Origin of the sequence: Microbulbifer magnicolonia (assembly GCF_035117725.1) — a bacterium.
Taxonomy (GTDB): Bacteria; Pseudomonadota; Gammaproteobacteria; order Pseudomonadales; family Cellvibrionaceae; genus Microbulbifer; species Microbulbifer magnicolonia.
The window spans coordinates 805,056-862,726 of sequence record NZ_JAYEFD010000001.1 but is presented as its reverse complement, the minus strand read 5'-3'; the positions used below and the strand labels follow the sequence as shown (position 1 = coordinate 862,726).

General features: G+C 61.5%; 47 protein-coding genes and 1 tRNA gene (1 of these 48 only partly in view). 14 read left to right on the top strand and 34 right to left on the bottom strand.

Annotation, left to right across the window (positions count from 1 at the left end):
- The 3 genes from RRF64_RS03840 to hrpB all read right to left on the bottom strand — a co-directional run.
- On the bottom strand, nt 1-596 hold the 5' portion of the coding sequence (locus tag RRF64_RS03840; protein ID WP_323844499.1) for an endo alpha-1,4 polygalactosaminidase. The gene continues 409 nt to the left of window position 1, outside the view; only the first 596 of its 1,005 coding nucleotides appear in the window; the start codon lies at nt 594-596; its stop codon lies beyond the left edge, outside the window.
- Nucleotides 597-728: 132 nt separating this feature from the next.
- Nucleotides 729-1,403, bottom strand: a complete 675-nt coding sequence (locus RRF64_RS03835; protein WP_323844498.1) for an MBL fold metallo-hydrolase — start codon at nt 1,401-1,403, stop codon at nt 729-731.
- Between the two features lie 144 nt (nt 1,404-1,547).
- Nucleotides 1,548-4,121 carry an ATP-dependent helicase HrpB gene (gene hrpB, locus RRF64_RS03830; protein ID WP_323844497.1) on the bottom strand — a complete coding sequence of 858 codons (2,574 nt, stop codon included), beginning with the start codon at nt 4,119-4,121 and terminating at the stop codon, nt 1,548-1,550.
- Between the two features lie 245 nt (nt 4,122-4,366).
- Between hrpB and RRF64_RS03825 the strand changes: the two genes are divergently transcribed.
- Genes RRF64_RS03825 through RRF64_RS03810 form a run of 4 tightly spaced genes read left to right on the top strand, consistent with a single transcriptional unit; the run spans nt 4,367 to nt 8,870 of the window.
- The gene (locus RRF64_RS03825) at nt 4,367-4,864 is read left to right on the top strand and encodes a (2Fe-2S)-binding protein (RefSeq protein WP_323844496.1); all 498 of its coding nucleotides are present in this window, start codon (nt 4,367-4,369) and stop codon (nt 4,862-4,864) included.
- On the top strand, nt 4,861-7,044 hold the full coding sequence (locus tag RRF64_RS03820; RefSeq protein WP_323844495.1) for a xanthine dehydrogenase family protein molybdopterin-binding subunit: 2,184 nt from the start codon (nt 4,861-4,863) through the stop codon (nt 7,042-7,044). The genes RRF64_RS03825 and RRF64_RS03820 overlap by 4 nt, the downstream gene beginning before the upstream one ends.
- Nucleotides 7,044-7,703, top strand: a complete 660-nt coding sequence (locus RRF64_RS03815; RefSeq protein ID WP_323844494.1) for a hypothetical protein — start codon at nt 7,044-7,046, stop codon at nt 7,701-7,703. The genes RRF64_RS03820 and RRF64_RS03815 overlap by 1 nt, the downstream gene beginning before the upstream one ends.
- Nucleotides 7,704-7,706: 3 nt before the next feature.
- Nucleotides 7,707-8,870 (top strand): low temperature requirement protein A, encoded by a 1,164-nt coding sequence (locus tag RRF64_RS03810; protein ID WP_323844493.1) that lies wholly within the window; start codon nt 7,707-7,709, stop codon nt 8,868-8,870.
- Nucleotides 8,871-9,334: 464 nt separating this feature from the next.
- Here the strand turns inward: RRF64_RS03810 and RRF64_RS03805 are convergent, their stop codons facing one another.
- Complete coding sequence (locus RRF64_RS03805; RefSeq protein ID WP_323844492.1) at nt 9,335-10,351, bottom strand: aldo/keto reductase; 1,017 nt, start codon at nt 10,349-10,351, stop codon at nt 9,335-9,337.
- Between the two features lie 55 nt (nt 10,352-10,406).
- Nucleotides 10,407-11,234, bottom strand: a complete 828-nt coding sequence (locus tag RRF64_RS03800) for an alkene reductase (RefSeq protein ID WP_323844491.1) — start codon at nt 11,232-11,234, stop codon at nt 10,407-10,409.
- An 18-nt stretch (nt 11,235-11,252) separates the two neighbouring features.
- Here RRF64_RS03800 and RRF64_RS03795 point away from each other — a divergent pair, with 18 nt between their 5' ends.
- From RRF64_RS03795 to RRF64_RS03785, 3 genes are all read left to right on the top strand, one after another.
- Nucleotides 11,253-11,930, top strand: a complete 678-nt coding sequence (locus tag RRF64_RS03795) for an SDR family NAD(P)-dependent oxidoreductase (protein ID WP_323844490.1) — start codon at nt 11,253-11,255, stop codon at nt 11,928-11,930.
- 875 nt (nt 11,931-12,805) lie between these two features.
- A complete protein-coding gene (locus RRF64_RS03790; protein ID WP_323844489.1) occupies nt 12,806-13,321 on the top strand; it encodes a redoxin domain-containing protein in 516 nt (171 codons plus the stop codon).
- Nucleotides 13,318-13,857: a DsbA family protein gene (locus tag RRF64_RS03785; protein ID WP_323844488.1), complete on the top strand. Its 540-nt coding sequence runs from the start codon at nt 13,318-13,320 to the stop codon at nt 13,855-13,857. The genes RRF64_RS03790 and RRF64_RS03785 overlap by 4 nt, the downstream gene beginning before the upstream one ends.
- 601 nt (nt 13,858-14,458) lie before the next feature.
- Here RRF64_RS03785 and RRF64_RS18785 read toward each other — a convergent pair.
- Nucleotides 14,459-14,836 (bottom strand): SDR family NAD(P)-dependent oxidoreductase, encoded by a 378-nt coding sequence (locus RRF64_RS18785; protein WP_422732621.1) that lies wholly within the window; start codon nt 14,834-14,836, stop codon nt 14,459-14,461.
- Nucleotides 14,837-15,153: 317 nt separating this feature from the next.
- On the opposite strand from RRF64_RS18785, the gene RRF64_RS03775 reads away from it, so the two are divergent.
- Entirely contained in the window at nt 15,154-15,822 is a 669-nt protein-coding gene (locus RRF64_RS03775; RefSeq protein ID WP_323845591.1) for a LysR family transcriptional regulator, read from the top strand.
- Nucleotides 15,823-15,880: 58 nt separating this feature from the next.
- Here the strand turns inward: RRF64_RS03775 and RRF64_RS03770 are convergent, their stop codons facing one another.
- The 6 genes from RRF64_RS03770 to RRF64_RS03745 form a co-directional block, all read right to left on the bottom strand.
- On the bottom strand, nt 15,881-16,420 hold the full coding sequence (locus RRF64_RS03770; protein WP_323844486.1) for a hypothetical protein: 540 nt from the start codon (nt 16,418-16,420) through the stop codon (nt 15,881-15,883).
- Nucleotides 16,417-16,989, bottom strand: coding sequence for a hypothetical protein (locus tag RRF64_RS03765; RefSeq protein ID WP_323844485.1), 573 nt, complete (start codon nt 16,987-16,989; stop codon nt 16,417-16,419). The genes RRF64_RS03770 and RRF64_RS03765 overlap by 4 nt, the downstream gene beginning before the upstream one ends.
- A 329-nt stretch (nt 16,990-17,318) precedes the next feature.
- Nucleotides 17,319-17,771, bottom strand: coding sequence for a thioredoxin TrxC (gene trxC / locus RRF64_RS03760; RefSeq protein WP_323844484.1), 453 nt, complete (start codon nt 17,769-17,771; stop codon nt 17,319-17,321).
- A 280-nt stretch (nt 17,772-18,051) separates the two neighbouring features.
- A complete protein-coding gene (locus tag RRF64_RS03755; protein ID WP_323844483.1) occupies nt 18,052-20,172 on the bottom strand; it encodes a prolyl oligopeptidase family serine peptidase in 2,121 nt (706 codons plus the stop codon).
- A gap of 293 nt (nt 20,173-20,465) precedes the next feature.
- Nucleotides 20,466-20,798 carry a pyroglutamyl-peptidase I family protein gene (locus tag RRF64_RS03750; protein WP_323844482.1) on the bottom strand — a complete coding sequence of 111 codons (333 nt, stop codon included), beginning with the start codon at nt 20,796-20,798 and terminating at the stop codon, nt 20,466-20,468.
- Nucleotides 20,798-20,917 (bottom strand): pyroglutamyl-peptidase I family protein, encoded by a 120-nt coding sequence (locus tag RRF64_RS03745; RefSeq protein WP_323844481.1) that lies wholly within the window; start codon nt 20,915-20,917, stop codon nt 20,798-20,800. Before RRF64_RS03745 ends, RRF64_RS03750 begins: the two co-directional genes overlap by 1 nt.
- 351 nt (nt 20,918-21,268) lie before the next feature.
- Between RRF64_RS03745 and katG the strand changes: the two genes are divergently transcribed.
- Complete coding sequence (gene katG / locus RRF64_RS03740) at nt 21,269-23,488, top strand: catalase/peroxidase HPI (RefSeq protein ID WP_422732620.1); 2,220 nt, start codon at nt 21,269-21,271, stop codon at nt 23,486-23,488.
- A gap of 316 nt (nt 23,489-23,804) precedes the next feature.
- On the opposite strand, the gene RRF64_RS03735 is transcribed toward katG, so the two are convergent.
- From RRF64_RS03735 to murI, 7 genes are all read right to left on the bottom strand, one after another.
- Complete coding sequence (locus RRF64_RS03735; RefSeq protein WP_323844479.1) at nt 23,805-24,275, bottom strand: DUF6942 family protein; 471 nt, start codon at nt 24,273-24,275, stop codon at nt 23,805-23,807.
- A 76-nt stretch (nt 24,276-24,351) separates the two neighbouring features.
- A complete protein-coding gene (locus RRF64_RS03730; protein WP_323844478.1) occupies nt 24,352-24,702 on the bottom strand; it encodes a DUF2200 domain-containing protein in 351 nt (116 codons plus the stop codon).
- Nucleotides 24,703-24,918: 216 nt separating this feature from the next.
- Complete coding sequence (locus RRF64_RS03725) at nt 24,919-25,992, bottom strand: 3-deoxy-7-phosphoheptulonate synthase (protein WP_323845590.1); 1,074 nt, start codon at nt 25,990-25,992, stop codon at nt 24,919-24,921.
- Between the two features lie 546 nt (nt 25,993-26,538).
- Nucleotides 26,539-30,021: a UvrD-helicase domain-containing protein gene (locus tag RRF64_RS03720; protein WP_323844477.1), complete on the bottom strand. Its 3,483-nt coding sequence runs from the start codon at nt 30,019-30,021 to the stop codon at nt 26,539-26,541.
- A complete protein-coding gene (locus RRF64_RS03715) occupies nt 30,018-31,052 on the bottom strand; it encodes an alpha/beta hydrolase (protein WP_323844476.1) in 1,035 nt (344 codons plus the stop codon). The genes RRF64_RS03720 and RRF64_RS03715 overlap by 4 nt, the downstream gene beginning before the upstream one ends.
- 9 nt (nt 31,053-31,061) lie before the next feature.
- Entirely contained in the window at nt 31,062-33,758 is a 2,697-nt protein-coding gene (locus tag RRF64_RS03710; RefSeq protein ID WP_323844475.1) for a PD-(D/E)XK nuclease family protein, read from the bottom strand.
- An 87-nt stretch (nt 33,759-33,845) separates the two neighbouring features.
- Nucleotides 33,846-34,682, bottom strand: a complete 837-nt coding sequence (gene murI / locus RRF64_RS03705) for a glutamate racemase (RefSeq protein WP_323844474.1) — start codon at nt 34,680-34,682, stop codon at nt 33,846-33,848.
- A 79-nt stretch (nt 34,683-34,761) separates the two neighbouring features.
- On the opposite strand from murI, the gene RRF64_RS03700 reads away from it, so the two are divergent.
- Genes RRF64_RS03700 through RRF64_RS03690 form a run of 3 tightly spaced genes read left to right on the top strand, consistent with a single transcriptional unit; the run spans nt 34,762 to nt 37,616 of the window.
- Nucleotides 34,762-36,186, top strand: a complete 1,425-nt coding sequence (locus RRF64_RS03700) for a DNA recombination protein RmuC (RefSeq protein ID WP_323844473.1) — start codon at nt 34,762-34,764, stop codon at nt 36,184-36,186.
- 6 nt (nt 36,187-36,192) lie between these two features.
- Entirely contained in the window at nt 36,193-37,137 is a 945-nt protein-coding gene (locus RRF64_RS03695) for an AEC family transporter (protein ID WP_323844472.1), read from the top strand.
- A 14-nt stretch (nt 37,138-37,151) separates the two neighbouring features.
- Nucleotides 37,152-37,616: a DUF2489 domain-containing protein gene (locus RRF64_RS03690; protein WP_323844471.1), complete on the top strand. Its 465-nt coding sequence runs from the start codon at nt 37,152-37,154 to the stop codon at nt 37,614-37,616.
- 169 nt (nt 37,617-37,785) lie between these two features.
- On the opposite strand, the gene trmA is transcribed toward RRF64_RS03690, so the two are convergent.
- Nucleotides 37,786-38,874 (bottom strand): tRNA (uridine(54)-C5)-methyltransferase TrmA, encoded by a 1,089-nt coding sequence (trmA, locus tag RRF64_RS03685; RefSeq protein WP_323844470.1) that lies wholly within the window; start codon nt 38,872-38,874, stop codon nt 37,786-37,788.
- 64 nt (nt 38,875-38,938) lie between these two features.
- On the opposite strand from trmA, the gene RRF64_RS03680 reads away from it, so the two are divergent.
- Nucleotides 38,939-39,343, top strand: a complete 405-nt coding sequence (locus RRF64_RS03680; protein ID WP_323844469.1) for a secondary thiamine-phosphate synthase enzyme YjbQ — start codon at nt 38,939-38,941, stop codon at nt 39,341-39,343.
- A 78-nt stretch (nt 39,344-39,421) separates the two neighbouring features.
- Here the strand turns inward: RRF64_RS03680 and RRF64_RS03675 are convergent, their stop codons facing one another.
- From RRF64_RS03675 to RRF64_RS03620, 12 genes are all read right to left on the bottom strand, one after another.
- Nucleotides 39,422-39,757, bottom strand: coding sequence for a TusE/DsrC/DsvC family sulfur relay protein (locus RRF64_RS03675; protein ID WP_323844468.1), 336 nt, complete (start codon nt 39,755-39,757; stop codon nt 39,422-39,424).
- On the bottom strand, nt 39,757-40,038 hold the full coding sequence (gene tusB / locus RRF64_RS03670; protein ID WP_323844467.1) for a sulfurtransferase complex subunit TusB: 282 nt from the start codon (nt 40,036-40,038) through the stop codon (nt 39,757-39,759). The genes RRF64_RS03675 and tusB overlap by 1 nt, the downstream gene beginning before the upstream one ends.
- Before the next feature lie 2 nt (nt 40,039-40,040).
- Complete coding sequence (gene tusC, locus RRF64_RS03665) at nt 40,041-40,403, bottom strand: sulfurtransferase complex subunit TusC (RefSeq protein ID WP_323844466.1); 363 nt, start codon at nt 40,401-40,403, stop codon at nt 40,041-40,043.
- A gap of 2 nt (nt 40,404-40,405) precedes the next feature.
- Complete coding sequence (tusD, locus tag RRF64_RS03660; protein WP_323844465.1) at nt 40,406-40,798, bottom strand: sulfurtransferase complex subunit TusD; 393 nt, start codon at nt 40,796-40,798, stop codon at nt 40,406-40,408.
- A gap of 67 nt (nt 40,799-40,865) precedes the next feature.
- On the bottom strand, nt 40,866-41,546 hold the full coding sequence (locus RRF64_RS03655) for a Bax inhibitor-1/YccA family protein (protein ID WP_323844464.1): 681 nt from the start codon (nt 41,544-41,546) through the stop codon (nt 40,866-40,868).
- A gap of 198 nt (nt 41,547-41,744) precedes the next feature.
- Nucleotides 41,745-44,180, bottom strand: a complete 2,436-nt coding sequence (locus tag RRF64_RS03650; protein WP_323844463.1) for an endonuclease/exonuclease/phosphatase family protein — start codon at nt 44,178-44,180, stop codon at nt 41,745-41,747.
- Nucleotides 44,181-44,192: 12 nt separating this feature from the next.
- Nucleotides 44,193-45,455, bottom strand: a complete 1,263-nt coding sequence (locus RRF64_RS03645) for a glycosyltransferase (protein WP_323844462.1) — start codon at nt 45,453-45,455, stop codon at nt 44,193-44,195.
- A gap of 18 nt (nt 45,456-45,473) precedes the next feature.
- The gene (locus tag RRF64_RS03640; RefSeq protein WP_323844461.1) at nt 45,474-47,714 is read right to left on the bottom strand and encodes a glucosidase family protein; all 2,241 of its coding nucleotides are present in this window, start codon (nt 47,712-47,714) and stop codon (nt 45,474-45,476) included.
- The gene (locus RRF64_RS03635) at nt 47,714-48,460 is read right to left on the bottom strand and encodes a TVP38/TMEM64 family protein (RefSeq protein WP_323845589.1); all 747 of its coding nucleotides are present in this window, start codon (nt 48,458-48,460) and stop codon (nt 47,714-47,716) included. The genes RRF64_RS03640 and RRF64_RS03635 overlap by 1 nt, the downstream gene beginning before the upstream one ends.
- A gap of 194 nt (nt 48,461-48,654) precedes the next feature.
- The gene (locus RRF64_RS03630) at nt 48,655-50,073 is read right to left on the bottom strand and encodes an alginate export family protein (RefSeq protein ID WP_323844460.1); all 1,419 of its coding nucleotides are present in this window, start codon (nt 50,071-50,073) and stop codon (nt 48,655-48,657) included.
- A 5-nt stretch (nt 50,074-50,078) separates the two neighbouring features.
- Nucleotides 50,079-52,061 carry an amidohydrolase gene (locus RRF64_RS03625; RefSeq protein ID WP_323844459.1) on the bottom strand — a complete coding sequence of 661 codons (1,983 nt, stop codon included), beginning with the start codon at nt 52,059-52,061 and terminating at the stop codon, nt 50,079-50,081.
- A 69-nt stretch (nt 52,062-52,130) separates the two neighbouring features.
- A complete protein-coding gene (locus RRF64_RS03620; RefSeq protein WP_323844458.1) occupies nt 52,131-52,817 on the bottom strand; it encodes a hydrolase in 687 nt (228 codons plus the stop codon).
- A 303-nt stretch (nt 52,818-53,120) separates the two neighbouring features.
- Here RRF64_RS03620 and RRF64_RS03615 point away from each other — a divergent pair, with 303 nt between their 5' ends.
- Nucleotides 53,121-53,399, top strand: coding sequence for a hypothetical protein (locus RRF64_RS03615; protein WP_323844457.1), 279 nt, complete (start codon nt 53,121-53,123; stop codon nt 53,397-53,399).
- A 391-nt stretch (nt 53,400-53,790) separates the two neighbouring features.
- On the opposite strand, the gene RRF64_RS03610 is transcribed toward RRF64_RS03615, so the two are convergent.
- Nucleotides 53,791-53,878 (bottom strand) — tRNA-Ser (locus RRF64_RS03610).
- Nucleotides 53,879-54,076: 198 nt separating this feature from the next.
- Nucleotides 54,077-56,974: a ribonuclease E gene (gene rne / locus RRF64_RS03605; protein ID WP_323844456.1), complete on the bottom strand. Its 2,898-nt coding sequence runs from the start codon at nt 56,972-56,974 to the stop codon at nt 54,077-54,079.
- Nucleotides 56,975-57,671 lie beyond the last annotated feature (697 nt).

Sequence of the window (57,671 nt, the reverse complement as noted above, 5' to 3'; positions counted from 1 at the left end):
TGGCGCGTGGAAAAAAGGCGGGGATTGATCAGGTTGAGGAAGTTTCTGGCTTGTGGCAGCCGATCGATGTTGTCAGAGTTGAGATTGTGGATTTCTGGCGGATAGCTGGGAATGTTATCCAGCTCTTCGTGGTCGGCGGCGAAGGAAATATAGCCGGCGTCCTCATTCAGCTGGTAAGAGTCGTCAATATTGGTCTGGCTGGTTGCGAAGTCGGTCACCAGGATGACAGATCCGTTATCTCTGGCCAGGTCCAGAAAACTTTGCAGGCGGCGGCGCTCTGCCAGCGGCGTGGGCTGGTCGATACCATTCTGGCCGAAGAACAGGGCTTCCTGGGCGAGGCCGTCGACGGCATTGACGTAGTCGACATCGACCGTTCCGCTCTCCCGGCCGGTTGTGGCTACCAGTTCAACACCGTTTTGCGAGATAACGATAAAATCCCGGTCGATATCTTTCGCATAGCGGCTGATATCCTGGACGAAATCGCGCATCTCCTGTTTGAAATTGATGGCGCGCCCGGTGGGGAATTCCGGAAGCTCATCAAAATCGCATCCGAAAAAGAACAGCGGTGTTAGCAGAACTGCGAGGGTCCGTTTCAAAATCCATCTCCAGTAACAAAACCCGGGTGGCGCAAGGTAGCAAGGTTGCCGGTCGCCGGCAACTCGCCGCCGTATCGCTCAAAAAATCGAATCTTTTCCAACTCCCATCTGGAATAATCGGGCTGCTCCCGATTATTGTTTTTGCGGGTTCTTAAACATCTTTCCGTGTCCCGGAATAATCCAGTCGGCGATTCCCAGAATCTTCTCGCGGTGTTTGTCGAGATCGCTCTGACTGGAGGCCAGTGGATCCTGCACCGGTGTCATATCCGGAAACCACCACAAGTGCGTCAATACATAGGTGCCGTCTGCGGTTTTCACGACCAGTGAAGCGTCTTCGTCGGTATGGCCGGGCGTGCGCAGGACCTCGATGCCGGGTGCCACCTCGTAGCCATCCGGATGATCCTGCCAGAGGTCGCCGCGATAGCGTCCCCAGAAATCCACCACTTCAGCGTTGGGGAAGAGGGCGATATTGACTGTGTGATCGGGATGGTGGTGGCTGATAAATACATGGGTGACCTGCTCCGGTGAGACGCCTTGCTTCTTCAGCGTGTCCAGGATCACTTGCCTGTCGGTCACCATGCCCGGATCGGCCACCAGTGTCGTGTCCTTGCCCTGTACCAGGACCACAGTGCCAGCGACCTTGCGGGCGCCGTCGGCTGATTTTCCCGGCACGAATTCCCGGCCCTCAATGGGCCTGACGTAGCCTTCCGTCAGTACCGTCACCTTGTTGTCATCCGGGGCTGGCCGGGCAAGTCCTGGCAGCGACAGGAACGCGAACGCGACAGCCGCAAGCATAGTCTGATGCATGATATGTCTTCCTGGAGGGGGCGTGACCGGCGCCAGATTAGAGCGCAGGTTCGGTGTTACTTCCAGCATAGACAGTGCGCCCCGGCTCCGATACGGATCCGTGACGGCGAGGTTCGAATCGGAGCGGGCGGCGCAGTGAGCGGATTATGGCGTCCCCATGCGCTTCTTGGTTTTGCTGGTCGCCTGCGCGGTGAGCGGATCGTCGGGCCAGTAGTGTTTCTGGTACTTGATCCGCAACTCCTTTTTGACTTCCTGGTAAGTGTTGGCCCAGAAGCTGGCCAGATCCCGGGTCACCTGTACCGGTCGCTGCGCGGGCGAGAGCAGGTGGATCATCAGCGGATAGCGGCCATGCAGGATCGCCGGTGTCTGCGCCAGGCCGAACATTTCCTGCAGTCGCACGGCCAGGACGGGTGGCAGCTCATCGTAATCGATTTGAATGCGCGAGCCGCTCGGCACCTGGAAATGGCTCGGAGCCAGCTCTTCTATCCGCTGCTGCAGAGACCAGTCGAGTTGACTCTGCAGGATACTGTGCAGATTCAGCTGCTTGAGCTGGTCCAGTTTGCTGAAGCCCTGCAAGTGGGGCAGCAGCCAGTCGTCCAGGGTGGCCAGCAGGGTCGCGTCGCTCCAGTCCGGCAGCGGCAGATCTGCCAGCAGGTCCGGATGGTCCGCGGCGATAGCGCACAGAAACTGGAGTCTTGCGCGCAATCCGTTTGCTTCCCTGCTCCAGGGTAGGGACTGCAGGCCTTTCTGGCGCACGGCATCCAGCAGCGCGCGGTTCAGCATCTCGGGAGAAATGTTTCTGGCCGGCTGTTCATCCAGCACGATGCGGCCCAGGGTAGTGCGCTCGCTGGCAACGGCCCGTCCCGCCTTGTCATCCCAGCGTACCGATTCGCCCCGTTCGATCAGTTCGCGGAAGTGGCCGCGCAACGCCGCCGCGGATATACGCGCGGCCAACTGAATGCGGGCGTCACGGCCCTGGCCATCAAGCTCGGCAATAACGAGGTAATCGGCGAGTGCCAATTCGTCGTCGTGAGAGAAGAGGGCTCCGCGGCCACTGGCAAGCAGGAAGCGGCGCTCGCGGTCGCGGCGGCTCTGGGCGATGCGGTCCGGGTAGGCGAGTCCCAGTAGTATGCCGACCCGATCGAACTCGTCGATATCCGCGTTTGCTGCAGCGGTTGCGTGCGCGTCAGCGGAGCCTTTCAGTTGTGCCTGCCAGATCCCCGCCTGCTGGCGGACACGCTGTATGGCGCCGCGGTCGGCACCTGTGTTTTTTGCGCGGCCCTGCAGAACGTCCATACGCTTCTGAACGTCGCGGTCCCAGCGGGCCTCGCCGCGGAATATATCCCGTTCTGACAAGAGTGCCGCCAGCAGGCAGGCCTCGTCCGCGAGCGCCAGATCCAGGCTGCGGATCATCATATGGGCCAGGCGCGGATGAGTGCCCAGGGCCAGCATGGCAGTGCCGTGCTCGGTAATGCGCAGACTGGTATCCAGTGCGCCCAGCTGCTGTAACAACTCCTGCGCCTGGGCCACCGGGCCCGGCGGCGGCACATCCAGCCAGCGCAGTTCGGTGACATCGGTCACGCCCCATTGCGCCAGTTCGAGCGTCAGTGGCGCCAGGTCGCTGAGCAGTATCTCCGGTGTATTCTTCGCCGCCAGGCCGTCCTGGCGCGACTCACTCCACAGGCGCAGGCACAGGCCCTCACTGAGCCGCCCGGCGCGGCCACAGCGCTGGATCGCTGATGCCTGCGAAATATGCGTGGTCACCAGGCGGTTCATGCCGGTGTTTGGATCGAAGCGGGATTCGCGCATCAGCCCGGCATCCACGACCATGCGGATACCGTCGATGGTCAGGCTCGTCTCCGCCACATTGGTGGCGAGGACGATTTTGCGCTCGCCGGGCGGGGAGGGGGCAATCGCGGCGTCCTGCTGCTGTTTGCTGAGATCGCCGTAGAGCGGGGCGATCGCTATCTCACTGCGACCGGCTAGCTGTTCATTCAGCAGTGCCTCGACCTGCCGTATCTCGCCCACGCCGGGCAGGAAGGCGAGCAGGCTGCCGGTCTCCAGTTCCATGCATTCGACGATCTTGCGCGCCATCAGCGCCGGCAGCTGGCGGTTGTCTCCGGGCGCCTGCTGGTGCAGCTGTTGTTGCGGAAGATAGTGCACATGCACCGGGTAGCTGCGGCCCTCGCTGGTTATGACCGGCGCATCGCCGAGTAGTCCGGCCACGGCTGCGGTGTCCAGAGTCGCGGACATTACCAGCAGCTTCAGGTCCTCGCGCAGGTATTCCTGCGACTGCAGGCACAGCGCCAGCGCCAGATCCCCCTGCAGGTTGCGCTCGTGGAACTCGTCGAAGATCACCAGCGCGGTGTTGGACAGCTCAGGGTCCGACTGCAGCAGTCTGGTCAGAATCCCTTCGGTCACCACCAGAATGCGCGTTTGCCTGCCCGCCTTGCGCTCCGCGCGAATATGGTAGCCGACCGTCTGGCCCACCGGTTCGCCGAGCAGCTCCGCCATGCGGTTGGCCGCACTGCGCGCGGCGAGGCGGCGCGGTTCCAGCAGGATGATGTTCCGCTCACCCAGCCAGTCGCTCTCCAGCAGCGCAAGCGGCACCGCGGTGGTCTTGCCGGCGCCCGGGGGCGCCTGCAGGACGACGTTGTTGTGCCGGCTCAGCGCGGCGAGCAGCTCGGGGAGGGCGGACTGAATGGGTAACTCTGGCATGGGCGGGGATTATAGCGGCAGCCGAAGAGAGGCAAAGCAATAGCCGAGGTTTTTAGCTTCTCGGGGCCATTTTGCCGAAAGGCCTGCGCAGGAGATCGGTCGTGCCGGAAAAGGCACGCGCGTCTACGCGTCCATGCGAGCGGTCATCTATACACAGTATTTGGCAAAAACTGTATGTCGCGATCCGGCGGTCGGGCGTCCAGTCACCAACTTCGATTGGCCCGACTGGGATGGAAAGGAGCACCATGAGTTATTCAATCAGTGTCAACGGCGAAGTGCGGGAATTCGATGTGGATGGCGATACGCCGCTGCTGTGGGTACTGCGCGATGTTCTCGGTCTCACCGGCACCAAATACGGCTGTGGCATCGCATTCTGTGGCGCCTGCACCGTGCATGTGAACGGCGCGGCGAAGCGGTCCTGTGTCATGCCGGTCTCGAGCATCGGCACCGCCGAGGTGCGGACCATCGAGGCGCTGCACGAGACGCCGGAGGGCAAGGCGCTGCAGCAGGCTTGGCGGGAACTCGACGTGGTGCAGTGCGGCTATTGCCAGCCGGGGCAGCTGATGTCCGCCGCGGGCCTGCTCGCGGAAAATCCCCGACCGTCCGATAAAGATATAGACGCGGTGATGGACGGCAATATCTGCCGCTGCGGCACCTACGTAAGAATCCGCGCGGGCATCGCTCGCGCATCCGGACTTATTTCATCAGCCGGGAAAAAGGCGAAATCGGGAGCGTCGACATGAGCTGGCGCAATGGCGATAGTGCGCCTCTCTCCCGGCGCAAGTTTCTCGGCGTCTCGCTGGTGGCAGCGGGCGGTCTGTTGCTCGGTTTCACCGTCGGCGGGCGCACTTGGGCGCAGGAGGCGCCTGCGACTCCTCCCGTGCCAGTGCCGCCGCCGAAGCCAAACGCCTTCGTGAAAATTGCTCCGGGCGGCCGCATCACACTCGTGATCCCCTATGTGGAAATGGGGCAGGGCGTCTACACCTCGCAGGTGCAATTGCTGGCGGAGGAGCTGGAAGTGGATCCGGCGACAGTGGCGTTCGAGGCTGCGCCGCCAGACGACGCGCTCTACGCCAATCCGTTGATCGGCGAACAGGTCACCGGCGGGTCAACTGCGCTGCGCGCCCAGTGGATCTCAGTGCGCCAGGCGGGCGCGGCGGCGCGGGAGATGCTGATCGAAGCCGCGGCGCGCCGCTGGAAGGTCCCCGCGGCTGGCCTGAAGGCGGAGAACGGCAGAATTATCGAAACCGCCAGCGGGCGCAGTATCGGCTATGGCGAGGTCGCGCGTGAGGCGTCGGGTCTCCCCGTACCCAAGTCGCCGGCGCTCAAGGCGCCGGAAAAATTCCGTTTTGTCGGCAAGCCGACCAAGCGTGTCGACACCCCGGCGAAGATCAACGGCTCCGCCATCTTCGGCATCGATGTGCGACCGCCCGGTGTGCGGTATGCCTTGGTAGCTGCCTGCCCGGTGTTCAATGGCAAGCTGGCGAGCGTCGATGACCGTGAGGCGATGAAGATCAAGGGTGTGCGCCAGGTGGTAAAGATCGAGGACGCGGTCGCGGTCGTCGCCGATCACACCTGGGCGGCGCGCAAGGGGCTGGCGGCGCTCAAGATAAAGTGGAATGAGGGCGCCAACGCCAGGCTCACCACTGCGGACCTGGTCGCCGGGGCGGACGCGGCGATGGACCGCGACGGCCTGGTATTCATGCACGAGGGTGATGTTAACAAGGCGGAATCCGGGGCGGCGGGGCGTTTTCGGGCGGATTTCCGCCAGCCGATACTCGCGCACGCGGCGATGGAGCCGCTGAGCTGCACGGTGCACGTCAAGCCGGACAGCTGTGAGGTCTGGCTGGGCTCGCAGGTTCTGGCACGGGCCCATAGAGCCGCGGCCGAGGCCGCGGGTCTGCCGCCGAATAAAGTCGTGATGCACAACTACTATCTGGGCGGTGGTTTCGGCCGGCGACTCGAGATCGACTATGTCCCCCAGGCGGTGAAGATCGCCAAGCAGGTGGAGGGGCCGGTAAAAGTCACCTGGAGCCGCGAAGAGGATATGCAGCACGACTACTACCGCTACCTCAATCACAGCCGCGTCACTGTCGGCCTGGATTCAGCGGGTCGCCCGGTCAGCTGGCGGCACCGCGTCGTCGGCCCCAACATCATGGAGCGCTTTCTGCCCATTCTTAATAAAGACGGCATAGATCTGGATGTCGTCGAGTGTGCGCACGGGCCCTACGACATTCCGAACGTGCTGATCGAATTTACGCGCAATGAACCGCCGAAAGGTCTGGGCGCGGGCAACTGGCGTGGTGTGGGCCCGACCCGCAACGTCTACGTGGTGGAAAGCGTGATTGAAGAACTGGCCTACCGGGCCGGCCAGGATCCGGTGGCCTACCGCCTGGCGATGATGGCGAGGCAACCGCGGCCGAGGGCGGCGCTGGAGCTGGCGGCCGCCAAGGCGGGCTGGGGCAAATCGCTGCCGAAACGCAGCGGCCGCGGGGCCGCGGTGTTTAGCGGTTTCGGCAGCCACCTCGGATTCGTGGCCGAGGTGAATGTTGAGCCGTCGGGGCATGTGCGTGTGGACAGGGTGGTGTGCGCGGTGGATACCGGCTTCGTGGTCAATCCGGATGTGGTGCGCGCGCAGATGGAGGGCGGGATCATCTTCGGCATCAGCGCCGCACTCTACGGAAAAATCACCGTGGCCAACGGGCGCATCCGGGAAGGCAACTTCGACACCTATCCGGTGCTGCGCATGCACGAGGCACCGCGGATCGAGGTGCATATAGTTCCGAGCAGCGAGGAGCCGGGTGGGGCGGGCGAACCCGGAACCTGCGGCGCCATAGCGGCCGTGGCCAATGCGGTCTCCGCGGCGACGGGCAAGCGGCTGTTGAGCCTCCCGGTCGATTTTGCACAGCTCAAGGAGGTGTGATGAGCGTCCTGAATACCCGGCGCCTCTGGCTGATGGCCGCCAGTCTCGCGGCGGTAGCGGTCTATGTGGGGTTAGCCCATGTAGTCGCGTCGGAAGAAGCCGCTGCCGATGCCGTGGCAGACCCGCTGAAGCCGGCCGCAGATTTTTCTAACATCGCCGATCAGCGAGCGCGATCGGTAGCACTCTTTACCGAGGCCGCGCGGGTGCTGCAGAGCCCGCGCTGCCTGAACTGCCACCCGGTGACCCGCCAGCCTACCCAGGGTGACGAGCTGAAACTCCATGTCCCGAGGGTCATTGCCGATGCGGAGGGGCACGGCCCACCGGGACTGGCCTGCAGTACCTGCCACCAGGTAGAAAATGCCCGCACCTTTGCTGATCCGATCGCCAGCGTCCCCGGCCATGCACCCTGGGCGCTGGCGCCGGCATCCATGGCGTGGCAAGGCTTGTCGATCGGCGAAATCTGCGCGCAGCTGAAAGACAGGAAGCGCAACGGCAACCGCACACTCGAACAGATTCACCACCACATGGCTGAGGATGGACTGGTTGGGTGGGCCTGGCATCCGGGCGAGGGGCGCAAACCCGCGCCGGGCACCTGGGAGCAGTTTGGTGAGCTGATTCATGCCTGGATCACCACCGGCGCCCACTGCCCGAGCAGTTGACTTATGCAGCCAATGGAAGGGCCGGAGTCACTCGTAGCGCCCCGCCACGCCACCTGGCTGGAACTGTTCTTCGACCTGGTGTTTGTCGCGAGCATCGGAGTGATCTCCCACGGGCTGTCCCACAGCCACGACGGTCATGTGTCACTGAAGCAGCTAACGGATTTTGTGCTGCAGTTCTTTCCGATTTGGTGGATATGGGCCAGCCACACGCTCTATTTAAACCGGCTCGATACCTACGACCGCGTACAGCGAATCCTCACGCTCTCGGTCATCTTTCTGCTGATCAATCTGTCCGCGATGTTCGGCGGCAATGTGCTGGTGCACACCAGTGAATTCATCCTGGTATATACCGCCATTCGGTTGCTCATCGCGTTCATGTATTTCTGGTCGCAGTTTGGCGGCGGTCATTTGCAAAGCTATGCGCGGCAAATGTGTGTCGCCACACTGCTCGGAGCGTTGATCTCCTGCGGCGCGCTGGCTTTTGCCGGTGAACACAGGGTGGCGGTTTTCTACCTGGGCATAGTTCTGGAGATGGCCCTCGTGGCATTTGTCTCGCGCAAGATTCGGTTGACACGCCAGGACAGGAAGCATCTGGTCGAACGTATCGGTCTGATGACCATGATTCTCCTGGGTGAATCCATCATCAGCCTGGTTGCGAGCTTGCAGGACCGCGCCGGCGAAACGCCGAATTTAATTGCGATGATGTTCGGCTTCATCTTGATCGGCGCCATCTGGTGGATCTACTACGGCAGTTTCTACTTGCTCGAATCCGCCAGAGAAATTCGGCGAGGTATTACTTTGCTCTATACCCACCTGATCTTTGCGATGGGCCTGGTAATGCTCGCCAATCTGATCGGACTGACCATGCGCGATGAAATCGACTCGGAGAGTTTCAGGATGCTGACTTTGTTCGGGCTGATATTCTTTTACATTGGAAAACAGGTTAGCTATTTCAAGGCAATCCCACCACACCGCATTAATAATGTTGTTTTTACACTTACCTGTGTTTCTATTGGGGCATTTTCAACCTATTTACCAAATCCAACGCTCGCTCTCGTAGGCGTGACCTTTGCTATGCTGACATACGTATTTATGCACTATACGTGGACGCTGCCTAAGGATGTCAGCGCTTACCTGGAAGTGAGTGGAAAGGCTCGCAGATGCTAACCGACGATTTGATGCTGGATCGTTATGAGTATGGATCGAAATCCAAAATTTGAAATATATAGGGGTATCAACAATCACGAAGAAAAAATTGCAGCGGAATATTCATTGAAGTCGGCTTGGCTGGAGTTTCAGTTGAGCCACATTTTAGTTCTATGGGTGATGAACATTGTTAGGAGTCCATGGGCCAGATAGGGTGAGAGCAAGTCTGCGCCACCGCAGATCCATTGGACATCCGTAAGGCCGATGCTGGCGCATTTGCCCATGAGTAAGGTGAACGACGCTTTGGTGCGGCTAAAGAGCGGTGAAACTCGCTATCGGATAGTCCGGGAAGTTGGGAAATAACCCACATTCGCTTCGAGCTGCCAATACGAAGAGTGGCCGGCGCTACACCGGCCACTCTTTCCTGTTGCGATTTTCGACCAGGGGTTCACCTGTGCATCCAAAGCTGCCCTGGAGTATGCAGTTTAATCGCCGGCAATTGGCAACGGTGCGTCAGAATCGACCAGGCCGGCGCTGCGCAGCTCTCGCCAGAAGTCCGCGGGCACCACCTCTTCCAGCGCCGCGCGGTCTTCCGCGATCCGGCTGGGTTTGCTGGCGCCAGGTATTACTGCCACCACCGCAGGATTCGCCAGCGCGAACTGGAGTCCGGCCGCCTTCATGCTGATGCCATAGCGGTCTGCGATGGCCTTGATGCGGGCGACCTTGTCGAGGATTTCTGGTTTGGCCGGCGCATACTCGAAGTTCGGGCCGCCGACCAGCGCGCCGGAGCTGTACGGCCCTCCGACCACGATTCCCAGCCCGCGCGCCGCAACCTGTGGCATCACGCGTTGCAGCGCACGTGAATGATCCAGCAGGGTGTAGCGGCCGGCGAGCAGGGATCCATCCGGACGCGGTTCTTCCAGATCGAGCAGCAGTTCGATTGGCTCGACACGGTTCACACCCAGGCCCCAGGCCTGGATGACGCCTTCGTCGCGCAGCCGGTCGAGCGCCTTGAATGCCCCCTTGCGCGCGCTCTCGAACACACCCAGCCACTCGTCGCCGTAGAAATCCTTGGCCACATCGTGTACCCAGACGATCTCGATGTGGTCGGTTTTCAGGCGCTTCAGGCTGTCTTCGATCGAGCGCAAAGTCGCGTCGTGGGAGTAGTCATTGACGATCTTGTTAGGGCGGCCGTATTTGAACACATCACCTTTCTCTCCGAGGTCGCGACCGCTGACGTCCTCGATTTCATCCAGGATCAGGCGGCCGACCTTGGTGCTGATGACGTACTCGTCGCGCGGGTGTCCTGCCAGCGCCTCGCCCATGCGGATCTCCGCCAGGCCGGCGCCGTAGAAGGGCGCAGTATCGAAGTAGCGGATACCGTCGTTCCACGCCGCTTCCACTGTCGCCAGTGCTTCCGCTTCCGGAATGTCGCGGAACATGTTGCCGAGCGGTGCAGTGCCGAATCCGAGCTTGCCGGGAAGAAGGTCCTTCAGTGCCATTGTTTGCTCCAAATCATGAGAGTTGGTGAATTGGCGGAGATATCGGTCGAGTTGCCTACGCGGGGGTAAACTCAGTATATCCCTCAGCCCCGCTGCCGAAGTAGGAAGATGCGGGAGCGTCAAACAGCGGCGCATTCGCGCGCAGACGCTCGGCCAGGTCGGGGTTGCCGATAAAGAGTTTGCCGAAGGCGACCATGTCGGCGTGACCGGAGGACGTCGCGTCGATGGCCCTCTGGCGGTCGTAGCCATTGTTGGCGATGTACGCGCCGTCGAATGCCGCGCGCAGGGCGCCAACGTCGAAGGCCTCGTCGCTGCTGTCGCCGTGCAGCTGCCCCTCGACGACATGCAGGTAAGCCAGTCCGATCTCGCCGAGCCGGCGAGCCAGGTAGCTGTGGGTCTCCAGCGGCGTGCTGTCGAGTGGCGTGTCGCCGATTGCCGTGGAAAACGGGGAGAGCCGCAGGCCAATGCGATCGGGGCCCCACACGCTGGCGACCGCCTCGACGACTTCAAGAGTGAGTCGCGCCCGGTTCTCGATGGAACCGCCGTAATGGTCCTCACGGAGGTTGGTGCTGTCGCGCAGGAACTGTTCCAGCAGGTAGCCATTGGCGGCATGCACCTCGACACCATCGAAGCCGGCCTCCTTCGCCCTGCGCGAGGCCTGACGATAGTCGTCGATGACGCCGGCGATCTCGTCGGTGCCAAGCGCGCGCGGCGTGGACGGAGGGACGAATCCCTCTTGCAGAAACACATTGCCTCCGGCGCGGATCGCAGAGGGCGCCACCGGTGCGGCACCGTTCTCCTGCAGACTCACATGAGACATACGGCCGACGTGCCATAACTGCATGACGATTTTTCCACCAGCGTCGTGGACTGCATCGGTCACGCGCGACCAGGCCTCAACATGCGCATCGGAATAGATACCCGGGGTGATTCATGCCAAAGAGGGCGCGACCGTCTACGCCGCCGATATTGCAACCCCAGGCAAGCCTATTCAAAAGGTATTGAGGCTATAACGCTTGACGTCACCGGCGAATCGGAATGGCAGAAGGTCGTCGACGAGATCGTCAAGAAGAGCGGGCGCCTCGACGTACTGATAAACGATGCCGGCATTATCGCTTACGAACCGCTGCACGAGCTGGAAATGAAGGAATGGCAGAAGATGATCGCGGTTGATCAGACTGGTGTCTTCCTTGGTATGCGCGAGGTAGTCCCGATAATGCGGAAGCAAAAATCGGGTTCGATCGTCAACATTTCCTCGATCTGGGGTAGTGCCGCGGTCAGCGGTGCGCATTCGTATCACGCTGCCAAGGGGGCAGTCCGCAATATGTCGAAGAACGTAGCGATGACGTATGTCGCCGATGGAATCCGGGTCAATTCCGTGCACCCGGGCTTCATTGATACGCCACTGACGCAAGCGCAGGATCCTGAACTGAATGAAGCAGTCATGGCGGCGACGCCAATGAAGCGCGGAGGCAAGCCCATTGAGGTCGCCTATGGTTGCCTTTTCCTGGCCTCGGATGAATCGAGCTATATCACCGGCGCTGAGTTGGTGATCGATGGCGGCTACCTGGCCCAATAGCTGAGGAGTAGAGGATGTCTTTCTCGCCTATTGTGCAGGAGCGCATCGACGCCTGGAGCGCCGCGTCATTGGCTTTCGGCCCACTCTTGCGGGGCGAGCCTGGTGCTTGGGACGCCGCATGAAAAAAATTATCTAAGGAGGCGCTGATTAATATCACCTACTTCCTGGCGAGAGCGTGGAAGCATGGCGAGTAATATGAAAGGGCAGCTCATTCGGTGAGCGGGGATGCCAGTAGCGATTCTCGCCGATCAAAGAGTCCGAGCGGAATTTCATGTGGCCATTGGGAAGGCGCCCCGATGACCACGCGGGGCTTTCTGATCTGGGCCTTTCGAAGCTGTCTGTAATCGCCCGGTGGGCTGACGGGTGAATGGGATGACCCTTTGTGGAATCGTTCACGCCCACGGATGCCATGTGGAGAGTATGACCGCCACGGATGGCGGAAGTGCAGATTTTGCAGGAGCAAAGATCTGCCGGCGCCATCCACTCGTCCGAGAGGCCTCTCCAGCAGTGCTTGACCAGCCAAATCCATACTATCCTTATCGTCACTTCGTCTACGCTTAGTGTAACCGTGTGGCGGCTCAGTCATGTGGGGCGGAGTTTGAGCTTGGAGACATTTCCGATAGCTAGGGTACTTCTGAAAAACGTAGCGAGCGGGCGGCAGTGGTGGCCGCCGGCCGCCGCCAGGCGCGCGCGCAGTAGTTTTTCAGAGGTTCCCTGCTAATTTTTGTGCGCCCCGGTCTTGGCTCACTACCACTGAAACACTTTTTCTCCGTCACGTTACGTAGGCGATGACCCAGACCAGAAAACGCTCGACCGAATGCCCGTCGCCGCCGCGAAGCTCAACCTGCAATGACCCAAAAACAGGAGATACATTGGTGGAAAATCAAGTAAATGTCGATCACGCTATGCCGGAAGGGCCACTCCCGGCAAAAACCGCGGCACCAGATTTCACATTACATACGACCCCCGACCAAAGCGTTTCGTTGAAAGACTTTATTGGTCGCCCGGTTGTCATGGCATTCTACCCGGCTGACTGGAGCCCAGTCTGTGGTGATCAGCTCGCACTATACAATGAGCTGCATGCTGAATTTAGCCGTTTCAATGCGGCGCTCCTTGGCATTTCGGTTGACGGCATCTGGTGTCATAACGCCTACGCCCAAAATCGGAAACTACATTTCCCTTTGCTTTCGGATTTCGAACCGAAGGGTGCTGTTGCGCGAAAATATGGGGTCTATCGCCAGAATGACGGCATCTGCGAGCGAGCGTTGTTCGTTCTCGACCCCAAGGGCACCATCTTTTGGAGTTATGTATCCCCCATCGGAGTGAATCCGGGGGCGGACGGAATCCTAAACGCGTTGGAATCCCTAGCATCACAAGAGGCATCCAAATGACTGCGAGATTGACAGTTCCTGTCGGCGCGCGTGACCATATTTCCGGAGCCCCCAACGCCCCATTGGTTCTGCTTGAGTATGGGGATTTCGAGTGCCCTTTTTGCGCTGAGGCTCATCAAGTCGTCCAGGAAATACAGCAGCTGCTGGGCCCTAATTTGTGCTTTGTATTCCGTCATTTTCCGCTTGCTACGGTCCACCCACATGCGCAGCACGCCGCAGAGGCGGCCGAGGCAGCGGGTGCCCAGGGTGCCTTTTGGCCCATGCATGATATCTTGTTCGAGAATAACAGGGCGCTGGACGACTTGGACCTTCTCATATATGCAGATTCACTGAGCCTGGACATGGAGCAATTCTCCAGTGAACTCAGCAACCATATCCACGCCTCGCGAGTTCGCGAGGACTTTATGGGCGGCGTCCGCAGTGGCGTAAACGGCACGCCGACGTTCTTCATCAACGGCGAAAGGTACGATGGTTCGTTTGACCCCGTTTCTATGCTGGCGGCGCTCGAAACCGCGGGGGTGGAAAGTAGAAGATAGTCGCATTGCAAGGAGTTGTGATTGATCTTGCACAAATCGGTAGGCAACAGATCAGAACCGTCCGCGGCATGACCCCGGCCTCATTCGGGTTGCGGGAAGTATCCCGTTGATCCGGATCACGAATTTATTGGCGCGCGGAATAGTTTTGTAACCCAAACAACTTTTGATGCCGTGCTTTTCGCTACGCCCTTCGACGATATGTTCCCGGCAGGAAAAAAACGCTCAAGAAGCGAATTGGGCATAAACTGGCCAGAATAAAATTTTCCAGCGATTTTCAGACAAATAGGGTAATGAAAAGGCCTACTTTACCCAAGTCAAAATGCTCTCCAGAGCTGATTCCAGACGGCACCCCAGGCACTGTGCCAGTCTCGGCATGAGGCGGGGAGCGGATATATCGCCCAGGATCTTGTAACAGCGTGCCTGGATGATCCCTAGGACTTTCCAAGCCTGGCTAGCATAATCACCTGAGCGTTTGCCGCCGGGAGGAGGGAGTCCCAATAGGGATGTGCTGGCCTTACCTGTCTTGAAAATCGAGCGTGGATATAACCGGTTCGCAAGCAGGCGAGTGCGGCGCCTCGGTCCATCGGGCGCTGCACGGACATTAAGTTGGGTTCCTGCGATTACTCGACGGCAAAATCCGTAGAAAGCGCAAGTCCCTGCCATTTTCTGACTTCACGCAATATGAAGCTCGACTTCTGTCGAAGGCTTCAAACCCGCCAATGGACGAAATGTTGATGATATGTCCGCTACGCTGCCGGCGCATATGGGGCAGAGTTGCCCTGGTCACCGCGAGCAGGCCGAACACATTGGTGCGGAACAGGTTTTCGATCTCCTCTTGCGAAGCCTCTGCCACCGCGCCCAGCAGTCCATAGCCGGCGTTGTTGGCCAGAACATCTATGCGGCCGAAACGCTTGATCCCCTGACCAACGGCCGCAAACGCCGCCTTCTCGTCGTTAACATCGAGCCTTACTGCCAGCAGGTTAGGGTGCTCGCCCAGCCGCTCGGTGACTGCTTCCGGATTCCGTGCGGTGGCAATGACCGCATCTCAGGACTGCAGGGCCTTTTCGGCGATCAATGCGCCAAATTCGCGGGAAGCGCCAGTGATAAACCAAGTACGTATGTCATGCCTCCGGTATCCGTTCGTTTGCCCTCGTTAGGGAGCGCTTGTTACGGCATTCGACGGGGCGGTCATGGCTTTGCACTGACCGCTGGCGCCGAAGCGCGAATGGCACTTTACCGGCTGGTTACTATTCTGATAATCGGTCTTATTCTTAATGAAGTTGTGAGCAGAGCTCAATAATTTCGGCGATTAACCCCAACGACCTGTCCGTATTCATGGCCGTTGCCCGGCACAGGAATTTCAGTCGTGCGGCGGCGGAACTCGGCGTGTTGCCATCGGCACTTAGCCATGTCATGAGGGCGCTGGAGGAGCGGCTGGCTATTCGCCTGCTGAACCGCACGACGCGCAGTGTTGCATTGACCGAGGCTGGCCAGCGTCTACTGGACAGGATCCAGCCGGCCTTTCGCGATATCAGCGAAGCGCTGGAGGATCTGAGCCAGCTCAGCGGCCGTCCCTATGGCACTTTTAGAATCAACTCGGGCTTGCCGAGTGCCCAGATTGTGCTATTGCCGCTGGTCAGCCGTTTTATTGAGGAGAATCCCGAAGTAAAGGCAGAGATCGGAGCCTTGGACGCCCTGGTCGATATGGTGGCCGATGGAATCGATGCTGGGGTGCGCTTCGGTGAAATCCTGGCCAAGGATATGATCGCGATACCCATAAGCCCGCCGTTGCGCTCGGCGGTAGTTGCCTCGCCGGATTTTTGCAAGCAATACCCGATACCCGGTCACCCGGAAGAACTGAAGAAAATCACCTGCATCTGCCAGCGCTTTCCCAGTGGCCAACTGTTTCGAGCGGGGCGGCGTCGGGCTGGAGCTGCAGCCCGACGGCCCGCTGATCCTCAATGACATGCGCCTGATCGTCGATGCCGCTGGCGGCTCGGTTCTCTTGCCGTGTTTTTCTCTGTCATTCGGCCTGAATCGGATCCGGGTATGCGACCTGGCGGTACTGCTCGATCAGGTCCTCGACTTTATAGAATTGAGTCACTTTGTCGCAGCGTTCGGTTCCGCCCGGCTCGTTGTCCCGCTTTTCTGCGTCGGCGGTACCGTCAGAGTAGACCGTCACCGCAATGCTCTGGTATCGGTGGCTGATCCAACAGTACCCGTCGATATCGGCGGGCTCGATCGAGACCTGCTTCCAGGAGGACTGGATAATCAGTTCAAGCCAGGTGTTACAGAGGGTTGTTGAACGACGCTGGTGGGGTATTTCCAGTCTGTGCGGGTGCACCATTTCCCAGTTCTGCTGGCTGTCACAGCGGAATAACAGTGAATTTGAAGTGAGCCCGAGGTCGTCTTTCGAAAGCTCCGGGTATTCTTTCAGGGCGGCATCCAGAGCGGTGCGGTAAATCGCCGCGTGGTCGACAAAGAAATTCGCGGCCTGGGCCGGTAGCACTATGGCGTGAGCGGTCAGCAGGGCGAGTACCAGTGAAGGCTTATGATTGCTCATTGCAGGCCGCCCCACGCTTCGGAAACTTGGGGCGCTATCGGCAGGCGGTCAATTTCATTGTCCAGGACTTTCTTGTGCCGCGCGATCAGGTCATCCAGATCGTAAAGCTTCTCGAAATCGATGTCGGCACAGGAGCCGGTTGATGACGACTTTTGATCGAATCCACTGCGGTGAAACTCCATCGTGTCGTCCTCGTAGATCTTTACCGAAACCGATTGATAGAGTGTGTGGAGCTTGCAGCGCCCGTTCGCAAGCGCGGTGACATCGCGCTTGACGGTGTCCCGAATCACGAACTCCACTTCCGCCCTGCACGGGGACGGCACAAACTTGTGCATCGGGCACTGGGTGTCTGACGACTCGTGTGTCAGCCTGCCCTGGTCCGGGTAACAGAAGAGGTCGATGGCAGCGTGGTCCCGGGCAAGCAGTCTATCTTCGGGAATGTCCGGGAACTCGCGAGAAATCGCCTCCGCTGCCGATCGGATCAAGCTCGGCGAATCAATCAAGAACAGCGGGCTTTCGGCCGAGGCCTTTAGGGTAAAGGTCAGCGCGACAAAGACGTTGAGCAGCATGCTGCAAAACCGGTTTCTGACAGGTGCTGCGGGTTGGTCCAGTGTCGCGCTGTCGACGGTATACGTGCGACGAGTGGCTTGTAGTGCCACCGGCTTGCAGTAACTCGAGTGGATTTCCATTGGTTGGGGCATTCTGGCGCTCCCTGCCGAGATTGGCCTGCGATGTCAGAATAGAAGATTAGTCGCGATCTCGGCGATCGGCAGCGGATCGTATCGGCACAGGAATTGGCGTCGCCATTTGGCAGGGTGGCGCGAAGATATGCAGCGGCGCGGGAAACGGCAGATGGATGACTCTCAGAGCGCCACCTTTTCGGGGGCGCGGGGTGCGATCAGTTCAGGGTGGCCAGTTGCTGCTGCAGCCACTGCTGGAATTGCAGTTTCGGCAGGGCCCCGGACAGCCGCGCTACCTCGCGGCCGCCGTGGAAGAGCATTAGGGTGGGAATAGAGCGGATCTGGAAGCTGGCAGCGGTGTTCTGGTTGGCCTCGGTGTCGAGCTTGATAAAGATCGCCTCAGTGGCCATCTCAGCCGCGACCTGGCTGAAGACCGGCGCAAACTGCTGGCAGGGTCCGCACCAGGTTGCCCAGAAATCCACGACTGCCGGCAGGCTGGACTTGTCGATCAAGCGGCGAAAGCTGTGGTCTGTGGCTTCGATGGGTCTTCCGCCAATCAGTGCGCTGCGGCACTTGCCGCACAGCGGTCGGTCGCGGAGCCTCGATGCTGGCACTCGATTGATGGTCCCGCAATCGGGGCAGACGAGCTGAAGGGTAGGTGTATTTGCCATCGAAAAATCTCGCCGGGGTACGCAATACAGTATATGTATCCGACCGGGACGGATTTCAAGCGGTGGCAGGAAATTGGCGGATGTGGCGCCGCCAAGGGGGGGCCATTTTGTAAGTGCTCCAAAGCGATTTTTGATCGAAAGGCTGGGGAGAGCTGGGCGCGCCGAGACTGATCGGCGGATAGATGACAAGAGCCCGATGGCGGCATTGTGCCGTCCAGCGGGCCCGGGTGAGAATGGATCTACGCGGCGCCCTGCAACTTAACAGCGCGCTGCGCTGCACTTAGCCTTCGCGCTTAGCTTTTGGCCGCAGTGCCGTCCACAAGTGGGTGTACATCAGCGCAACGCGGTGCGCGAGTTGCTCGTGGGTGGCGCTGCCCTTGTGGCCGCCCTCGAGGTTTTCGAAGTACTCCACATCCTGTCCCATCGCCTCCATGCGCGCCGCCATCTTGCGGGCGTGGCCCGGGTGCACGCGGTCGTCGCGGGTGGAGGTGAAGAAGAACACGGACGGGTACTTGGTGTCGGCCTTCAAGTTCTGATAGGGCGAGTACGCCTTGATGAAATCCCAGTCGTCGGTATCCGGGTTGCCGTATTCACCCATCCAGGAGGCGCCGGCCAGCAGTTTGTGGTAGCGCTTCATATCCAGCAGCGGCACACCGCAGATCACCGCATTGAACAGGTCCGGGCGGCGCGCCATGCTGGCGCCCACGAGCAGGCCACCGTTGCTGCGGCCTTCGATGCTGAGTCGCTGCGGCCGGGTGATGCGGCGCGCGATCAGGTCTTCCGCCACCGCGGCGAAGTCCTCATAGGATTTCACCCGGTTCTCGCGCAGGGCCGCGGCGTGCCAGGCGGGGCCGTATTCGGCGCCGCCGCGGATGTTCGCCAGCACATAGACGCCGCCGCGCTCCAGCCACAGTTTGCCGTAGGCGCCATTCAGCGGCTCGTAGGAACCGGAATAGGACGGCAGCAGGGCATTGCGGAAGCCACCGTAGGAGAAGATATGGGTCGGGTTGTCGCCGTCCAGTTCGATGTCCTTGGCCATGACCGCGAAGTAGGGCACCTTGGTGCCGTCGGCGGATTCGGCAAAGTACTGCTCGATCTTGAACTTGCTGCCGTCAAAGGTCGGCGACTGCACCAGCAGGCGGTCGAGCTTGTCGGCCTGGGCCCGATAGCGGTACAGCGTCGGCGGGGTGACGAAGTTTTCCCAGGTCAGATAGGCGTTGCCGCTGGCATCGCTGTAGGTCGCGATCGCCAGCTGGCCGTTGTCGGGAAACGCAATCGGAGTCTTGGTGAAACCCTTGTCGCCGCGGCGGTAGAAATAGGCACGGCCTTTGACGTCGTCGAGCATGGTCACCAGCACACCGGCTTCGGAAACGGCGGCCGAGTTGACCACTTCGGTTTTGCTCGGAGTGACCAGGGCGGAAACCTCGGCACTGCCGTTCACCAGCGCGTCCAGGGATACCAGCACCAGGCTGCCCAGCGGCCAGTATTTACCGCCGACCTTCCAGTCTTTGTTCAGCTTCACGACCAGCGCGCCGTCCAGCGCGCCCTCGATCACCGCGCTGTCCGGCAGCGGCAGCGGCAGCACCCTGCCGTCGCGATAGATAAAGTTGCGGCTGTGCCAGAAATCCAGCGCCTCGTTCAGGATCAGCGTGCGGCTGTCGCCTGAACCGATTGCGTGGGGCGCCACCCAGACAGAATCCTTGGATACTTCCAGCAGTGCTTTCGCATCGTCGAGCAGCTTCCCGCGTTGCCACACTTTGATGGTGCGGGCGTAACCGGAACTGGTAGCTGCGTCCTTGCCCAGGGCACTGGCGATCAACAGTGTGTCCGCATCGAGCCACTCTGCGGACTGCTTGGCACTTGGAGAGAAGAAGCCGTCCTTCACGAATTGCTTGTCGCGGGCATTGAATTCGCGCAGCTCGACGGCGTCGCCGCCACCTTCGGAGAGGGCCACCAGGCAGCGGGTCTGGGCATCGTCCTCACAGTTCATGCCCTTGAATACCCACTTCTTGTTCTCCGCGCCGGAGAGTGCGTCGATGTCCAGCACCGTCTCCCAACTGTCGCTGCCGCGGTCGAACTTGTCCGCCGGGATACGCCGGTAGAGGCCGCGCGGGTTTGCCTTGCTATGGTGATTCTCATACAGCCAGTCACCTTTCTGACTGATTTCGGGCAGCCGGTCTTCTGCACTCAGCGCCGCCAGTGCATCGGCGTAGAGGGATTTGTACAGGTCGCTCTCGGCCAGGTGGGCCTGGGTCTGGGCGTTCTGCTTTTTCACCCACTCAATGGCCTGCCTGCCGTCCACTTCCTCGAGCCACAGATAGGGATCTTCCTCCGCCCAGGCCATGGGCCCGGACACCAGCGCCAGCGCCGCAACGGCGAGACCTTGAAACTTTCTTCTCATAAAAATTCCACCTGTAGAAAATCATCGCCGCGAAGCTGCGGGCGCGATAGATCAGCGGGACAGCATATGTAAAGCGGCGCCGGAGATCAAAGTTTGATCGTCTGGAGGTGCTGCGGATGCGATGAGTGGATGGGGCGGCGGGGGCCGGCGCTGAGAGTGGGAACCGAAGTTTTATCTTAGTGGGGGAGGGGCCTGGGCGGGGCCGGATTGTTTCCCGCTGCGGCGATCCGGGGCAGGTGGATCCAGCCGGCGCGTATTTCCAGGCTGTTAGCGGCGATGTAATGGAGGACACCTTACATCAGGTGATTGCCGCAAAAAGTGGCGGCCGTATCCGATATGTCGGCGGGTACACCTGCGTCGCGCATCGCCGTGACCATTGCGCGCAGGGGCAGGGTGCTGCGGTAGGCGACAGGTCCGTCAGGCACTGTAGCTTCACCCTGCAGCGCCACCCCCCGGTTGTCCATCAACTTATAACGGGTTGAATCGTTGAAGTTCTGCGCAATGCGCTCAACAGTAATCATGGCCCGGCCCCCGTACTCCCCCATCATCACCACCAGCCGTGGCCGGATTTTCCCGATTGCGTTGCGCACAACATCGATACATTCGAAGAAGTCGTTGGGTATCACTATTCCCGAGATTTCTGCGCCTGATTCTGCACCCCGTCAAGGGATCGGGCGACAGACTCTGCGGGATTGACTGGCGTAGTGCCGAAGGCTTCGAAGCCGGTCAGAAGAACCTTTGTCATTATCTTTACCCCTCTTAGTCTTGAAAGCGCCGCATGCTTATGCACCTGAATAGATCAAACCATTCCACGCTCCGCTGGCCCGGAGTAGACCAACAGCACCGAACCACCAGGCGTAGTGATGGCGCGAGCGCGACGTCGCCCGCATATTTGCGCCCGGCTTTGAAGGCTGATTTTTGGTTGTTTGGAGCAGCGTCAGCGATTGGCGTCAGTTGAATCGCCGTAGTCGCCGAAAACATTTTATTTGCGGCACCAGGGGCAGAATCTTCTATATCTTAAATCTTGTCCTGAGTTACTTACTATTGGGAGGCGAATTCCATGTTGAAAAGAATGCTATCAAAGAGCGCGGTTTTGATGGTCGTCGTATCGTCGCTGGCGCTATCAGTTTCGGCCGTTGCCCAGGGCCAGGTGAGATCCAACCAGTTCTGGTGGCCGGATCAACTGGACCTTTCGCCGCTGCGCGCTCACGGCGCCAAATCCAACCCCCTGGGTGAGGACTTCAACTATGCGGAGGCGTTCAACAGCCTCGACCTCAAAGCCGTCAAGAAAGATATCGAGAATGTACTGAAAACGTCGCAGGACTGGTGGCCGGCGGATTATGGCCACTATGGGCCTCTTATGATTCGCATGGCCTGGCACAGCGCGGGCACCTACCGCATCGGCGATGGCCGCGGCGGGGCCGGCGGTGGTCAGCAGCGCTTCGATCCGTTAAACAGCTGGCCGGACAACGCCAGTCTCGACAAGGCGCGGCGCCTGCTCTGGCCTGTCAAGCAAAAATACGGTGAAAAGCTCTCCTGGGCTGACCTGATGATCCTGACCGGCAACGTGTCGCTGGAATCCATGGGCTTCAAGACTTTCGGCTTCGGCGGTGGTCGCGAGGACGACTGGGAGCCGGACCTGATCTATTGGGGGCCAGAGACAAAGATGCTCGAGTCCGACGCACGATTCAAAGATGGCGGGAAACTGGAAAACCCGCTGGCAGCGACGGTGATGGGCCTCATCTATGTGAATCCGGAAGGGCCGAACCGCAGTGGCGATCCGTTGGCCGCCGCTGAGAAGATTCGCACTTCCTTCGGGCGCATGGCCATGAACGACGAAGAGACCGTGGCGCTGATTGCCGGTGGTCATGCATTCGGTAAAAACCATGGCGCCGTCAAAGCGGATTGCATCGGTCCCGAGCCCGCGGCAGCCCCAATAGAGGAGCAGGGTTTTGGCTGGAAGAACAAATGTGGCGAGGGCAAGGGCTCCGATGCCTTTACCAGTGGGCTGGAAGGCGCCTGGACCGTGACCCCGGTCCAATGGAGTCACAATTACCTGCAGAATCTGTTCAACTTCGAGTGGAAGCAAACCAAGAGCCCGGCCGGGGCAATCCAGTGGATCCCCAAGGACCCGAACGCGGCCAACCTGGTGCCGGATGCGTTTGACCCCAACAAGCGACACGCACCGGTCATGCTGACCACGGATCTGTCACTCAAGGAGGATCCTGCCTACCGCAAGATCTCAGAGCGTTTCAAGGAAAACCCCAAAGAGCTGGAAGACGCCTTTGCCAGGGCCTGGTTCAAGCTGACACACCGCGATATGGGGCCAAAGGCGCGCTATCTCGGACCAGAGGTGCCGAAAGAGGACTTGATTTGGCAGGACCCTGTCCCCGCCGTGGACCATCCGCTGGTGAACGACAGGGATGTCGCACAGCTGAAAAGCAAGATCCTCGCCTCGGGCCTGACCGTGCCGGAACTGGTCCGCACCGCCTGGGCTTCCGCGTCTAGCTTCCGCGGCTCTGACCTGCGCGGTGGTGCGAACGGTGCGCGCATTCGCTTTGAGCCGCAGAAGGACTGGCCGGTGAATAACCCGCAGGAGCTGGCAAAAGTACTGAACAAGCTGCAGAGCATTCAGCAGGACTTCAACAAGTCCCAATCGGGCGGCAAGAAGGTTTCCCTCGCGGATGTCATCGTACTGGGCGGTTCCGCCGCTATAGAGCAGGCCGCCAAGCAAGCCGGGCACAAGGTGCAGGTGCCGTTCAGGCCGGGACGGACGGATGCCACACTGGAAATGACCGATGTCGAATCATTTACCTGGCTTGAACCAAAGGCCGACGGTTTCCGCAACTTCTACGGCAAGGGTAATGCCATGTCGCCGACTGAAGCGCTGGTGGACCGGGCCGACTTGCTGACGCTCAGTGTGCCAGAGATGACCGTGCTGGTCGGTGGTATGCGATCCCTCGGCGCCAACACCGGGGGCTCAAGACACGGCGTCTTCACTGATAAGCCGGGCACTTTGAACAATGATTTCTTTGTGAACCTGATGGACATGTCCACGGTGTGGTCGAAGTCCTCGAAGGAAGAGGGTATTTACGAGGGGCGCGATCGAAAATCCGGCAAGCAGAAGTGGACGGCGACTCCGGTAGACTTGATTTTCGGGTCGAACTCGGAGTTGCGCGCTGTGGCGGAGGTCTATGCGACGCAGCGCGGTAAAGAAAAGTTTGTGAATGACTTTGTCGATGCCTGGGTGAAGGTAATGAACCTGGACCGCTACGATAAACCGGCAACTGGGGCGCAGCGGTCTACCGGCAGATAGCATCTTGTTCATACGGTCAAGATGTGCTCGATACAGTTTTAAGGCGCGGCGGTATCAAAAATACCGCCACTGCCGTAGTTGCCGCGTGAACTGTTTCCCGGTGCATGCTATCGGTCGTGGTTATCACCATGTACAAAAACATGTCGGGTTTAGTTAAAAACAGTGTGGCAGCGAAAGCAGAGTGGAGGCGGACGGGCTGACGAATTTTTGTCGTGAGTTTCACGACCTTATTTATTGCTTTTGCTGGGCATGGCTAGATGGCCCGGTGTCCTTCTGGCCGCTTGTGGGAGTATTTGCCCAGCCCGACAATAGCGCTTCAGGGGTAATAGAATCCCTCCTCCTTGAGTGCCAAGCGAATATGGTTCACCTGCGCATTGCTGAGTTGCCGATAGTCCGGATAGGGCGTCAACAGCAGGCGATTATCGGGATCGATGAAAACATCGGGGCTTTCCGCCAGTGCTCGAGCACGGTGGTGCAGGTCGCTAAAACGCTGCAGATTGTCCTTACCACCAATCCAGTGCCACCTGGCGGTGTCGGCCAGCCTGGGAGCAAAGCAGAGTGCCGTCTGCCGGAACAGATCTTCATCCCTGAAGCGGCGCCAGTCATCAACGTCCGGGCTGGCGATCTTGGCCAGCAGAGTCAGGATCTTGCGCCAGTGGTTGGAGTTGGCCGCGGTCAACGCCTGGGCGCTGGGCGCATCCACCAGTTGGAGCAGGCCGTTCGGCCGGTGGGGCAGGTAAAGCGCGAGCCGTGGGTGGGCGGCGCCAAGATAATCGGGTGGATGCATGGTGTATCGCCTGATGGTATTGACTGGCAGTCCCTCTATTCGCTCTAGACGCTGTAGTTACTTAGCGCTCAACGAGTTATTGCCGCAGAATCTTCTCCATCGCCTTTCCTTTTGCGAGCTCATCAATCAGCTTGTCTAAATGGCGTATTTTCTGCATCAATGGATCTTCGATCTCTTCTACGCGAACACCGCACACTACGCCCTTGATGAGTGAGCTATTCGGATGAATGGCCGGGGCTTGCGCAAAAAATGTTTCAAAATCGCTTTCCAGTTTGATTTGCTGCTGCAAACCGGCTTGGTCGTAACCCGTCAACCAACATATGATCTGGTCGACTTCTGCTTTCGTACGATGCTTGCGTTCTGCTTTTTGAATATACAGCGGATAAACCCTCGCAAATGGCATCGTGAAAATCTGGTGCTTAGGCATCGTCATCCCTCCTTATTTACGGGTGGTCGGCGTGCGCACTGTCTTCAGCGCGCTAGCGCCCGCAACGGGGCGACACTTGCGCATATCCTACGCCGACCGATTGGTGACTTCACTTGGTGTTTAGTTGATTTTGCCGATCCTTGCGCGAAGTCTTTCAGACCAATGAAAAAAGGCCGGCAGTGCCGGCCCTTTTAGGTAGTTGCAAATTCTAGCTGGTCAAGAGTTGCGTGTCGCCAGCGGCGCGCGCAACTGTTCCGCCATCTTGAGTAACAGCGCTTCGGTGGTCTCCCAATCGATACACTTGTCCGTTACGGACACTCCGTACTCCAGCTGGCTCAGGTCATCGGGGATCTTCTGGTTGCCGGCCTTCAGGTTGCTCTCCACCATGATACCGATAATGGAGCGGTTGCCGTCCAGGATCTGGTGGGTGACATTGTCTACCACCAGCGGCTGCAGCTCGTGGTTCTTGTTGGAATTGGCATGGCTGCAGTCGACCATGATGTTCGGTATGAGATCGGCTTTGCGCAGTTCCTGTTCGCAAACGGCGACGCTGACGGAGTCGTAATTGGGCTTGTCATTGCCGCCGCGCAGTACCACGTGGCCGTACTTGTTACCGGCGGTGTGGATGATGGCCACCTGGCCTTCCTTGTTGATGCCGAGGAAACGGTGCGGGTTGGCGGTGGACTGCAGCGCGTTGATTGCCACATCCAGGCTGCCGTCGGTGCCATTTTTGAAGCCGACGGCGGAGGAGAGGCCGCTGGCCATCTCGCGGTGGGTCTGGGATTCGGTGGTGCGCGCGCCGATGGCGGACCAGGAGATCAGATCCTGCAGGTACTGGGGCGAAATCGGATCCAGTGCCTCGGTGGCGGTGGGCAGACCCAGCTCGGCGATATCCAGCAGCAGTTTGCGGCCGATATGCAGCCCGTCCTGAATCTTGAAGGAATCGTTCAGGAAGGGGTCGTTGATCAGGCCCTTCCAGCCGACGGTGGTGCGCGGCTTCTCGAAGTAGACGCGCATGACGATCAGCAGTGTGTCGGACACCTGGTCCGCGACCTTCTTCAGGCGCTTCGCGTAGTTGATCGCGGCGTTGACGTCGTGTACGGAACAGGGGCCGATTACCACCATCAGGCGGTGGTCCTTACGATCGAGGATATCGCGCACGGCGGCGCGGCCGGCGGCGACGGTGGCCTCGGCGGCTTCGCTGATCGGCAGTTCTGCCTTCAGCTGCTCGGGGCTGATCAGAACTTCCTGGGAGACGACATTCAGGTCGTCGAACTGCTGTGTGGTCATGGCGTTCACTATTACTCCGTTCCTTCTCACCGCTGCGGCTGGCGCGCAAGGCGGGGCATCTATCCTACCCACGCCGCCGGGGCAGGGCGAGGGTTTCATTTGTAACCAAATGGGTCTCTCGACGCCGCGGGTTGAACGGCAAGTGGGCTCCTATTGTGCGGGGCTGTGTAGGAGTTTGCTTGCCGAAAGTGAAACTGACTGGATCCGAAATTCGGCTTAGCGCAAGCGGCGAGTGTGGCGCTGCGACATTGGATCCCGGCCTGCGCCGGGATGACGATGTCAGGATTAGCTGTGAGCTGGGATCTCGTCTCCCCGGCCTGCGCCGGGATGACGATGTCAGGATTGGCTGTGAGCTGGAATCTCGTCATCCCGGCGGAGGCCGGGATCCAGGCGGGCCCTTGGCCCGCTTTGCCGAGCTGGGGCTCGGCGATGACTCGCGCCGTCCCTGGCGCTCGCCCTCCGGGCGCCTTCGGCGCCCAAATCGGCTTTCCTGCCGATTTGTCCCGGGGGCGGCCGCTTTGCGGCCTTTGTATGCGGACAGGTGCATTAATGGAGTTCGGCCAGCTGTTGCAGCAGCGGGAAATAGAGGGCGCAGCGGATATTGCGCTCACCGCGGGCGTAGAAGAGTTTGCGGTAAGACTCCAGCTGGCCGCGGTAGCGCTCCAGTTGCGTTGCGATAAAGCCTTCCGGGTTTTCCTCGGCGCCGGGTTCCGCGGTCTTGTAGTCCACGATCCAGCGCACGCCGTGGGCGTCGATAAAGGTGCGATCGACGATCGCGCGGCGCAGCTGGCGGCCACCGCTGTGCAGTTCCAGTTCGCACGCGGACTCGCTGTGGCTGCTGTCCAGCAGCCAGCGGCCGGTTTCACATTTCAGTGCGTTGGTTACCGCCTGTTCGACCTTTTCCCTGGCCTTTTCCAATCCGCTGCCGTGGAGGCCCAGCTGAGCCAGACGCAGCTGCCACAGCGGGCGCAATTGCTGCAGGTGCGCATTATTCCAGTCGTCCAGATCCGATTGCGCGATGGTCGCCAGTGTCTCGTGGGCGACGGTGCCGGCGTGGCGCAGCCAGCGCAGGGCGACCCGGCCCATCTCGGGTAGATTGTCGGGGGCAGTCGCCTCGGCGGCTTGCTCCGGCTGGTAGTCGGGCATGCGGTACTCGGCCAGCCAGTCCTGGCTCGGCATCGGCGGCACCTGCCAGTCGATCGGGAGGCGCAGAATGTAGTCGCGATCGGTACCGCGCTCGGCCCCCGGCTCATCGGTTTCCGGGGCTTCGAGCCAGTGGCACCAGTCGCTTTCCTCATGTGCGGGGATCGACGGCCAGATGCCGGCGAGCAGGGCGGCCGCGCCCGGTGCTTTCAGTTGGCCTTTCTTTTCGTCGCGCTTGACACAGGCGAGCAGGTGCAGCGAGCGGATGGCGCGGGTACAGCCGACGTAGAGCAGGCGTGTGCCCTCCAGGCGTTCGCGTTCGCTGTTGTCGTACCTGAGGTAGTCGAACAGGGGGTCGCTGTCGCCGCGGGCGCTCTTCGGCGCGAGCAAAAAGCGGCTCTCGCCGTCGCGGTTCAGCCACTCGGCCCAGCGCAACAGTTGATCGCCGCCGGGCTTGCCGCCCTGGTCCAGGCCGGGAATCAGTACGTGTTCGAACTCGAGGCCCTTGGATTTGTGAATCGTCATCACCTGCACGCCGGCATCCTGGCCGGGTCGCGCAAACAGCTTTTCCAGCGCGTTGTAGAACTGCTGCCAGTCGCCGATGGCACCGCCGCTGTCGAAGCGTTCCAGCAGCTGGAAAAAGTCCTCTCCATTGTCGAGATCGCTTTTGTTGGCGACCGCGGCCGGGCCACCGAGGGCCAGCCACAGGCCCTCGATCCAGGCGCGCAGGGGTTTGCGCCCGCGCTGCTGCCAGGCGCGCAGTATCGGCGCGGCGGCGCGCTCGAGCCGCGCCCGGCCGTCTTCGCTCAGCAGTGGGATATCGTCGATTTCGCGCAACGCCAGCAGCAGCGGGCGCGCGCTGGTGTCCGTCGGGGTGCTGTTATCCGGAGAGGGGCCATTGCCCCAGTTGGCCAGCGTAAACAGGTCCGGCAGCTGCAGCCCGCACCAGGGCGCGCGCAGTAGCGCCAGCCAGCTGATCCGGTCGCTGGGGTCGAGCAGGGCACGTGTCAGGCTCAGTAGGTCCAGTACCACCATCTTGCTCGCCAGCGGCGACAGGTCCGGTGCCTGGAAGGGAATACCGGCGGCGCTCAGCGCTGGCAGCACGCGACCCAGATGCTTTTTCTTGCGCACCAGAATGGCGATGCGCCCGCCCGGATCCCTGTCCTGCAGATCTCTGACCAGCTCGACAACCTGTTGCGCCTCGCGGCTGCGTTCCTCGTCGTCGATGCAGCCGTAGAAATTCACAGCCTGGCCAGGCCACTTGGCGCCCTTGAATGCATGCGATTTCAGATAGCGCACCGCGCCGCGGCCGATATTGTCCCGAGCCGGAAACGCCTTCTGGAACACGGCGTTGATCCAGTCGACCACCGGGCCTTCGGAGCGGAAGTTCACCTGCAGGTCCAGCGCTTGCAGCGGTACCTTGTCGCTGCCGTGGCCGATACCGCGGCTGCGGGCGTCGAGGAAAATGCCCACATTGGCATTGCGGAAACCGTAACAGGACTGCATGCCGTCGCCGACGATAAACAGCGTGCGGCCGTCGCCATGCTCCCAGCCGGCGGTGAGTTTTTCCAGCAGCTGCAGTTGCATCTGCGAGGTATCCTGGAACTCATCGACGAGAATGTGTTTCGTCTGCACGTCCATCTTCAGTGCCAGGTCGGTGGGCGCGTCGCTGTCGCCGAGGGCGATCAGTGCCGCCTGGGCCACTTCGGTGTAGTCGGTGGCGCCCAGCTGCTGGAAGACCAGTTTCAGCTCGGCCACCAGCTTCGGCAATACCTGGGAGAGCGCCTGCAGCAGCTGCCACTGGCTCTCCTGCAGGCCGGAGGGCAGTTTGCGCACCTCATTGACTGAGGCGAGCAGCGATTCGTCGCTGCCGAGTTCCGCCAACAGGTCCTTGATGCGCGCCTTGAATTCGTTGGCCAGCGCCGTTTCCGGATCTTTCTTGTCGACTGCCGGAAAACCCACGCGCTTGTCGACGGCCTTGCGGATCTCGCCCTTGCCGGTCACCAGCAATTCGGTCAGCGCCAGCCACTGGGGCAGGGCGCTGTTGTCCGCCGGTGGCAGCGCATCCAGGTCGGCGCAGGCGCACAACGGGTGGGCGGGACTTTCCCGCAGCAGGTTTTTGCCGGCGTAGTTGGCCAGCTCGATCAGTTCGCCGGCGTAGCCGCGCAGTGCACCGGCCAGGTCGCCGAGGCTTTCTGCCACCAGTTCGTCGATGGCGAAGTGGAAATAATCCTGCGCGTCTGCATGGCCGACGCTGAGCAGTGGCCCCAGCCACTGTTCGCGCTTTTCCAGCAGTATCTGCAGCAGTTTGTTCAGCTGGCCCAGGTCGTTGTCCAGGTGCAGCAGTAGCTGCTGCAAATCGCTGTCCGGCGTGTCGCCGTCCAGGTGCCTGAGCAGATTGACCACCGCCATTTCAAACGCAATCTGCGTCTGCTCCAGCGGCTCGCCGGGCGCGCCCAGACCGCTCTCGATCGGCAGCTGGCTGGCGAGGCTGCGGCAGAGGCCGTCGATGGTCTGAATGCGCAGGCGCTGCGGCATCTGCAGCAGTTGCCAATCCAGTTCCGCATCGCGGGCGAGCAGTTTGCTGGCCAGGTCCCAGGTGATTGCGTCGTGCGGACTGTCGGGCCGCGCCGCGTCGCGCGCGCTGAGCAGCGCCTCGAGCAAGCGCTCGCGCATTTCCCCTGCGGCCTTGCGGGTAAAGGTGATCGCCAGAACTTCCTCCGGCTGCTGGCAGCTGCCCAGCAGTTTCAGCACCCGCTGGGTCAGCAGTCCGGTCTTGCCGGAGCCGGCTGGCGCGGAGACAGCGAAACTCTCGGTGATATCCAGGGCGCGGGCGCGGGCCTCGGCGTCGACAGGCTGGCGGATTTGCTCTATCACGTCATTCATTGGGTGTGCCACTGGCCTGAATGCATAGTATTGAGATCATCCGCGTTATCTGCTTTGGTCGCATGAATAGCATGGCCGTTAGTAGATTTTAACCACCGCTGGATGTCTTCATTGTCTTGTTGGCCTATTACTGCCATGCCGGGGTGGCTGCGACCTCGGATGTCATGTACAGATAAGCTCGGGTTGCTAAGGTTTTCAAAATGCGAAAATGGTGCTACAGGATCTTCTGATGAGGCGAGAATAAGCACTGGTATGCGCGATTGCGATACCGCTGGCCTGATATCGGTCTGGTCCAGGGATACCTCGGCAGCTTGCAGCGCTTGAGTCGCTCCCCTGCGGATTGACTTGTCTGACAAGAGCAATGAAAGGAATGGAGAGTAAGCATTAGCGTAATTGGCCGCTGCCTCATCAAATACAATCATCGGAGCCTGAAGTATTAATCCTGAAATATCATCCCTTTTCCTGGCGAGTTCGACGGCAGTGATCGAGCCCATTGAGTTGCCAACAATGAATAAGGGGTGAGTTGTCGCATGATGGCTATTCAGAAGTTCATTCAGAACTTCGCCGTCTCTTATGCCGAAACTCAAACGCCCTCCAGACTCACCGTGCCCCAGTAAGTCAGGTACTAGCACTTTGAATCCTAAAAATCGGAAATAGAGCGCTGAGTTAACCATGAACTCTTTGGAAGCGCGAAAACCGTGGATCAATACTACTTCGCCTCGATATGCCTCTATGGTGTTCCGTTTGAGGTCCAGTGCGATCTTATCGTCGGCACCGGTGCCGGACAGGGAAACTTGATAATTCAAGCTTTTCTTATCCACCAGAGGTTCAGCGGTCAGGTAGCTCATGCACACCTGGTACAAATCCGAGCAATATGTCGCCTTGGAGAATCCTTGGTTTTCGAGTTCACTGCTGGTGGTCAGGCCCTCATGGCCAAAGCTTCGTTGGCTTGAGATATATTCGGAGACTGCCGCCGAGCATCCGCTCAACAGAATAAGGCTGGCTAATAAGATCAACTGCGCAGGATTCATTTGCTCTGCTTATTCCGCTGTGTTTCGTTCCGGCCAGCGATTCAGCGGCCAGAGTTCGCTGTCGTTGTCCGCCGTGCGGTCGAAGGTGAGGGTGGCGACGCCGCTGCGGTATTCGTCGGCCAGCAGCTGCAGGCCGCGCTGCCAGTGTTCGGTCAATTCATCCCAGGTGGCGAAAGGGGCATCCTTCTGCACGTCTCCCACCGCCTTGATGCCGTCGATCGGCTGTTCCAGTTCGCCGCAACCGGTCCACTTGCAGTCGCCGTGGCGCACCTGGCCGAAGGCGATGGCGCGGGCGTCGGGCTGGAACAGCGCGTAGAGCGGCAGCTGTGGTTCGCGGATGCGTTCGCCCAGCCAGTCTTTGCTACTGGGCGTGCCGGTCTTGTAGTCGACGACCAGCTGTTCGCCACTGGCAAGCTGATCGAGGCGATCGAGGCGCAAACTGAACTGCAGCCCGCCGATTTGCACCTGCTGCTCCCACTCGATTTTCTCCACGGCGAAGGCCGGCCGCTGCATTTCCAGTTGCAGCCACTGATCCATCAGCCGCACAAGGCGCTGCTCTTCCATCCCCCAGAAGCCGGCTGGCAGATGTGTATGCTTCTTGCGCACATTGCGCAGTGCATTTTCTATCGAGCTGTCGATCTGATCCCGGCGATGTTCCTCGTCCATGGTTCGCAGGTGGGCCACATCGCCGCACTGCTGCCAGAATTCCGCCAGCACCTGGTGCACGATGTTGCCGCGCTCGGCGGGGCTGAGGCCGATATCCGGCTGCACAAAACCTCGGGCACCGAGGCGGTAGCGCAGCTGTGCATTGAGCGGGCACAGGGCCTGGGCCTTGAGCACCGCGGCGCCGCCGCGCACGCGTTCGCAGTCCGCCGGCGCCAGCGGCGGCAGCCGGTTGTCGGCGACATTTTCCAGCGCAGTGGCCGCCGCGAGTTTCGCGCTGTGATCGCTCAGCGCATCGGTTTCGATGGGCGAAAGCGCTGCCGGGTTGCCGAACAGGCTGCTCAGCCCCTGGTGCACACCGTCCTCCACGGCGGTGTAACTGACGACGATATCGGCGCTGGCGCCCAGCAGGTCGTCGCTCAGTTCACGCGCGAGTTCCAGTTCGCGCTCGGCGCTGGCGCGGGGCATTTTCCAGTGCTTCTGCCACTGGATCGGCAGCAGTGGATTGGGCGCGGGGGCGGGCGGCCACTGCTGCTGGCCGAAGCCGACCAGGCGCAAGTGATCGAAGGCGAGGCCGCCGGCCTCGAGCACGCCGAGAATCTGCACCGGGCCGTCGTGGGTCTGCGCCTGGAAGGGCGTGCGGCTGGCGATCTGGCGCAGCTGCTGCAGGGCCTGGCTCAGGGTCAGGCTGCCGCCGCAGGCGGACAGGGCGGCGAGATCTTCCAGCGCGCTCTCCCAGTGTTGCAGCTGCTGGTATTCCTGGCTGTCGGGGTTGCGGTTGCCGGGCCAGCCGAGCGCGGTGAGCATTTCCGAAAAACGCGCCGCCCAGATTTCTGCGGGCGCGCGTTTCCAGCGCCGCGTGCACTCGCCGATCAGTTCCAGCTGGCGCGGCAGCTGTGGCTCGTCAAGTTGCAGATGGGCGGCAGTGCGCTCCGCCCAATAGCGCAGGGTGGCGCCGTCGATGCGGCGCAGCTCCAGCTTCTGCAGGCGGCGGAACAGGGCGCTGTGGAGCCAGGTTTCCTCTTCACGCCCCCAGAAGGGGCAGAACAGCAGGTTGCGCAGCTGGGCGTAGTCCCATTCGTCGCGCAGCAATTCGAGCAGCAGCAGCGCCGCGCTGCCGATTGGCGTCTGCGCCAGGGGCGTGCCGGCGGAGAAGTTGAATGGCAGTGTGTAGCGCCGCTGCTGCGGATCCAGGTACTGCGGTTCCAGCACGCGCGCGAAGATGGCTTCCACCTGGGCGCGACACTGGCCGAGGTTGTTGACGACGATACCGACGCTCGCACGCGGATTCCGCTCGAGTTTCTGTGCGGCCCAGCGCGCCGCCTGGTATAGCTCGTCCTCGAGGTTCTGGCAGGGGGCGCCACGTATCTCGCCGTTCCGTTTAACCGACGGCCGTGCGACCACCTTTTTCGCGGCGGCGTGGAGTATGGCGTCGGCCAGGGGGGATATCTGCGCAAAACCGGCGGTGTCGATCTGCGGTAGCGAGCCGATGGCGCCTTCTTGCAGTGCGCGCAGCAGCAGCTGGTCGCGCTGGTCGGGGGTGATGCCGTTGTGAGTGTGCAGCTGTTGGGCGAAGGCCCTGATCATTGCGGTCAGCGGCAGTTCATCGTCGCTGAAGCCGAGCGCGAACTTTTCCAGCAGGGGTTCGACGCTGGCCTCGATGCGGTTGATATCCGTTACCAGCTGCCACTGCAGCAGCTGCGCCAGGGCGCTATCGGCATCGCGGCACAGCTGCTGGCTGTTCAGCAGCTGGCGCTCGAGGGATTCGTCCAGGGCGCGCTGCCACAGCAGCTGGCGTTGCTCGCGGTTCAGTACCTGTTTCAGTGCCGGCTTCCAGCCGCGCTGCTGCAGGTGGAACCACAGTTTGTCGAGCCAGCCCTGCAGGGATTCTACCGGCGGCGGCGCCCAGCAGGACCCGGCCGCTTGTGCGGCGGCGTAGACCTGCTGGCAGCGGTTGCGCAGGCGGTTGTTCGGTGTCAGCAGCAGCCCCCCCGGGGGGAGTCGCGCGAGGATTTCCAGGACGGGGAATGCCGGTTGCAGCATGGATTCTGGGCACCTGGTTCGGCTTGGGATTTGTGATTACGGTCGCGTTTTGTGGTGAAACTGTCAACCGGATTCGGCGGGACGGCGTCAGCTGGCCATGGACTGCGCGCGCGGCGCGAACTCGGCGAAGGCGAGCGCGATCCGGCCGTCGCTGTCCGCTGCGCTGGTCAGCAGCTGGCTCTGCCCCGGGCTCGCGGGCAGGGCCAGCTGCAGCTCGCCGAGCCACCACTGGACGCGGCGGGCAATGGCGGCGCCGGAGTCCAGCCACTGGATCGGCCGCGGCGCGTAGCGGTCCAGTTCGTCGCGTAAGAGCGGGAAGTGGGTGCAGGCCAGTACTGCGATATCTACCTTGTCGCCGCCGGCGGTGTGAAAGATGCGGTGCAGTACCGGTTCCAGGTCGGCCGCGGTCACCGTTTCACCGCGCAGCTTGGCCTCCGCCAGATGCACCAGCTCCGGTGCCGGCACATTGATCACGCGGTTGCCGTTGGCGAACTGTTCGATCAGCTCCCGGGTGTAATTGCGGTTGACAGTGCCCTCGGTGGCGATCAGGGCGAAGGTGCGGGTTTTGGTGGCTGCGGCTGCGGGTTTGACCGCCGGCACCACACCCACCACCGGCTCGCTCAGCGCCTCCCGCAACTGCGGCAGGGCGAGGGTGCTGGCGGTGTTGCAGCCGACCACGAGTATGTCGGCCCCGCAGCGCGCCATCATCCTGCTTGCCTGCGCGACGATGCGCGGGCGCAGCTCCTCTTCGCGCTTGGTGCCGTAGGGGTAGAAGCCGTTGTCGATGCCGAAGTGCAGCGTCAGGCCGGGCAGCAGGCGGCGGATCTCCCGCGCGATGCTGATGGCGCCCACGCCGGAGTCGAAGATCAGCGCGCTTGGGTGCTCGGTGGAGCCCTTGTTAGAATGAGCGCTTTCGAACTGCATACGCAACCTTGTTTCCCGCCTTGTCCGGGGGACTCCCCGGCCGTTCAGAATACCAGCCATCCAAGTTTAAGAGAATTTTATGGAACTGTTCCCGCTGCAACTGAGCCTCGAACAAGCAATGCTGGCCGGTATAGGCCTGCTGCTGTTGCTCGGGCTGCTGGTCTGGCTCGCCGGTGCCGGCGCGCGACGCAGGCTGGCAGAGACGGCGGCGGCCCTGCAGGCCGCCGGGGCGGAGCTGAAAATAGCCGAGGCGCGCCTGGGCGGCAGTCGCGAGCGCGAGGCCCAGCTGGCCGCGGAGGTACAGTCCCTGCGCACCGAGCTTGCGGACAAGCTGCAGCGCCTGACCCGCAGCCAGGTACTCGTAGAGAAGAGCGAGGCCGCCCTGGGTGAACAGCGCCAGCAGCTGGAGCAGACGCGCAAGGCGATGGCCGAGCAGTTCGAGAACCTGGCCAACCGCATCTTCGAGGAGAAGCAGCAGGCGTTCGTGCGCCGCAGCGAGGACAGCCTGCGCAAGAGCCTGGATCCGCTGGAGCGCCAGCTGGGCGATTTCCGCAAGCGGGTGGAGCATGTCTACGACCAGGAGAACCGGGACCGCGGCAGCCTGGTGGGGCAGATCAAGGCGCTGCGCGAGCAGACCCAGCGCATCAGCGACGAGGCCCTGAACCTGACCTCGGCGCTGAAGGGCGACCGCAAGATCCAGGGCAACTGGGGCGAGGTGGTACTGGAGCGGCTGCTGGAAGAATCCGGCCTGGTTAAGGGCCGCGAGTATGAGACCCAGGTTTCTCTCAAGGCTGGCACCCAGGATGGCCGCCGCCGCCAGCCGGACGTGATCGTGCGGCTGCCGGAGCACAAGGACCTGATCATCGACTCCAAGGTGTCGCTGGTGGACTACGAGCGCTACAGCGCCGCAGAGACCGACGAGGAGCGGGCGCAGGCGCTGAAGCAGCATGTGAACTCCCTGCGCGCCCATATCACCGGCCTGAACAAGAAGGCCTATGAACAGCTCGAGGGCGTGCGCACGCTGGATTTCGTCTTCATCTTCGTGCCCATCGAGGCCGCCTATATGCTGGCGATGCAGGCGGACCCGGAGCTGTTCCGCTTCGCCTACGAGAAGCAGATAGTGCTGGTGAGCCCCACCAGCCTGATGGCCACGCTGCGCACGGTGGAGAATATCTGGCGCTACGAAAAGCAGAACAAGAACGCCGAGCGCATCGCCGAGGAGGCCGGCAAGCTGCACGACCAGTTCGCGATGGTGCTGGAATCGCTGGACGAGCTGGGCGCTCGCCTGCGCCAGGCCGACGAGGCCTATCAGCAGACCTACAAGCGCCTGGCCACCGGCCGCGGCAATGCGGTCAAGCGGATCGACAGCCTGCGCAAGCTGGGGGCCAAGACCCGCAAGCAGATCGCTTCGGACCTGCGCGAAAAGGCGGACTCCAGCGAACTCAAGTCCCTGCCGGAACCCGAACCGGAAACCCAGGCCGAGACCGAAGTCGAAGGCGAATAATTCGCGATGGAGACATTCGCCTTCGCGCTGTCGGTTACCGGGCCGATTTTCCTGACCCTGATCATCGGTTACTGGCTGACCAGGATTGGCCTGCTGCGGGAGGCGTTTGTCGACGATGCTTCGCGGCTGGTATTTCTGGTTACCCTGCCGGTGTTGCTGTTTAGCGAGATTTTTACCTCGGATGCGGAGTTGGGTCAGGAGCTGCCGCTGCTGGCGGCCGGCCTGCTGGGCACCCTGATCACGATTCCGTTGGCGTGGGCGGCGGCGCGACCATTGGCACGAGGCGATCGCAGCGCGTTTATTCAGGGCGCCTTCCGCGGCAACCTGGGTATTATCGGCCTCGCCTGGGCGGCCAATGCCTACGGCAGCAGCGGTCTGGCGCAGGCGGCCCTGCTGATGGCGGTGGTGACGATGCTGTACAACCTGGCCGCGGTGACGCTGTTCGCCGTCTACAGTCAGGACGCGCCGGGAAAATGGAACCGGGGCAGCTGGGGCAAGCTGGCCAGGGATATAGCGCAGAACCCGCTGATTGTCGCCATAGTACTGGCCCTGGTGTGCCGACAGGCCGGCCTGCAGTTGCCGGCCATCCTGCTGCAGACGGGGGATTACCTGGCCTCGATCACCCTGCCGCTGGCGCTGCTGTGTATCGGTGCCAGCCTCGATTTCAGCCTGCTGCGCCGCAGCTCACTGACCGCATTCGGCGCCGTGGGATTCAAGCTGTTGCTGGTACCCGCGGTACTGCTGACTTTTGGCTGGCTGTTCCGATTGCCGCCGCAGTCAATGGGCGTACTGCTGTTGCTGGCCGCGGCACCGAGCGCGACGGTTTCCTTTATCATGGCGCGCGCCATGGGCGGCAACAGCCAGTTGGCTGCCAATATCGTCGCGCTCAGCACGCTGCTTTCCATCGTCACTGCCAGCCTGGGGCTGGCGCTGTTACAAGTCCTGTATTGAGAGGTATTGCATTGATGACGGCATTCCCGACCTGGCTGCTGCTGGTGGCCGCGCTGATTGTGTTCGCGCTCGCGGTGGTCGCCGGATATTACCTGCGCAAGCTCAACGTCGCGCAGCGGCAGCAGGCGCAGCAGCTGGCTGAGCTGGAACAGGCCGCGGCGGATCAGCGCCAGCGCGTCAACGACAGCATCCAGATAATCGCGCGTACCCTGCTGGACGACGGCGTCGGGCTGACAGAGGCCTCGATCCGTATTCGCGTGCTGCTGGACGCGCTACAGGTGGAGCAGGGGGTGCGCGAAGAGTTCGTGGCCTTCTACACCATTGCGGAGAAGACCAGTCATATCCCGATCCTGCAGGACTGGAAGAAGCTGCCGCGCAAGAAGCAGTTTCAGTTCGAGCTGGAGATGGCGCGGATCGAGGAGGAGTACAAGGATTTCGCGCTGGACGCGGCGCGGCGGATTCTCGGCCGGTCCTTCTGAGTTGTCTGAGAGATCGATCGCGGCCATGGGCCGCTCCTACAGGTGGTGGAAAAAACTATTGTAGGAGCGGCCCATGGCCGCGACAAATTTGTCCGGAACAAATCTGGACGTCGAAGACGCCCGCAGGGCGAGCGCCGGGGATGGCGCGAGTCAACGGATCATTTGCGCACTATTTGCGCACTAACAGCAGCCCGGATTCCGTGTGATCCGTATAGGGAAACTGGTCGAACAGCGCAAAGCGCTCGATCCTGTGCGTCCTGCTCAGCTCTGCCAGGTTTTCCAGCTGCGTCTGCGGATTGCAGGAGATATACAGAATCCGCGGGAAGCGCGCCACCATCGCGCAGGTATCCCTGTCCAGCCCGGCGCGCGGCGGGTCTACCAGTACGGTGGAGAAATCGTAGCTGTCCAGGTCGATCTCTTTCAGGCGGCGGAAGGGCCGCACCTTGTCGATCGCCTGTGTGAACTCCTCGCTCGACAGGCGGACTATATCCAGGTTGGTCACGCCGTTCGCGGCAATGTTTTCCTGCGCGGCGTTGACCGAGACCTTGGACACTTCCGTCGCCAGCACCCTGTCGAAATGCTCGCACAGTGGAATGGTTAAGTTGCCATTGCCGCAGTAGAGTTCCAGCAGGTCGCCGCTGCTGTCCCGGCACACATCCTTGGCCCAGCCGATCATCGAGCGGCAGATTTCGCCGTTGGGTTGAGTGAAGCTCCCCTCCACCTGCTTGTACTGGTAGGTCCTGTCGCCCAGCTGCAATTGCTCGGTGACATAGTCCCGCTCCAGCACGATTTTTTGCTTGCGCGAGCGGCCGAGGATCGGGAAACCGAGCTTCTCCTGCAGCGCGCGGGCCTCAGTTTCCCATGCCTCGTCGAGCTTCTTGTGGTAGATCAGCGTGATCAGCGCGTCACCGCTCAGCGTGGTCAGGAATTCCGCGGAAAACAGGCGTTTGCGCAAAAGCTCGCTGTTGTTGACGGCTTCCAGCACCAGGGGCATCAGCCGGTTCATCAGTTCCGAGCCAACGGTAAACTCATCGATGATAAACGGCTGCTTGTATTCGCCCTGGCGGTACATCGCATAGTGCGCCTCGCCTTTCTCGTGCCAGACCTTGAACTCGGCGCGCAGGCGGTAGTGGATCGGCGGCGACGGGAACAGCTCGGGTTCCAGCGATGTGTATTCGCTGAAGGCCTGGCGCAGCCGTGCGGCCTTCTGCTGTAGCTGTTCCGTATAATCGTCGGTGTTAACGCGGTGTATCGCCATATTAAAATGCAGTCTGAATCTTCGGGCGGGCGCGCATTGTAAAAGAAAGAGCGCGGGAATCTCTATGGCAATTGGTGAGATAGGAATAGTAGTGCACGGCCAGGGGCTACACGAGTTTACTGACCAGGTATCCGACTGGCTGGCCGGGCAGGGCGTGGACGAGGGGCTCTGCACGCTGTTTATCCAGCACACCTCCGCCAGCCTGCTGATACAGGAAAATGCCGATCCGAGTGCGCGGGATGATCTGGAGCACTGGCTGAACCGGCTGGTGCCGGAAAACGACAGCCTGTATACGCATACGCTGGAGGGACCGGACGATATGCCGGCGCATATCAAGGCGGCGCTGACGGCGACCAGCCTGTCGATTCCGGTAAAGAGCGGCCGGCTGATGCTGGGCACCTGGCAGGGGATTTACCTGTGGGAGCACCGCCACCACCGGGGCAAGCGGCGGGTGATACTGCATATTTAGGCTCCCCCTCTCCCCAAAGCGGGGAGGGGACTGCTGCTCCCCTCTCCAGCTTGCGGGAGGAGGGCTGGGGATGAGGGCCTACAGGCAGTGGGTCGGTTTTGGCAGCCCGGCGATCTTGCTCGCCACCTTGGCCGGGCTCGGCGGAAACAGCTGCATCAGGTAGATACTCTTTCCCTTGTCGGCGCCAAGATGCTGGCCGACATACTTGACCAGCGGGCGCATCGCCGGGGACAGCTCGAATTCGCGGTAGAAGTCCTGCAGCAGCCGGACCACTTCCCAGTGCGCTTCGGTAAGCTCGATGTCCTCGGCGATGGCCAGCTGCTCGGCAACGGCCGGGCTCCAGTCATCGAGGTTGCGCAGGTAGCCCTCCTTGTCGAGTGCTATCTCGCGGCCTTCCACCTGAATACTGCCCATCAATTGAACCAGCTGACTATAGGGTTGTGTTCGAGACAGAGCTGGACCCAGCGCCCATCGTCGATCGCCTGGATGGATGCCGGCACGGTGAGGCCGCGGGCCTCGACATCGGCCCGCAGGCAGTAGACGGGGCTCACGGCGATGCCCTCCGGCATACGGCCGCTCAGGGCGTAGACACCGTCCTCGATCAGCAGCAGCGCATCGCCCTCGGCAAAGGTGCCGATGCAGTCGGCGAGGGCATTGGAGCTGTAGGGGGACTTGCTGACGATATGTAGGGTCATGCTCAGAAACTCAGAACGGTATCGTAGGCGGCAATAAAACTGCCGGTGTCGAGCACCAGCTCAACTTTGACGCCGGGTATTTCTATCCGCTTGGCGTCGATGCCTCTCTCCATCAGGCTGCGCTCACAGACGTAGACGCGTTCTACGCCGAACATCGGCAGTGCCAGCAGATTCCGCTGCAGGCTTTTCTGCCCAATGCCTTCGGGCGACTGGTCACCCAGCAACTGGAAGGCGCCGTCGCGCAGCAACAGCAGGTCCGGCGCCTGGTCCATGGCCGCGGCGGCGAGGACCGCCTCCAAGCCCTCGCGGGCGAGGGCGCTGCCATAGGGTGCCTGGCGGCAGAGTGCGAGTGTGCGTTTTGCCATCTTCAACCTCCAAAGGTCACCAGCCGGTCGGAGTTTGCCACCGCGTCTGCCAGCTGGCCGAGACCCGCCAGCTCGAAGCCGTCCGCCAGGTTGGCCGCGGGTTTTTCCAGGCGCTCCGCCTCCCGTTCGCTCAGCACACCGCGCCGCTGCGCCGCGGCAATACAGATCACCAGGTCCAGCTGGTGCTGTCGCTGCAGCGCCTGCCACTGACCGACCAGATCGAATTCGTCCTGGGGCGGAGCGGCGATGCTGCTGCCGTTATGCACACCGTCACAGTAGAAGAACACCCGGTAGAGTTGGTGCCCCTGCGCGAGCAGTGCCTGGGCGAAGCGCAGGGCACTGGCGGCGGACTGCGACGAGTGGGGAGCACTGTATACGGCGAGTGAGAATTTCATAGGGGGCCGGATAGTAAAATGCCCCGCGTTGCGGGGCATTGCGTATTACGCGGACTGCTGCGGTCGATCAATCGTCGGAGGCGAAGCCGAAGAGGTGCAGCAGGCTGGTAAACAGGTTCAGGATGTTCAGATACAGGGAGGTGGTGGCCATCAGGTAGTTGGTCTCGCCGCCGTGGACGATGCGGCTGGTGTCATACAGGATGAAACCGGAGAACAGCAGGGCAACCACGCCACTCAGTACAACGCTGGCCAGCGGCAGGTAAACGCCGAAGAAGCCGGCAATCACCATGCCCAGTGCGCAGACCAATACAGCGATCAGGCCGACGAACAGGAAACCGCCCATAAAGCTGAAATCCTTGCGGGTGGTCAGCACGTAGGCGGACAGCGCGAAGAAGATCAGAGCGGTAGTGCCGAGCGCCTGCATGACGATCTGGCCGCCGCCGGCGAGGCCCAGATAGTGGTTCAGCAGCGGGCCGATGGACGCGCCCAGCAGGCCGGTAAATGCGAAGACCACGCCGACACCGGCGGCGGAGTTTGCCGTGCGCGGCAGAACGAACCATACGAGCACAATGGCGGCGATGGAACAGATCAGGCCCATGCCCCGGCCCATATCCACGGCCATCGCGATACCGGCGGTAAAGGCGCTGAACAGTACGGTCATGGCCAGTAGGGCGTAGGTATTGCGCAGTACCTTGGCCGTATCCAGGCGCTCCAGCGCTCCGGATTGAGAATAGACTTGCGGCTGCATTAGCGACTCCTGCTAGTGAAAGATACGAGAATCATATAGCCAGTGCCTTGGACCATCAAGTCGGGGCGACAGTTCGCGGCTACCGGCCGCAGTTCCATGACATGTGGGTTAAAAAAACCGCAGCTGTTGCGGTTTCTGACCGGCTGGTTGAGCCAATAGATTGGGGCTGCAACCGTCTTTTTCAATGCCCGCGACTGCTCAAGTCTCCTCGATCGGGATCTCGATATCGATGATCAGCGGCAGGTGGTCCGAAGCCTGCCGGGTCAGCGCCGTCTGCGGGATCAGCACTCTTTTTACCTCGATGTCAGGGCTGACATAGATGTAGTCGATGCGCGCCTTGGGCATATGGCTGAAAAAGGTGCCCTGCGGCGTATGGTTGGGTGCCTGTAGCTGGGCGTCGTGCAGCTGTGTGGCCACGCGTCTGCACTCGGCGGAATTGGGCAGTGCGTTGAAGTCGCCCGTCAGGATCTTGGCGCCGCGGCACTCCGGATGGGAGAGCCATTCGGGCCCCAGCAGGGCATCCACCTGCCGCAGGCGCTCGGCTTTCGACAGGCCCAGGTGGGTGTTGATGATGTGCAACTTCTGCCCGTTGTGCTGGACCTCGATCCAGAGGGCACCGCGGGGCTCGTCCGCGGCCGGATTGAACAGCTTGCTCTGGCCCGGCGGCGGTCCCGGCAATAGGCCTTTCTTGACCAGGCGCACCGGCAGATGGGTCAGAATGGCGTCGCCGTAGCGCTCTTCCTCGAGATGTAGCGCCGGGTGAAAGTGCACATTCATCGCCAGCAGCCGCGCCAGGCGCTCGGCCTGATCCAGGCCGCCACTGCGCTCGCGCATCACATCCAGTTCCTGCAGCGCCACTATATCCGGCTGGTAGCGGGCGATGACACGGGCGATGCGCTGGGGCGACAGCTTGCCGTCCACACCGCGGCAGCTGTGGACGTTGTAGGTCATGACCCGCAGTGTCTTCTGTGGTACCGGGCGGTGTTTGACGGACATGGGCTTGACGCCGCGCAGATAGGCGCGGGCGGCGGAGCGCAATTCCTCCGGGCGCCAGTGCCCGCGTTTCGGGTCCGGCGGCGGTATGTCTTCCGGCATCAGCGCAAAGGCGTGGGTCTCGTTCGGCCCGGCACCGCCGTGGCTGCCGTTCTCCAGCGCGAAAGTCAGCGATGGTTCCTGGCCGGCGCACCAGCCGTACATCATGAAATCGCCGGCATCCGCGTGACTGCACAAGCGCACCATGTCGGCGATGGCCTCGTCCGGGAACGGGTGTTCGTCGCCGAGCAGTCTGGCGCCGTCTTCCGGCAGGCGCACCGGTCCCTGCGCCCACCAGCCGCGGACCGGTGAGGTGGGGTCACCCGGATCGGTGCGGTAGAGCACCAGTGGCACCTTGGCCTTGTCGACGATCAGCCGCGCTATTTCGTCGCGGTCGGCGCCGTTCGCCTGCACGTTGTACAGCATGGCCAGCGGACCCAGTGCCGCCAGGGCTACCGGTGAGTCGCCGTTTTCGGTTGACGCCTCGTCGTTCGGAATCATCCGCTCGATCCATTCGCTGCCAAACAGGCGCGCGCGTTCCAGCTGCACCCCGCGGCGGCTTTTGCCGCGGCGTACGTTCGGGCTGGTCGGCAGGTGCGAGAGGGCGTCCGACAGTGCATCGCCGAGGCTGCGGCCGTAATAGTCCTCGTAGGGGGTTGCCGCTTCCTGGCCGTGGTCCGAGAAAATCCACACGTCATAGTGGCGCCGGTCGGACGCGTGGGCGGCGCGCCAGATGCGTGCGATGGCGTTGTCGATGCCCTTCAGGACCCAGTGGGCGAATGCGGAGCTTGGCCCGCGGCGGTGGGACTGCTCATCGTAACCGAGCAGATTGACGTAAATGATCGGCAGCCCGCGGGCGATATCGATCTTGACGCCGATGGTGCAGAGCTCGCGCATCAATATGGTGACGGCGACCCGGGTCGGTACGAACATCAACTCGCGGATCAGATCCTGCCCCTGGATGACACCGCGTATGCTGTCTGCCAGTGCCAGCACGAACTCCACCACCACCAAGCCTGCGGTGCGCACCAGGCTCCAGGCGTTGGTCAGTAACAGCAGGAAGACCGCCCACGGACTCGCTTCGCGCAGTGCCGGGCCCCAGCCCTGGTCGGCGGGGCAGAAGTGCGCCTCGCCGTGTTGCGTGCCGGCGCGAAACAGGCTCAGGTAGCAACTGCCGCCCTTGAGCAGTGGCGCGCGGCCCTTCGCCTTGGCCCGTTTCTCCACCAGTGCTGCGACTTCCGGATCGTACATCCGGCCCAGCTGGCCGGTTTCGTGCGCCATGAAACCGAAGGCGGGCACTATCTGGCGTACGCCGTAGAAGAGTTCCGCCTGTACTGCGGGTGTGGTGGAGGGCACACCCGGGTAGAGATGCTCCAGGTGGTAGTGTTCTTTGCGCATCAGCCGTTTCAGAAACGGCAGCCGGCCCCGGGCGAGCGCCTTGTTGAACTGCGAATAGGCGAGGCCGTCCACCTGGATCAGGATAAGTCCGGGATCACTGGGCGGGCATTCGCTCCTGGAGAGGCCGAGCAGGTGGGCCATCCACTCGCTGCGGCTGAAGCGGCGGCGCCAACGGCGCAGTCTGGATCCTATTCGGCTCAGCATCGCGGCCAGACTTTATCGTTGCGAAGGGTGGGACAAGGCGGCGCCCGCGGCACTGGTGACACCCTCGAGAATTTCCCACTGGGCGCCGATCAGATTGCGCAGGCGCATCCACTGTGCGTACAGCGAGTCGTCGAGCGGCCAGTTGTGTTTGAGCAGCGGCTCGTAGAGCTCCAGCGCCCGCCCGGCGCAATTTCCGATGGAGAACTCGCGTGCGGTGCGGAGTGCTGCCTCGGCAATTGCGCGGCGCTGCTGCGCGGGCAGTTCATACAGCCACTCGATAGCGGCGACGAATTCTCTCTGCTCTTCACGCGCCACCAGGCGGCCGTTGACGCCGTCCCGCACAACTTCACGGGTACCGTTGGCATCCAGCGCGACAACCGGCACACCCGCGGCCATGGCCTCGGTCAGCACCATGCCCTGGGTTTCGCTGGTGGAGGCGAAGGCAAACACGTCCATCGCACTGTAGGCATCGCGCTGGGCTTCCCCCTGCAGGGTGCCGGTCAGGTGCAGCCGCGCGGTGAGGCCGCGGCTGGCAAACAATGCTGCCAGCTGGTCCGCGAGCGGCCCGCTGCCGACCAGCAGGAAATGCACGTCGTCGCGCCGCTGCATGAACTCCGCAACAGCGGCTGCGAGGAAGTCGAGATTTTTCTCCAGCGCGAGCCTGCCCAGGTGACCGATGACAAACGCGCGCTCCGGTATGCGCCGCTGGCCCCGGAACCCGGAACCATCGCCGCCGCGGTAGTGTTCCAGCTGCACGCCGGTCGGAACCTCGGCGATTGGCGTTGTGACGCCGCGCCCGCGCAGCAGCTCCGCGATGCTCTCGCTGGGGGCGAATACCAGGCTCGCCAGGTTTGCGTAGCGGGTTGCGAGTTCGATCACGAAGCGCTTCAGGGCCTGGGAATCCGCGGGCACATAATGGGTGTAACGCTCGTACAGTGTGTGATGGGTAAAGACCAGCGGCAGTTCCCGCTCACGCGCGACTCGCAACGCGGTCATACCGAGCAGGAAGGGGTGGTGGGCGTGCACTATGTCCGGGCGGAATTCGTCCAGCCGCTCGCTCAGGTGGCCGGAAAAGGGCAGGGCTACGGAGAAGTCGCTGCCATTGAAATTCTGAATCGCGTGGATGCGCACCACATCGGTTTCGTCGGCGATCTTCTCGGCGAATTCCGGCGCGACGATCAGAACCTTGTGTCCGCGCTTCCGATACTCGCCGGCGAAGGCCGCCACCGAGCGCGCCACGCCCCCCACATGCGGCAGGTATGTATTGGTGAGCATGACGATGTTCATAGGGACCTAGGCCGTCAGCTCCACATGGTTGACCTCGGGCACCGCATTTACCGCCTTAAACCCGAGTGCGCGCACCTCGATTGGCGGCGCGCCGCGGTACCAGTCCCCGATCCAGGCGACGCGGGGGCTGGATCCAGGCGTGATCTCCAGGGTGATCTTGCCAAAGCGGGTCAGGGCCGGGCCGAAGCGGATGGGTTCAGCGGCCGACTCGTTTGCCAGCCACTCCGGTGGCAAACCGGATGCCAGTACCAGCGTCTCGCCCTCCTCGCGGACAAAGCAGTTGCGCTGCATCGCCACCCATTCGGCGGCGGCCCAGGCGTGCTGGCCGTCACCCATGCAGCCGCCGAGTGAATGCGGGTGTATCGCTTCCGGCCATTGACCGGTAGGGGAGGCGAGCCGCGCCACGTTGCGCATCAGGTCCAGGCAGCGGGGATCGCCGGCGCGCAGCAGCACCTGGGCGATATGCAGCGTCAGGTAGGCGTTGATCCCCGAATGGATCATGTCCTGGAAAAAGCCGCCGCTGACGAAAGAGCTATCGATCAGGTAGTTGGCCAGGTCGGTGAGGCGCGCGTCGTCCGGCGGATACAGCTGTAACGGATAGCCGGCGGCGATGGAGCCTATGGCGCCCGCGTCCAGGCGGCGATTCGGTGAGGCGGGCATTGCCGGTCTGCCGAGTCGCTCCATGGCGGCGGCAAGGCTCTCGTCGATGGTCTGCTGGAAATCGTTCGCCTGTGCGTTGAACTGGTGGGCGTCGTTCGCCAGGCCCTCCCGCTCGCAGATGGCGGCCGCTGCGTGCAGGCCGGCGACGCCCCAGAAATCGTCCCAGTAGTAGCAGTCATTCGGGCCCAGGTGCTCGGCACTGAAGCCGGCCGGCAGCAGACCGCCGCAGCGGCTGCCGTCTTTCGGCAGGCGCTTGCCGGTAATCCAGCTGGCGCCGCGCAGCATCGGATCGCGCCACGCCACTTTCAGCGGGCGGTTGGTCAGCTGGCAGTACAGGTCGAAAATCCACAGCGCCTCGCCGTTGGAATCCCACTCGCCGTCCTGGGAGTGGAAGAAGCCGTCCCGCTTCTGCCGGTGGGGGAACTGGTCCAGCGCGCGCTCGGCCCGATCGACGAGGCCTGCGTGCAGTAGCGACTGAATCATGAAGGCGGCGTCGCGGAACCAGAAGCGCTTGTAGGTATAAGGGCCCGGATAGACGTCTTTCGGCGAGTGCAGCACCAGGGTGCGGATCGCGGCGTCGTACAGGAACTGGAATTCCCTGTCGGGTACCGACATGGCGCAGTGATGCTGCAGGCTGTCCGGCCAGGTCTGCAGGGGCCGGCTTCTGTGTTTGTCGCTGTGCAGGGGGATGCGGACACCGATATGCAGTGGCTTGCCCGCGTCGATGCGGAACAGCGCCGCGGCCGAGGCCATGCCCACATCGCATTCGCCGTGTACCCGGCCGCCCTGGTCCTGCAGGTGCAGGTATATGTCGCCGTGCCGATAGTCAGAGGCCAGGTGCTTTTCCACCGGTTGCTCGAAATTGACTGCCAGTTTGTCCTCGATCAGCCACTGGCGGCGATTCTCATCCAGGCGCACTTTATGGACAAAGGCGACGCCCTCTGGATTGCACGGTCGCAGGGCCACTACCAGCCAGCCTTCGCTGGCGGACTCGGCTTTCAGGTCCAGCAGGCAGTGGGCATCGGTACTGTCCGCTTCCACCCGCGCACAGTTGCGCAGTTTCAAGCTGCCCTGCGCGGATTCAGTCACTACGGCTATGTTCTCGTCCATTTCGAGCCGCTGTTTGCAACTCTTCAGTTTTGAGGGAATTAACTGCTCACCGTTGGTATCTATTACCCAGGCGTCGATGGACCAGCCATCGTAATGGGGCGTCAGCAGCCCGCGCGGATCCACCACCGGCATTTCCTCGCAGTCCGGCAGGCCCACCGCGGTCCAGTTGCGATGGCTGAGGTTGCAGTGCGTGATGGAGAAAGCGCGCGGAATAAAGGATTCATCGCGGGGATCGAACTGGCGTTCGATCCAGTAGGGCCACACCCAGTCGAGGTTGTGTTGAATAACCTTGCTGTTGATCAGCGCTCGCGCGTGAAAGATTGCGCCGGCACGCAGCAGTTCAATAGGCTCGCTGACCTCAGAGGGTTCGGCGAAGCGCTGCATTCGCGCCATCAGCGCGAGCGGATCGAGGAAACCGTGCGCAGTGGCGAACTTGCGTACGAAGAAGCGCCAGGGAAGCCATTTCATCCAGGGCATCAGAGATCCTCACTTTCTATTTTTTCCTTGAGTGCACGGCGCGCCATGCGCGTCAGCCCGATCACCGCAATTACCGCCAGCACAAATCCAATTCCATAAAAAGCCCACTGTGCCGGCGTGCGCTCCTCCATCTGCCCCATGGTGGTGATATCGGCGGCGATCGATCCGATATAGACATTGTGCAGCGTGATCGGAATGACACCGATCGCGTTACCCAGCACGAAATCCCACAACCGTACCGGCGTCAGGCCAAAAAAATAATTGGATAGCTTAAACGGGAAGAGCGGCACAAGGCGTGTGAGCATGATCATTCGCCAGCCCTCCCTCCGGATGACCTCTCCGATCGTCGGCGGCTTGATATGCGACATCAGCCAGCGGGAAGGGCGTTCACCGAATAGATAGCGTGCGATCAGGAAGGCGATGGTGGCGCCGAGCACGGTGCCGGCGACAACCAGCAGGGTGCCCTTGATCACACCAAACACAAATCCCGCGCCCATGGTAAAAATCACCCCGGGGGCCAGCACGACTATGGCCAGCGCAACGATCAGGATGAGCAGCAGGCTGGCCTGCCAGCCGCGGCTCTCCAGCCACTGCAGTAGTTCGATGATGCGGTCATCCAGATCGAAGTAGAGCAGCAGCCCAATTGCACCAGCCACGACAACTATGCAGACAAGAATGAACAGAACAGGGGATATCCTTACCGCCATAGATTCGCTCTGGAGCACCCAAGTACTACGAGTTTTCATCGCCGCCACTGTATAGCCTAGTCAATCGCCAAGCGTGCGGGGAAATGCGCCCGTTTCCACATACTCCTGCGGACGATGCAGATGCGCACTTTGGTCGAGGCGCGGGTCGGGGTGACCCAGTGCAATCTGCCGAGCAGAAATCTGAATATGGGCTACGGTGGCGCACTCGCGCGAGCCGAACCAGGCAATTGGCATCAGAATCGATATTGCAGTGTCACTTCGGTGAAGTGAATGTCTTCCGCCGGGCCCGTTGCCCGGATAAAACTGCCGGGCTGCAGGTAGGTATAGATGGCGGTGAACAACAGTCCGCGATCGAAAGTGTATTCGGCGGTGAAGGAGAAAGACGAAGCAACGTGCCGTTTGCTGCTGCCCTCGGCAAAGCGGATGATTTGCCCGCTGGGGCTGTAAACGCCGTCTGCGGTTGTCAGTCGCCAGAAGAGATTGATATCGGTGGTCAGGGTCCAGCGCTCACTGGGCTGCAGATCGAGAAATGTGTGGAAGTTGTAGAAATTGCGCGGCCCCAGCACCGCTGCTTCGGAAAAGTAGTTGCCGCGCGGAAAAAGCGGGTTGAAAGTGCCGAGCTCAGGATCGTCCAGGTTGTCATCGCCGCTGGCGATATTGACGCTCAGTCGCAGCTGCGGCTGCCAACACGCGCTTTGCCACCGGTAGGCGGTTTCACTGGCAATTGTCCAGGCGTGGATATCGCCGCTGCCGAAACCTCCATACTGGTACAGCGCCTCCCAGTTCCAGGTCCAGCGGCCGCTATTGCCCCAGTAGCGGCCGCCGAGGGAATAGCGGTCCTCATGGTCGATACCCTGTGTATATTCGGCAAGGTTGTTCTCGTAGCCCAGGAAGTAGAGATCCAGGCTGCCGTAGTGCAACAGGTTTTCCGCGGACGTGGCGTAGAGCCCCCACAGCGCCTGGCTGCTGTCAGTAGAGTCGTCGAACTCCCCGGGGTTGTCCTCGCGCGGTCTGAGGGCGACAGCGCTCAGTTGTCCGAGGTCAGGGTTCAATAGACCCCGGACTCCGTCAAAAGTGCGCCGTACATTGGGGCCCTCGCGCACACTGACCAGGCGTCCGGAGCCCAGTTCAACCTCCTGGCGACCAGCGCGCAGGGTCAGCTCGTTCGAGGCAGTTAGCGGCCCGCGGAGGTCCAGGAATGCGTTCTGCCACTCGAGCTTGTTTTCATCCACCGGGCTCGGACCGCCGGCTCGCCCGGCTTCCTGGGCGCTGGTGAGCTGGGCGAATATCCTCATGTGCCGATTCGGGTGCAGGTCCCCGAGGATCGAGTAGCGGTGCAGCCAGACCCCGTGGCTGTCCTGAGGGTCTGCGCCAAACAGCGGGTTCTCGGTGTATTCATAGCGCTGGCGGATTTCACCGCCGATACTCAGATACTGTGTCGCGCCGCTATCCAGCGGAAGGTATTTCCATCTGGCAGGCCAGCCCCGCAGCGGCAATTGGCTGCGCAGGCTGCCGTAGTCCTCTTCATAGCGCAGTTTCTCCAGCGGGGGCAGTTGTTGCTGGGCAACGGCGGTCTGCAGCCAGCATAGGGCGATCAACAGCAGCGACAGGCGAGCGCGCGCAGTAACGCCACTTGCCGTGCGTGCGCTCATCACCGTTAGAAAGCGAAGCAGGAACAGCCCAGGGCGCCCCAGAAACCTCCCTTATCCTGCACGGGGATCGGCGAATTCCAGGCGATCAAATGGTTGTGGCCGTGCAGCGTACAGCCGGACGCGCAACTGTCGTGGCAGGCGCGCGCGTAGTCGCCGTGGCGCATTGACGGTGTCGGCTCGTGTTTCACCGGGCTCCAGTCTGGACTCGCCGGGGGTAAGGGCGGGTCGAACTCCTTGAAGGGCCCGGCGGCATAGACCACCCTGCCGTCGACGATGGTGAGCTCCGACACTATCTGCTTGATCTCCTCGTCGGGCACCTTGAAATAATCGGACGACAACACACTGAGATCCGCATACTGGCCCGGCGCCAGTGTTCCCTTGACATCGTCCTCACCGGAGAACCAGGCGGAGCCGTGGGTCAACAGGCGCAGCGCGGTTTCACGGTCGACCAGGTTTTGCTTGTCGTAAAGGGCGAGGCCGCCGAGCGTCCTGCCGGTAGTCATCCAGTACAGGGCCACCCAGGGATCGTAGGAGGCGACACGGGTGGCGTCGGTGCCGGCGCCGACCGGGAGACCAATGGCCTGCATTTTCTGGATCGGCGGTGTGTGCTTCGCCGCCCGCTCGCCGTAGCGCTCGACGAAATACTCGCCCTGGAAGGCCATGCGGTGCTGTATGGCGATACCGCCACCGAGCGCCTTGATGCGTTCCAGGTTGCGTTCGTCGACGGTTTCCGCGTGGTCGATAATAAAGCGGGTCTGGAAGGGCGTTTTGCCGTTCACCCGCTCGAATACATTGAGAAAGCGGTCGATAGACTCGTTGTAGGTGGCGTGAATGCGAAACGGCCACTTTTCCGCAGCCAGCAGTTCGACGATCGGTTCCAGTTCCTTTTCCATGGTGGGTCTGAGGTCCGGGCGGGGTTCGAGAAAATTCTCGAAATCCGCCGCCGACCAGGTGAGGTTTTCACCGGCCCCGTTCATCCTCAACATGGTGTTCCCGGCGCCTGGCTCGGTCATCGCAACCCAGCGCTCGTAGTCGGATAGCTCCTGGCCGGCCTTCTGCGCAAACAGGTTGTAGGCGATGCGCACCGTCAGCTGCTTCTCATCACTCAGTTTCCGCACGACCCGGTAATCGTCCGGGTAGTTCTGGCCGCCGCCGCCGGCATCGATAACCGAGGTGATGCCGAGGCGGTTCATCTCGCGCATATAATGCCGGGTGGAGTTGATCTGCTGCTCCAGTGGCAGTTTCGGGCCCTTGGCCAGTGTCGAATAGAGAATCAGCGCCGACGGCTTGGCGATCAGCATGCCGGTCGGCTCGCCGTTCTTGTCCTTTTGAATGACACCACCGGGCGGGTCGGGGGTGTTGCGGCCGATGCCGGTGGCCCTGAGCGCGGCGCGGTTGAGCAGGGCGTGGGAGTAGAGGTGCAGGATAAACACCGGCGTCTCCGGTGCCACCTGGTTGACTTCCTCGAGCGTCGGCATGCGCCGCTCCGCAAACTGGAACTCCGACCAGCCGCCGATAACCCGGACCCACTGCGGCGCGGGTGTGCGCTCCACCTGCTCTTTCAGCATGCGCAGGGCATCCGCCAGTGAAGGCACATTTTCCCAGCGCAACTCCATGTTGTAATTGAGGCCGCCGCGGATCAGGTGGGTGTGGCTGTCGTTCAGGCCGGGGATTACGCGCTTGCCCCGCAAATCGATTACGTGGGTTTTATCGCTGGCCAGGCGCATCACTTCTTTGTCAGCGCCGGTCGACAGCACGCGGCCACCGGCGAGCGCTATGGCCGTGACTTCCGGATTCTTTACGTCGAGCGTGGTGATGTGCCCATTGCGAAGAATGGTGTCCGCCATGACGTTTTCTCCATGCTGCCAGGATCGGGCGGCGAGCGGACCCAGCAGCGCAAGTGCGCCCAGCGCCGCAGATCCCTTTAACAACTGGCGTCGGTTGGGCCGACTGCCCGCCTTGGACCGGAATTCGTCTGAATCCTGCATAAACCTTCCCTTGCGAGGCAGCTCTAGGCGATCGAAACACAAGTCGCATCAAGTGCCGGGCGCGATGCGTTACCCGGATTTGGCCGGCACCGGATCCTGGCGCGGCCCGTGCTTCACCCGCTCATCGGCCTTGTGCACCATGGTGTAGGCGTAGTCCACGCCCATGCCGTAGGCGCCGGAGTGCTCCTTGACGATATCTATGACGGCATCGTAAGTATCGCGGTGCGCCCAGTCGCGCTGCCACTCCAGCATCACCTGCTGCCAGGTCATAGGCACGACCCCTACCTGGATCATGCGCTGCATGGCATAGTCGTGCGCGTCCTTGGAGGTGCCGCCGGAGGCATCTGCCACCATATAGATCTCATAGCCCCCCTCGCGCATGGCGTCGAAGGCGAAGGTATTGTTGCAGACCTCGGTCCAGAGGCCGGCGACAACGACCTTTTGTCGACCATTTGCTGCCAGCGCATCGCGCACCTTCTGGTCATCCCAGGAATTCATGGACGTGCGTTCAAGTATTGGAATATCGGGGAAGACCGCCAGCAGTTCCGGGAATGTATGCCCGGAGAAGCTCTCGGTTTCGACTGTAGTGATGATTGTCGGTATCTTGAATGCCTTCGCCGCCTTGGCCAGTGCGACGACATTGTTTTTCAGTTGCTGACGGTCGATCGACTGGACGCCAAACGCCATCTGCGGTTGTAAGTCGATGAAAATGAGCTGGCAGTTGACCGGTGTGAGAAGTTCGGGTTTAGCGGGCATAAAAATTCTCCACGGAGTTCAAGTCCCGGGACGACCTAAACATAACTGGGGCGCTGAGCTGTCCTGCGGCAGGAAGTGGCAGCATACGAATTCGGAGATGCTGCTTTCAAAATGCTAGATCAGAATCGCAATCAGAAGTTGTCGCGAAGTAGAAATTGTCGCCACCCAAAAAAGCGACATCCGAGAACTTGGCGGGATTATATTCATTGGAGCGACAATCTATTTGTCGGGAAATTCGCTGTGCCTGCGATAGCGCGATCTATGGTTTCAGACATCGATATGAGGTTCTGAGGAGGAATACCCGTGCGTTTATTGATGCAAGTTCTGATTCCGGTGGAAAAAGGCAATGCCAGTTACGCTGATAAGTCGATGTCGGCTGCGATAAGTGAGTTCATTGAAGCTGCTAAACCTGAAGCCGCGTATTTTCACGTATGGCAGGGGAAGCGTGCCGCTGTTTTCATATTCGAGGAAACACAGCAGGACAAGCTGATGGCGCATAATGAAGCTCTCTTTGCTGCGCTGAACGCCGAAATATGGATTACGCCGACGCTAAGTTTGGCAGAGCTGCAGAAGCATCTGTAATTGCCGAACTGAACGAATAGCCAGGGAAGATTCTGCCTTGCAAATGGACGTAGGGTAGGGTGTGGTGAGTCGAGAGCGTTTCGGTTAGCGGCACACCGTCCCTAATCGGATCCCTCTGTATGAAAAGCCAGGGTTGGGTCAAGTACTATTCACTGAACACAATGCCCTGCGAAGCTCGGTCACCCATGTGAACCTGCTCTGGCATGGTTGCCGTTGCAGAGTCCCGTTGGATGGGGTTAGTAGGCTTTTCGTCATGTCGCTGGCAGGGATTAGCTTCGCTGCGCTCGCTGGTCTCCGCGGGCTGCGCCCGCTGCGGCTCGAACGGGATTCTCATCCTAATCTGCCCCACCGCCATATAAAAAAACCCGGCATAAAACCGGGTTCTTTTATATGGCGGTGGGGCAGGGATTCGAACCCTGGGACCTGTTACAGTCAACGGTTTTCAAGACCGCCGCTTTCGACCACTCAGCCACCCCACCAAATTGTCCGGCGCATTATACCGGGCGTATTTTCCGGTACAAGGGCGCGTACGATTTTTTTTAGGCAGTTCAATGAGTTAGCTGATTTATTGACCAGCGCCGTCCGTGGCGCGGATCTGCCGGAGGAGGGGATTTGGCTCAATCCAAAACGAGCCTGACTCCGGCTGCTAAATCACCAACTAGCTGTTTGCCTTAAACTCAGCTGGCCTCCGCAGAGTCATCACCGAGCGTGTCGTTGGCCTGCGGTGCCTGCCGTGCGACGCGGGGGTCGTTGGCCGGGCGGGGCAGGGGGCGCGGGTTGTGCTCGATTGCTGCCGGCTGCGCAGTGTCCAGCGGTTGCAACAACCCGAGATCGCGGTGCTCAGTAACGACCGCCAGTTCCTGCAAAGGTTGCGGGTTTACCCGCGGATCATTACTGGCGCGGCCACCGAGGGGGGCCACTGCCGGCTTCAGCTTTTCTGCGGGTTCTGCGGTCGTCACTTCAGTGGCAACAGCCACCTCTTCGGCGGGCTTTTCGATTGCCTCTTCGGTAACGGCCGCTTCCGCTTCTGCAGGTGCCGCTTCTGCAATGACTTCCGCTTCGACCGGTGCGATTGAGGTCACTTCCTCTGCCGCGGGTGGCTGCTCTCGCTCTGCAACAGCCGGCGCTTCCGCTGGGGCTTCGGCTTCCTGTGGTTGCTCAGCGGCGACCGCTGCGCGCGGCTGTTCAGCGGCAAGCTCTGGCTCGGCTTGCGGTGCTTTCGCTGCCGGCGCTGGACGCTCCGCCGCGGCAGCGGGTTTTTCCTCTGCCGCCGCCGTGGTCACTTCCGGTTCGCGGGTCTCTGCGGCCTTTTCTTCCGACTTCTTGGCTTCGCCCTCGGCCTCGTCGATGGCTTCCCTGACCTCGCGATCGAGCTCCTCCTGACCCTGGGCCACTGCCGCGGCCGCGGCATTGTCCCCGCGTCGACCGCGACGACGGGCCTGGGGACGACCGCGGACATTACTTGGGCGACGCGACGGGCGCTGCTCTTCTGCGGTCTCTTCGGCGAACTCGGCGCTCTCTGCAGTTACTTCGGTTTCAACTGCCGGGGTCTGGCTTTCGTCGCGGCGGCGTCGCCCCTCGCCACCACGGCGACGGCGTCTGCGGCGTTGACCTTCGCCAGTGGGGCGCTCCGCGGCGGCCTCGCGGACCTCTTCACGCTTGGCGGGACGCTTTTCTTCGCGGCGCTCCTCGCGGCGTTCTTCGCGGCGCTCCTCGCGCTTGGCTTCCTGCTTGCCCTCTTCGCGACGATCCTCCCGCCGGCGGGTCGTGGTGCGTGCGCCGCGACCGCCGCGGCCGCTGCGCTGGGCGCGCTGCTGCTGGTAATCCTTGCCGCGGCCCTTGCCTTTCTTGTGCTTCTTGGTCTTCTCGCCCTCACCGCCAAAGAGTGCGGCGATAGCGCTGATCAGTCGGCTGATCAGTCCCGGTTCGGGCTGCTTCTCCGGCGTCGGCGTCGGCGTCGGCGTCGGCGCCGGGGCCGCATGCGTTATTTGCTGCACCGCGGGCTGCGCGGGCGGACGCATGGGCTCCTCTTCCAATTTGGCGCCGGTGTCCTCCACCATGGTGCCGGAAATCTTGTAAGAGGTTTCCACGGTTCCGGCTTCATCGTCGCGCAGGCGCTGCACTTCGAAGTGCGGCGTTTCCATATCGGCGTTCGGCACCACCACCACGCGGGTGTTGTTGCGCGCTTCGATATTGGAAATGGTCTTGCGCTTTTCGTTCAGCAGGTAAGTCGCGACATTCACCGGGGTGATTGCGCGGATCTCTGCACTGCGCTCTTTCTTCGCCTCTTCCTCCACCAGGCGCAAAATGGACAGCGCCAGCGATTTGGTGCCGCGAATGGTGCCCTGGCCGCTACAGCGCGGGCAGACGCGGAAAGTGGTTTCACCGAGGGACGGGCGCAGGCGCTGGCGCGACATTTCCAGCAGGCCAAAGCGGGAGATGCGGCCTACCTGTACGCGGGCGCGGTCCATGCCTAGAGCCTTTTCCATGCGCTTTTCCACTTCGCGCTGGTTGCCCTTGTTCTGCATGTCGATAAAGTCGATCACCACCAGGCCGCCCATATCGCGCAGGCGCAGCTGGCGGGCGATCTCGTCCGCAGCTTCCAGGTTGATATTGCGCGCCGTCTCCTCGATGTCGCCGCCTTTGGTGGCACGCGAGGAGTTGATATCGATGGATACCAGCGCCTCGGTGACGTCGATCACGATAGAGCCGCCGGAGGGCAGCTTTACTTCGCGCTCGAAGGCGGTCTCGATCTGGCTTTCAATCTGGTAGCGGTTGAAGAGCGGAATCGCATCTTCGTAGTACTTCACCTTGTTGGCGTAGTGCGGCATCACCTGACGGGCAAATTCGGCGGCCAGCTGGTAGGCGCCCTTGTCGTCGACGATGACCTCGCCGATATCGTCGCGCATATAGTCGCGAATGGCGCGGATAATGACGTTGCTCTCCTGGAACAGGAAGTGCGGCGCCTTGGAGCCATCGGCTTCTGTCTTGATCGCGTCCCACAGCTGCAGCAGGTAGGTCAGATCCCACTGGAGCTCTTCGCCACTGCGGCCGACGCCGGCGGTGCGCACGATAATGCCCATGCCGGACGGCACTTCTACGTCGGCCAGCGCATCGCGCAGGTCGGAGCGTTCATCGCCCTCGATGCGGCGCGAGATGCCGCCGGCGCGCGGGTTGTTCGGCATCAGCACCAGGTAACGGCCGGCCAGGCTGATAAAGGTGGTCAGGGCGGCGCCCTTGTTGCCGCGCTCCTCCTTGTCCACCTGCACGATGACTTCCATGCCCTCTTTGACCACATCCTTGATCTTGATGCGGCCTTCGATGTCCTTCGGCTGTTTGATGAAGTAATCGCGGGAAATTTCTTTCAGCGGCAGAAAACCGTGGCGCTCTTCACCGTAGTCGACGAATGCGGCTTCCAGGGAGGGTTCTACGCGGGTGATCTTGCCTTTGTAGATGTTGGCTTTTTTCTGTTGGCGGGTTCGATTCTCGATATCCAGGTCATATAACCACTGGCCATCGACCAGGGCTACACGCAACTCTTCAGGCTGAGTCGCGTTGATGAGCATTCTCTTCATGCGTGTCTTGTATCCTTGCGTTGCGCAAAGGTGGGACACCGCAGTTCACAGGCTTGTGGATTGGCAGCCGCGCGGACGCGGCCGCGGGGCGGGCAGGGACGTGGGATAGCGCTGTTCCAGCCGATAGCCACTGCTATTCGGACTGGGCAAAGCGGGGTTTTACCCACTCGTCACACTGCTGTAACTCCGAATGCGTGCAAATGGCGAGGCATTCGTTGGTACCTTTCGTACCTTTACCTTTGGCACCTTTTATAGAGTGCTACCCAGATTCGGTCTCGCGCCTTTGGTTAGTCGGGCGCGTTCTGACTGGGCGCCACCCATCAGTAATGACTAATGCGGGTGGCGAGGTTTACGTCCTTCGTTCGGCTCTGTCGGTCGGCTTTTGGCCGATCCCCCTTGGTTCTATCTGTTTTATCGCCGGGTTCGCGGAAATCTGTGCTGCCCGGGTTGCCAGTGCGGTCGCTGGCGGTTTCTACAGAGCGGGACGCAAATGTATGAGTCGTCCTTTCAAGCGCTGCGGGCTGCGGCCCGTCTTACCTTCGCGATAATTACCCGCACAGTGGCGGGAGTTGTAGCCGGCGAGGCGCCCCGGGAATCTGTAGGTTGGGGCACGCCTTGCCGGCGAAGTTTTGTCAATGACGCGGCCCATCTTTCATCTGGAGAGGCGCGCACCGGCCGATTGGCGGTATTTTCTCTG

Bases quoted from the DNA above. Each gene is read 5' to 3' on its own strand.
- RRF64_RS03655 (WP_323844464.1), bottom strand. From the start codon at position 41,546: ATGCAGCCGCAAGTCTATTCTCAATCCGGAGCGCTGGAGCGCCTGGAT.
- RRF64_RS03640 (WP_323844461.1), bottom strand. From the start codon at position 47,714: ATGCCCTGGATGAAATGGCTTCCCTGGCGCTTCTTCGTACGCAAGTTC.
- RRF64_RS03745 (WP_323844481.1), bottom strand. From the start codon at position 20,917: ATGACAAAGGTTCTTCTGACCGGCTTCGAAGCCTTCGGCACTACGCCA.
- RRF64_RS03795 (WP_323844490.1), top strand. From the start codon at position 11,253: ATGCGCATCGGAATAGATACCCGGGGTGATTCATGCCAAAGAGGGCGC.
- RRF64_RS03755 (WP_323844483.1), bottom strand. From the start codon at position 20,172: ATGAGAAGAAAGTTTCAAGGTCTCGCCGTTGCGGCGCTGGCGCTGGTG.
- RRF64_RS03835 (WP_323844498.1), bottom strand. From the start codon at position 1,403: ATGCATCAGACTATGCTTGCGGCTGTCGCGTTCGCGTTCCTGTCGCTG.
- rne (WP_323844456.1), bottom strand. From the start codon at position 56,974: ATGAAGAGAATGCTCATCAACGCGACTCAGCCTGAAGAGTTGCGTGTA.
- tusC (WP_323844466.1), bottom strand. From the start codon at position 40,403: ATGGCAAAACGCACACTCGCACTCTGCCGCCAGGCACCCTATGGCAGC.
- RRF64_RS03725 (WP_323845590.1), bottom strand. From the start codon at position 25,992: ATGACCACACAGCAGTTCGACGACCTGAATGTCGTCTCCCAGGAAGTT.
- RRF64_RS03730 (WP_323844478.1), bottom strand. From the start codon at position 24,702: ATGCCTAAGCACCAGATTTTCACGATGCCATTTGCGAGGGTTTATCCG.
- RRF64_RS03820 (WP_323844495.1), top strand. From the start codon at position 4,861: ATGAGCTGGCGCAATGGCGATAGTGCGCCTCTCTCCCGGCGCAAGTTT.
- RRF64_RS03690 (WP_323844471.1), top strand. From the start codon at position 37,152: ATGACGGCATTCCCGACCTGGCTGCTGCTGGTGGCCGCGCTGATTGTG.
- RRF64_RS03805 (WP_323844492.1), bottom strand. From the start codon at position 10,351: ATGGCACTGAAGGACCTTCTTCCCGGCAAGCTCGGATTCGGCACTGCA.
- RRF64_RS03785 (WP_323844488.1), top strand. From the start codon at position 13,318: ATGACTGCGAGATTGACAGTTCCTGTCGGCGCGCGTGACCATATTTCC.
- murI (WP_323844474.1), bottom strand. From the start codon at position 34,682: ATGCAGTTCGAAAGCGCTCATTCTAACAAGGGCTCCACCGAGCACCCA.
- RRF64_RS03630 (WP_323844460.1), bottom strand. From the start codon at position 50,073: ATGAGCGCACGCACGGCAAGTGGCGTTACTGCGCGCGCTCGCCTGTCG.
- RRF64_RS03650 (WP_323844463.1), bottom strand. From the start codon at position 44,180: ATGCTGAGCCGAATAGGATCCAGACTGCGCCGTTGGCGCCGCCGCTTC.
- RRF64_RS03735 (WP_323844479.1), bottom strand. From the start codon at position 24,275: ATGCATCCACCCGATTATCTTGGCGCCGCCCACCCACGGCTCGCGCTT.
- RRF64_RS03810 (WP_323844493.1), top strand. From the start codon at position 7,707: ATGCAGCCAATGGAAGGGCCGGAGTCACTCGTAGCGCCCCGCCACGCC.
- RRF64_RS03770 (WP_323844486.1), bottom strand. From the start codon at position 16,420: ATGAGCAATCATAAGCCTTCACTGGTACTCGCCCTGCTGACCGCTCAC.
- hrpB (WP_323844497.1), bottom strand. From the start codon at position 4,121: ATGCCAGAGTTACCCATTCAGTCCGCCCTCCCCGAGCTGCTCGCCGCG.
- RRF64_RS03675 (WP_323844468.1), bottom strand. From the start codon at position 39,757: ATGGGCAGTATTCAGGTGGAAGGCCGCGAGATAGCACTCGACAAGGAG.
- trxC (WP_323844484.1), bottom strand. From the start codon at position 17,771: ATGGCAAATACACCTACCCTTCAGCTCGTCTGCCCCGATTGCGGGACC.
- RRF64_RS03700 (WP_323844473.1), top strand. From the start codon at position 34,762: ATGGAACTGTTCCCGCTGCAACTGAGCCTCGAACAAGCAATGCTGGCC.
- trmA (WP_323844470.1), bottom strand. From the start codon at position 38,874: ATGGCGATACACCGCGTTAACACCGACGATTATACGGAACAGCTACAG.
- RRF64_RS03645 (WP_323844462.1), bottom strand. From the start codon at position 45,455: ATGCTCACCAATACATACCTGCCGCATGTGGGGGGCGTGGCGCGCTCG.
- RRF64_RS03635 (WP_323845589.1), bottom strand. From the start codon at position 48,460: ATGAAAACTCGTAGTACTTGGGTGCTCCAGAGCGAATCTATGGCGGTA.
- katG (WP_422732620.1), top strand. From the start codon at position 21,269: ATGGTCGTCGTATCGTCGCTGGCGCTATCAGTTTCGGCCGTTGCCCAG.
- RRF64_RS03625 (WP_323844459.1), bottom strand. From the start codon at position 52,061: ATGCAGGATTCAGACGAATTCCGGTCCAAGGCGGGCAGTCGGCCCAAC.
- RRF64_RS03710 (WP_323844475.1), bottom strand. From the start codon at position 33,758: ATGCTGCAACCGGCATTCCCCGTCCTGGAAATCCTCGCGCGACTCCCC.
- RRF64_RS03620 (WP_323844458.1), bottom strand. From the start codon at position 52,817: ATGCCCGCTAAACCCGAACTTCTCACACCGGTCAACTGCCAGCTCATT.
- RRF64_RS03680 (WP_323844469.1), top strand. From the start codon at position 38,939: ATGGCAATTGGTGAGATAGGAATAGTAGTGCACGGCCAGGGGCTACAC.
- RRF64_RS03720 (WP_323844477.1), bottom strand. From the start codon at position 30,021: ATGAATGACGTGATAGAGCAAATCCGCCAGCCTGTCGACGCCGAGGCC.
- tusD (WP_323844465.1), bottom strand. From the start codon at position 40,798: ATGAAATTCTCACTCGCCGTATACAGTGCTCCCCACTCGTCGCAGTCC.
- RRF64_RS03815 (WP_323844494.1), top strand. From the start codon at position 7,044: ATGAGCGTCCTGAATACCCGGCGCCTCTGGCTGATGGCCGCCAGTCTC.
- RRF64_RS03765 (WP_323844485.1), bottom strand. From the start codon at position 16,989: ATGCTGCTCAACGTCTTTGTCGCGCTGACCTTTACCCTAAAGGCCTCG.
- RRF64_RS03715 (WP_323844476.1), bottom strand. From the start codon at position 31,052: ATGAATCCTGCGCAGTTGATCTTATTAGCCAGCCTTATTCTGTTGAGC.
- tusB (WP_323844467.1), bottom strand. From the start codon at position 40,038: ATGACCCTACATATCGTCAGCAAGTCCCCCTACAGCTCCAATGCCCTC.
- RRF64_RS03825 (WP_323844496.1), top strand. From the start codon at position 4,367: ATGAGTTATTCAATCAGTGTCAACGGCGAAGTGCGGGAATTCGATGTG.
- RRF64_RS03695 (WP_323844472.1), top strand. From the start codon at position 36,193: ATGGAGACATTCGCCTTCGCGCTGTCGGTTACCGGGCCGATTTTCCTG.